Genomic DNA, 56415 nt, shown 5'->3' with positions numbered 1-56415 from the left:
CCAGATGAGCCCGGCGCAACAGGTCGGCGATGTTGTCGAGCTCGGCGGAGGCGGTCGGGTAGGTGTACGCCTCCACGCTGCCGACCTCGCGGACCGCGGCGAGCTCCCGGTGGGCGCGGACCTTCGCCGAGGGCAGCCGGGTGAGCGGCATCCGGCGGGTGAGCAGTCGGGTGGCGGCCAGCAGTTGTCCGCCGGAACGTCGCGAGGTGGTGAGGACGCCGACCGGGGCCGGGGTGCCGTCCGCCCGCCGGAACGTCTCCGGGAAGTCGAGGATGCCGTTCACATCGGCGCCCCGGAACGCGTAGATCGACTGGTCCGGGTCACCGAACGCGATCAGGTTCCGACCGCCCCCCGCGCCCGGCCCGCTCCCCCGGTTGCCGGCCAGCGCGTGCAGCAGCCGTACCTGCGCCGGGTCCGTGTCCTGGTACTCGTCCACGAACACCGCGTCGTACTGCCCGGCCAGCAACGCCGAGACCTCGGGGCGCTCCGCGAGCAGCACGGCCCGGTGCACCAGCTCCGCGTAGTCCAGTACCCCCTGCGCGTCCAGCACGTCCAGGTATTCGGCGAGGAACTCGGCGGCGGCCCCCCAGTCCGGTCGGCCGGTGCGGCGGGCGAAGTCGGCCAGCGCGTCCGGGCCCAGGCCCAGCTCGCGGCTGCGGGCGAGCACCGCCCGTACCTCGTCGGCGAAACCACGCGTGGTCAGGCAGGCCCGCAGCTCGTCGGGCCAGCGGATGTGCGCGAAGCCGTCCTGTTCGAGTTCGAGCTGACCGGCGAGCAGCTCGCGGACGGTGACGTCCTGCTCCGGACCGGAGAGCAGCCGCATCGGTTCGGCGAAGAGGTCGGCGTCCTGGTGGGCCCGCACCAGTGCGTAACAGAAGGAGTGGAACGTGGTGGCCTGCGGACCGCGGGCGGCACCGAGCCTGGCGGCCATCCGGTCGCGCAGCTCCACGGCGGCCTTGCGGCTGAAGGTGAGGACCAGGACGCGGGCCGGGTCGCCGCCCCGCGCCACACGTGCGGCGACCGCCTCGACGAGCGTGGTCGTCTTGCCGGTGCCGGGTCCGGCGAGCACCAGGAGCGGACCGCCGGGGTGATCAACCACCGCACGTTGCGCCGCGTCCAGAAGAGGGGGATCCACTGAGCCCGGCGGGGTGCGCACCAGTCGGTACGCGCCCGCGGTCCTCCCTCTACGCCCCTGCGGGCGTGGGGGGACCCCCTGCCGTGCCTGACGGTGCGGACTGTGCCGGGTGAAGGAGGAGGAGGAGGAGCTCACGTGGTTCGCCGGTCCTGGTGGGTGTACTGGTGATGCTGGTGGGTGTACTGGTGATGAGGGTGCGGTGCATGCCGCGAGCTGACGACGCTACGCCGGCGCGGGCGCGATGCGGGACGAGTCGGCTGCGTGCCTCGTCACGTTCCGCCTCACCGACGCCCTCGGCACGCGCCATGCCGCAGGAGCGGTCACCACATTCCGCAGCGCGGGCGCCGTCGGCACGCTCCGGCCCGTGGGAGCGGTCGCCACGCTGCGTATCGCGGGCGCTCTCGCCACGCTCCGGGCCGCAGGAATCGTCGCCACGCTCCGTGCCTCGGGCGCCCTCGCCACGCGCCGCACCACGGGTGCTGCCACGCAACGCGTCGTGTTCCGCATCACGCACCGGGCCCGCCGCCGCCCGTTGCGCCCCCGAATGGCCGAAGCTGTCAGGTGTGAGCACCTCCGCCCTTGTCCCTGCCCGCGCTCGCGCCCGCGTCCGCGCCGCCGGTGACGCCGTCCCACCGTGCCCGCTTCATGTCGAGGCGCGGCAGATGCCCCTCGGCGCTGCGCGAGGCCTCGCGCAGCGGGGTGCTCTCCTCCCGGTAGTGGCCCAGCGCACGCAGTTCGTGGCCGGGCAGCAGTGCCCCGTCGGCACGCGCCACGCGCCACCACGGCACTGCGGCCCCGTACAGCGCCATGACCCGGCCGACCTGGCGCGGGCCCCCGTCGCCCAGCCATTCGGCGACATCTCCATACGTCATGACACGGCCTGGCGGGATCAGCTCGGTGACATCGAGCACCCGCTCCGCGTACTCAGGCAGCCCGTCGACCGCCCGGTCGTCGATCACACCGCCGTCGATCGCACCTGCATCGATCGCCCGGTCGTGGATCGTCCGGTCGCCGCTCGTCCCGTCGCCGCTCGTCCGGTGTTGGCTCATCCGGCCCATCCTGCCGTACTCCACCGACAGTCCGGCGCGATCCGCGAGCGTCCTTTCACGGGGCGTGCGTGCGGGGACAAAGGAGCGTATCTTGCGCTTCGCGTGTCCGCGCAGTGCACCCTGATTCGCTCCTCTGTCGCCGGGCCGTGCCACCATCGTGCGGACGGTGACCGGTGATACGAGAACACGAAGACCAATCAGAGGCGACGAAGGAGCAGGGCGTGCAGCCACCGAAGGCGGCGGACGCCCCTGACGCCGAACCGCACCCGAACGCGTCCGACAGGCCCGCCGAAGAGCCCGGTGCGGAGCAGGAGACTTCCCGTGCGGAGCAGGGAATGCCTGGTGCGGAGCAGGAGACTTCCCGTGCGGAGCAGGGAATGCCTGGTGCGGAGCAGCAGGCGCTCCCCGGGCATCTGGCCGGCTCGACGCTCTCGACCACCGCGGCGGAACAGGCCGAGCGCGTCTCGGGGGACGAGCCGCTGCTCCCCGCCCGGGTGCACCGGCCCTCCGATCTCATGCGGCTGCTCATCGGGGTCCTGGCGATCGTCGTCCTGCTCTCGGTCATCGCGTTCGCCCACGGCACGACCACCGGTCTCGAACAGGACATCAACAAGGGAACCGGCCAGGCGCCCGACATCCTGATCAAGACCGGCGGTCTGGTCTCCAGCATCGCCGTGCTCCTCGTCCCCGTCGCCTTCGCCATCGAGCGGCTGATCAAACGCGACGGGCTACGGATCGCGGACGGCGTGCTCGCCGCCGTACTGGCGCACGGCGTCACGCTCGCCGCCGACCTGTGGGTGGCCAAGTCCGCCCCCGGCACCATCCAGGACGCCCTGACCCAGCCGCAGCCCGGTGACGGACTCACCGATCCCGTCCACGGCTATCTCGCTCCCGTGATCGCCTATATGACGGCGGTCGGGATGGCGAGACGGCCGCGCTGGCGGGTCGCGCTGTGGGTGGTGCTGCTGCTCGACGCGTTCGCCATGCTGGTCGGCGGCTACACGACCCCGTTCTCGATCGTCCTCACCGTGCTGATCGGCTGGACCGTGGCATACGGCACGCTGTACGCGGTCGGCTCGCCGAACGTCCGGCCGACCGGCCAGCACCTGATGGCCGGTCTGCGCCATGTCGGCTTCCACCCGGTCAACGCGATGCGCGCCGAGGACACCCCCGACTCCGGCGACCAGAACGACCGGGGGCGCCGCTATCTGGTCACCCTGGAGGACGGGCCGCCCCTGGATGTGACGGTCGTCGACCGTGAGCAACAGGCCCAGGGCTTCTTCTACCGGGTCTGGCGCAGGCTCACCCTGCGCGGCATCACCCAGCGCCGCTCCATCCAGTCGCTTCGTCAGGCGTTGGAGCAGGAGGCGCTGCTCGCGTACGCGGCGATCGCCGCCGGGGCCAACGCGCCCAAGCTGATCGCCACCTCCGAGCTCGGGCCCGACGCCGTGATGCTGGTGTACGAGCACATCGGCGGCCGTTCGCTGGACGCGCTGGAGGACTCCGAGATCACCGACGAGCTGGTGCGCGGGGCCTGGCGCCAGGTCAAGGCGCTCCAGTCGCGGCGGATCGCGCACCGCAGGCTCACCGGGGACGCCATCCTGGTCGACCGTGCCGGCAACGTGTTCGTCACCGATCTGCGCGGCGGCGAGATCGCGGCCGGTGATCTGGTGCTGCGGATGGACGTCGCCCAGTTGCTGACCACCACCGGCCTGCGGGTGGGCGCCGAGCGGGCCGTCGCCGGCGCGCTGGAGGTGCTCGGCCCCGATGCCGTCGCGGACTGTCTGCCGCTGCTCCAGCCGATCGCGCTGAGCCGCTCCACCCGGGCGACCCTGCGCAGGCTCGCCCGGGAACGCGCGCAGCGTGAGCGCGAGGCGGTGCTCGACGCGTCGGACGTGGCCAAGCGCGCCAGGGCGCTCGAACACGGGGCGGACCAGGACACGGCCGCCGCCGGAGCGGGGCCCGAACGCGCGGCCGACCACAAGGCCGCGCGCAAGGCCGCACGGAAGTCGCTTCGCAACCAGAAGCAGGCCGAGAAGCGGGCCATGGACGACGCCCTGGAGGAGGCGCGCGAAGAGGATCTGCTCTCCCAGATGCGACAGCAGGTGCTGCTGATCCGACCGCAGGCACCGGTCGAACCGGTCCGGCTGGAGCGCATCAAGGCACGCACCCTGTTCAGCTGCATCGCCGGCGCGATCGCCGCGTACTTCCTCATCTCGCAGTTCACCCAGGCCGACTTCGGCGCGGTCGTCGAGCAGGCGGAGTGGGGCTGGGTGGCGGCCGCGGTCGGCTTCTCGGCCCTCAGCTATGTCGCGGCGGCGATGAGCCTGCTGGGCTTCGTGCCGGAACGGGTGCCGTTCGGCAAGACGGTGCTGGCGCAGGTCGCCGGCTCCTTCGTGAAGCTCGTCGCCCCGGCCGCGGTCGGCGGCGTGGCGCTGAACACGCGCTTCCTGCAGCGTGCGGGAGTGCGTCCGGGGCTCGCCGTGGCGAGTGTCGGCGCCTCGCAGCTGTTCGGTCTCGGCTGCCACATTCTGCTGCTGGCCGCGTTCGGCTATCTGACCGGTACGGAGAAGACCCCGTCCTCGCTGACCCCGTCCAGGACGGTGATCGCCGGGCTGCTGACGGTCGCGGTGCTGGTGCTGGTGGTGACGGCGGTTCCGTTCCTGCGGAAGTTCGTGGTGACACGGGTGCGGTCGCTGTTCGCCGGAGTCGTTCCCCGCATGCTCGACGTGGTGCAGCGCCCGCAGAAGCTGCTGACGGGCATCGGCGGGATGCTGCTGCTGACCGGCGTGTTCGTGATGTGTCTGGACGCGTCGGTCCGGGCGTTCAGCGGTCCGGATGTGCCGCGGCTCAGTTACGCGAGCATCGCGGTGGTCTTCCTGGCCGGCAACGCGCTGGGGTCGGCGGCGCCCACACCGGGCGGAATGGGCGCGGTCGAGGGTGCGCTGACGCTGGGGCTGATCGCGGTCGGCCTGCCGAAGGAGGTCGCGGCACCGGCCGTTCTGCTCTATCGGCTGCTGACGCTGTGGCTGCCGGTGCTCCCCGGCTGGCTCTGCTTCAACCATCTGACCCGCAAGGGCGAGCTCTGACGGCCGTCGGCGGCCGGACGGGTCCCTCGGCGGCCCGACGGCTCGTCCGGGGCACCGGTCCCCCGCACGCGAAGCCGATCCACCGCCCCTGTCCCGGCCCCACGTACGCGAGCCCGATCCAGCCCTCCCCCACCCCGGCCGGACGTCCACTGGGCCGGTCCGACAGCGGCAAGACCAGTCGGCCGATCGGGCGAGAGAACCGCCACCCGCTTGGACCGTGCCCCGTGCACCGGTCCCGTTCCCGCCGCACGATGGGGCCATGAGGACCTCCCCCGCCCTGCGTGCCGCCGCTCTCGCCGCCGCCGTCACCGTGCTCCTTCCCATCACCGCCTGCTCGGAGAGCGGCAGCAAGGACGGCCCGGACGGGCCCCGGAGCTCCCCGCTCGCGGCGAACGCCGCCGAGGCGAGCAGCTCCGGCGACCTCAGTTCCCAGAAGCTCACGTGGAAGCCGTGCCCGGCCCCGTCCCCGGCACAGGGCAGCGGAAAGGCGCCGACGCCGCTGCCCGGCGGGACCCCGTGGGAGTGCTCCTTCATGAGGGCGCCGCTCGATTACGCGAAGCCGCACGGCGAGACGTTCGAGCTGGCACTCATCCGGGCCAGGGCCAGGAACCTGGACAAGCGGATCGGCTCCCTCATCTTCAACTTCGGCGGCCCCGGCGCCTCCGGTGTGGCCACCTTGCCCGCCTTCGGCACCGACTACGAGAAGCTTCGCTCCCGCTACGACCTGGTCAGCTTCGACCCGCGCGGAGTCGGCCGCAGCGCGGGCGTGGAGTGCGAGACCGACCAGCAACTCGATGTCCGCTACGAGAGCGACGGCACTCCGGACACCGCCGCCGAGGTGAATACCTTCGTCAAGGACACCAAGATGTTCGCCTTGGCCTGCAAGAAGAACTCCGGCAAGGAACTCCCCTACGTCGGCACCACCAACGCCGCCCGCGACATGGACCTGATGCGTCAGGTGCTCGGCGACAAGAAGCTGTACTACTTCGGCATCTCCTACGGCACCGAACTGGGCGGCGTCTACGCCAACTTGTTCCCGAAGAACGTCGGCAGGTCGGTGCTGGACGGGGTGGTGGACCCGACCCTGGACGTCGAGCAGTCCTCACTCGGCCAGGCCAAGGGGTTCCAGCTCGCGCTGGACAACTTCACCAAGGACTGCGCGGCCCGTGGCGACGCCTGCAAGCTTCCGGGCGCCACCGGGAAGGAGGTCGAGCAGGGGATCTCCGGCCTCCTCGCCAGGCTGGAGAAGAAGCCGATCCCGGGGCTCGGGTCCCGGCAGCTTACGCAGACCCTGGCCACCACCGGCATCGCGGCCGCCCTCTACTCCAAGGAGACCTGGCCGCTGCTGGAACAGGGTGTGGACGAGGCCGACGGCGGGAACGGCGCGCTGCTCCTCGCCCTCGCCGACTCGCTGAACGGCCGTTCCGAAGACGGTCGCTACAACAACTTGGTGGCTGCCAACACCGCCATCAACTGCGCCGACTCCAAGCAGCGCTTCACCTCGGATCAGACCAAGGCGAAACTTCCGGAGTTCCGGTCCGCGTCGCCGCTCTTCGGTGACTATCTGGGCTGGGGCCTGATGACCTGCACCGGCTGGCCGGTGGCGGGCGCCTGGAAGACCCCGGACGTCAGCGCCCCCGGCGCGCCCCCCATCGTGGTCATCGGCAACACCGGCGACCCGGCGACCCCGTACGAGGGAGCGAAGGCGATGGCCGACGCGCTGGGCAAGGGTGTGGGGGTGGAGCTGACGTACGAGGGCCAGGGGCACGGCGCGTACAACAGCGGCAACGCCTGTGTGCAGAAGACCGTGAGCGCCTATCTGCTGGACGGCACGGTTCCGGCGGCCGGCACCGTCTGCAAGTGAACGACCGGTCCGAGACACCCCAGGCGTTCCGTGCCGGGAGGTCGTCTCGCACGGCGGACGGCGGTTCGCGACACGGCCCAGGGTTTTCGTTCGGAACACGCGAGCCCGGCATGATCCGAACGAGAGGCCCTAGCATGGGCGCACCTTCTGCACGTCGTCGTGAACACGCACATCGGGGAGGACGCAACACGTGGTCGGACACGCACGCGCCGGGGCTCTGGCCGGCGCCGCACTTCTGCTGACAGGCCTGCTCGCGGGCTGTGACAGTGGTACGGACGACAAACCGGCCGACCGGACGGACCCCGGTGCGGCGTCCTCGCCCGGCGGTACGCCCGCCACGCCGGACGGGCGGCCGGGCTCACCCCCGCTGCCTGCGGCCCTCACCTCCCAGCAGGTGGACTGGAACACCTGCGAGGCCCCCGCGGGCGGCAGCGCACCCGGCGACGACTGGCAGTGCGCCAAGGTCAAGGTGCCACTGGACTACGCGAAGCCGGACGGCGACACCATCGGGATCGCGGTGATCCGCAAGAATGCCCAGGGCGAGGCCCGGCGCCTCGGCGCGATGCTGTTCAACTTCGGCGGCCCCGGCGGTTCCGGAGTCTCCATGCTGCCGCGGCTCGCCGACTCGTACCGCAAGCTCAACACCCGCTACGACCTGGTGAGTTTCGATCCGCGCGGGGTCGCGGCCAGCGCGGGAGTGAACTGCCGTACCGACAAGGAGACGGAGGACGCCAACCGGAAGGTCGACATGACCCCGGACACTCCGGCGGAGGAGGCGGCGTTCATGAAGGACGGCGCGGCCTTCGGCGCCGGCTGCGAGCGTCGCTCCGGCAAGGTTCTGCCGTACGTCGGCACGACCAACGCGGCCCGGGACATGGATCTGATCCGTCAGGTGCTGGACGAGAAGAAGCTCAACTACTTCGGCATCTCCTACGGCACGGAGCTCGGCGGCACGTACGCCCACCTCTTCCCCGAGCGCATCGGCCGGACCGTCCTGGACGCCGTCGTCGACCCGACCGCGGACGCGATCGGGCACGCCCGCAACCAGGCGACCGGTTTCCAGCGGGCGCTGGAGAACTACCTCAAGGACCGAGGCCAGGACCCGAAGGACGGAACGCGGCGCATCACCCGGCTGCTGGAACAGCTCGACAAGAAGCCGCTGCCGACGAGCTCGGGCCGTGAGCTCAACGAGTCGCTGGCCATCACCGGCATCGTCATGCCGCTCTATTCCAAGAGCAGCTGGCCGTATCTGACCCGGGCGCTGGACGAGGCCGAGAAGAGCGGCACCGGCACCATGCTGCTGCAGCTGGCCGACGCGTACAACGGTCGTGACGAGAAGGGGCACTACGACACCCAGAACCACTCGCAGCGCGCCATCTCCTGCGCGGACAGCAGGCTCCGGCCGACGGCGGCCGAGGCGCGCGCCCTGCTGCCCGAGTTCCGCAAACTGTCGCCGGTGTTCGGTCCCTTCCTGGCATGGGACACGGCCGGCTGGTGCGCGCAGTGGCCGGTGAAGGGCGAGCACGACCATCCGGAGGCGAGCGCCCCGGGCGCCGGTCCGATCCTGGTCGTCGGTACGACCGGCGACCCGGCGACGCCCTATGAGGGCGCGCGGAGGATGGCGGACGAGCTGGGCAAGGGCGTCGGCGTCATGCTCACCAACAAGGGCGAGGGGCACGGCTCGTACGGCGAGAGCGCGTGCGTAACGGCGACCGTGGACGCGTACTTCCTGGACGGGAAGGTTCCGGCGGACGGCAAGACCTGCTCGTGACGCGGAGTGTGGGTACGTCGAAGGGGCCGGTCCGCAGCGCGCGGACCGGCCCCTTCGGCAGGTGGGTGCCAGTGCGGCAATCGTTCAGTACACCGGCTTCTCGGGCTCGATCTGGTTGACCCAGCCGATCACGCCGCCGCCCACGTGCACCGCGTCGGCGAAACCCGCCGACTTGAGGACCGCGAGGACCTCGGCGCTGCGGACACCGGTCTTGCAGTGCAGGACGATGCGCTTGTCCTGCGGGAGGTCCTGGAGGGCGTTGCCCATCAGGAACTCGTTCTTCGGGATCAGCCTGGCACCGGGGATCGAGACGATCTCGAACTCGTTCGGCTCACGGACGTCGATGATCTCGATCTTCTCGTCCGCGTCGATCCACTCCTTGAGCTGCTTGGGAGTGATCGTGGAGCCGAGCGCCGCCTCCTGAGCCTCCTCGGACACGACGCCGCAGAAGGCCTCGTAGTCGATGAGCTCGGTGACGGTCGGGTTCTCGCCGCAGACCGCGCAGTCGGGGTCCTTGCGGACCTTGACCTGGCGGTACTGCATCTCCAGGGCGTCGTAGATCATCAGTCGGCCGACCAGCGGGTCGCCGATGCCGGCGAGCAGCTTGATGGCCTCGGTGACCTGGATGGAGCCGACCGAGGCGCAGAGCACCCCGAGCACGCCGCCCTCGGCGCAGGAGGGGACCATGCCCGGCGGGGGCGGCTCCGGGTAGAGGCAGCGGTAGCACGGGCCGTGCTCGGACCAGAAGACGGACGCCTGGCCGTCGAACCGGTAGATCGAGCCCCAGATGTACGGCTTGTTCAGCAGTACCGCCGCGTCGTTGACCAGATAGCGGGTGGCGAAGTTGTCCGTGCCGTCCACGATCAGGTCGTACTGCGCGAAGATGTCCATCACGTTGTCGGCTTCGAGCCGCTCCTCGTGCAGGACCACGTTCACGTACGGGTTGATGCCCAGCACCGAGTCCTTGGCGGATTCGGCCTTGGAGCGGCCGATGTCGGCCTGGCTGTGGATGATCTGGCGCTGCAGGTTCGACTCGTCGACCTCGTCGAACTCCACGATGCCGAGCGTTCCGACACCGGCGGCGGCCAGGTACATCAGGGCCGGCGAACCGAGACCGCCGGCGCCGACACAGAGCACCTTCGCGTTCTTCAGCCGCTTCTGCCCGTCCATCCCGACATCCGGGATGATCAGGTGGCGGGAGTACCTGCGGACCTCGTCGACGGTGAGCTCGGCAGCTGGCTCGACCAGGGGTGGCAGCGACACAGGAACCTCAACAATGCAGGTGGTCGGTTTCTACGTACTTCATCTACGTACGGTTGTGCTTCCGGTAACACTGCCACGCCCCTTCTCATTCCGAGATACCAGGTCCGATCCGCGAGACGATTTCGTCCCAGTAGCTGGGCAGCGCCGCGAATGGGTCCGTTTGTCCGTGTCGATCGTCCCGGTCCGTGAAGAAGATGGTGCCCGCGCCCTGCCAGCGGGCGATGCGCATGGCCTCTTCGAGGTGGGTGCGCGGAACCCCGTGGACGAAGTGTGCGAACCGCTCCGGCGGGTAGGCGGCGGTCCACTCCGCCACCTGCGACCAACGGTAGTCGGTCCAGGGGCCGGAGAACGTGACCAGTTGGTCGGCGGCCTCGGCGTAGCCCGGGTGGGGGTGGGTGCCCAGCCCCAGCACCAGCGGACCGGTCCCCTCGCCGCGGTCGCCGTGTTCGAGGAGCGTGGCGAGCGTGCTGGTGAGACGGCGGACCGCCGGGAGTCCGGCACGCCCGGCCGGGCACCGGCCGAGATAGAAGCCGTCGACGCGGTACCAGTCGAGGAAGGACTGCGCGTCGGCGATCAGCTCCCCGAACGAGCGGCTGCCGAAGGCCAGATCGAGATGGCCGAGCAGCCGCCCGCCCGCCGCGCGCACGGAGTCCTGCGGGGCGTCGCCGTGCACCGCCCGCTCTCGTGCGTTGCGGAGCCGGCCCGCGGCCTCCAGACAGTGCGGGTCGGGGCGGGCGCCGGGGCCGGAGTCGATGTTGAGGACCGCCCAGTGCAGCGGGGTGCCGGGGCGCACCAGCTCGGCCCACTCGGTCGGGGCGAGCAGCGGGTGCGCGTATCCGGGGACGCCGAAGCCGAGCTGTTCGGCGCCGCTGGTCCGACGGACGGTGCCGGTGGGGGTCAGATACGGCACGCCGCCTCCATCCAGATGTCGGCGAGGGACTCCTCCAGATTGATCCGGGGGCGCCAGCCGAGCCGGTCCCTGGCGGTGCGGACATCGGCCTGCTGCCAGGCTCCGCAGCCGTCGGGGTAGGGGGACGGGGTCGCCGAGAGGTGCTCGATGACCGACTCGGTCGAGGTGCGCGGGGCGCCGATGGGCAGCCGGGGCGGGGGCGAGTCGAGCTCGTGGAGCGCGCCCGCGTATCCGGCGACCCTGGCGAGGACGGCGGCCGCGTCCCGGAGCCGCACGGCACGGCCGGTGCCGATGTTGACGACGCCCTGCGCTGCGGAGAGCGAAGCGGCGTGCACGGCGCGCGCGACATCGCGTACGTCGACGAAGTCGCGCTGCACGCCGAGGCCACTGAGCTTCAGCTCGCCGTCGCCGGACTGCATGGCCCGGCGCATCGCCTCGGCGAGCCTGCCGAGCGGTGAACCGGCCGGGGTGCCGGGGCCGACCGGGGAGAAGACCCGCAGCACCACCGCGTCGAGGCCGGAGCCGAGGACGAGTTCGGTGGCGGCGAGCTTGCTGACGCCGTACGGGCCGCCGGGGCGCGGGATCGCGTCCTCCGCGGTCGACGAGCCGGGCTGCGAGGGCCCGTACTCAGAGGAACAGCCGACCTGCACGAGCCGGGCCGTACAGCCGCTGCGCCGCATCGCCTCGCAGACGGTGGCGACGGCGACGGTGTTGTGGCGGGTCAGATCACGGGCCCCGCCCCGGGTGGCACCCGCGCAGTTGACGACGACTCCGGGGTGGACCGCGTCCAGGAAGCGGGTCAGCGCGCCGGGGCTGCCGCTGGCGAGGTCGAACCGTACGTCGGCGTCGTCGCCGCGGCCGAGCGCCGTGAGGTGCACGGCGGGATCAGCGAGCAGGCGGTCGGCCACGAAACGGCCGAGGAATCCGTTGGCTCCGAGCAGCAGCACCCTCATCGTGCGCCCCCTTCGTGCCGACGGCTGGCTGCCGGTGCGGGGGATTGGGGGGTCATGTCCGGTGTCTCCTTGAGGAAGTGAGGTGCGGTACGGGAAAAGGACCCGCGGCGTCGGCTCCGCGGGGCGTGCGAGTGGTGCGGTTCTGGTCGCGCGGTTACTCGGTGGTGCGGGTTTCGTCGCCGAAGTGAGCTGTGGTGTGGGCGGACGCCCGGGAGAGGGCGACGGTGGCGGTGATCAGCAGCCCGAGCGCGGCCGTGCCACAGGCGACGGCGGATACGGCTCCGGTGCCCGCCGCCGCGACGAGTACGTCGACGGGGCGGGCGAGGAAGGGCAGACCGGGCAGCCGCCCGGCCAGGACCAGGGCAGGGGCCAGGGCCTCCGCGGCACAGGCGGCGGCGAGTCCGGCGGCTGCGGGCCCGGGGAAGCCGTGGACGCTCAGCAGTCGGGCCGGCAGGAGCAGCGCCCCGAGCGCGGCCGCCCCGACGAAGGAGCCGCCGCCCCCGTATCCCAGGTCGGCGAGGTACAACAACCCGGCGAGGGCGCCCAGGTAGAGCACGACGGCCCTGAACAACAGGGGGCGCACGCCTGCGGCGAACTCCTCCAGCGCACGGCTGCCGATGAGTTTGCGGTGTGCGTGGACGGAGAAGAGGTGCGCGCACCAGGCGGCCGGGGCGACGGAGAGGGCCAGCCCCAGCAGCGGTGCGGGGGTGATCGTCCAGGGGCCTTCGGGGCCGCCGCTCAGGACTTGGTCGAGCAGTGCGTCACCGTAGAGGACGTAGCCGAGGAGCCAGCAGCTGTAGACATGGGTGGCGCCCGAGGAGCCGCTCCCGGCGTGCAGGGGGCCGCTGCGCAGGCTGAGGGCGAGGCCGATGAGTGCGACAAGCGCTCCGACGAGGGTGATCACGAGCCGCCCCTGGCTGCCAAGAGCGCCCTCCGTGAGCCTCAACGCTCCAGCGGTCGCGAGGCAGGCGGCGCCCGGCACCAGCGCGCGGAGCGTCCAGGCGGCGCGTGTTTCGGTGTCACGCTCCGGCGCGCGGAGTCCTGTTGCGGGCTCCTCCATGACGGCGGGTACCCGGGCGAAGAGTTCCTCGGCGAGCGAGAAGACATCGCGGTGCCGGTAGCGGGCGGCGGCCCGGTCGGTGACACCGTGGGCTTCGAGCCCGGCGGCGATCTCCAATGGATCGACGGCCCGCTCGCACAGTGCACGATGGCGGTGCATCAGCGTTTTCACGGGGTCGGCGGGACCGCGGCGCGAAGCACCGAGCCTGCGCGCCGGAGCGGCGCGCGCGATCTCGGGGGCGCGGGGGCCGACTGCCTGCTCTCCGGAGCGCTGTCCGCCGGGGCGCTGCCCGCCAGAGGCCTCCTCTCCGGACGTCTCCTCTCCGGCGGCCCATTGTCCGGCACCCGGCCCCCCGGCGGGCTGTGCTGCGGCGGCGTCCTCCGCGACGGCTCGCTCCGTACCGGCGGCTCGCTCCGCATCGCCGTCACCCTCGACGGCTCGCCCCGTGCCGACGTCATCCCCGGCGGCTTCCTCCGCGACGACGGCCCCTTCGGAGGCGAGGGACCCGGAGGCCAGGGCCCGGGAGCGGGGGTCCCGGCTTCCGCCCGCCGCCGGTGCGGCGGGTGCGTCGGACACCCCGGTCGGGCGGCCCATGGTGATTCCTCCGTGATCGTCGCCGACTGCGTCGGACCGTCCGGGGTCGCCGCCGCGGCCCGGACCTCCCCTCCCCTGTTCCCGTTCACGCATCGCCGCCACCCGCTCCCCGCGCCCCCGCGCAGACGGCCCCGGGCTCGGCGGCCCAGCTGGGCGCGCGATCGGCCGCGGCTGCCGGGGCGGGGGCAAAGGCCGTCCACGGGCCCTGGACCTGTGCCTCCGGCGGGGTGGCGAACGGGCGCGGTTCTCCGTCGGCGTCCACCGCGTCGGCCTCCCTGTGCACCGGGGCGCGTGAGATCAGCTCCAGGTAGATGCCACGGAATGCCGCGAGGTTCTGCTCGACGGTGAAGAGCTCGATCGCACGGGCGCGCGCCGCCGCTCCGAGCCGCGCGCGGCGCTCGGGGTCGCGCAGCAGCGCGAGACAGGCGTCCGCGAGCGCCTTGGGATTGCGCGGGGGCACCACCAGCCCGGTACCACCGATGACTTCGACCACCGCGCCGACGTCCGTCGACACCGTGGCCCGCCCGCAGAACATCGCTTCGACCAGACCGGTGGGAAAGCCTTCGACCACACTGGACAGAACGACGACTCCACCCGCCGCGTAGGCCTCCGGCAGATCCCGCACCTCGGCTCCGCCGATGTCCTCGAAGGAGACCGGGTTGTCGCCGACGGCGTGCGCGTCCGTTGCCTCGTCGGGGAACAGCTGGGCGGCAAGCGCCCGGCAGTGCGCGAGATAACCGGTGCCCTCCGGGCCCTGCGCCGCCGACCCGATGATCCGCAGCCGGACGTCCGGTTCGGCCTTCCGCACGTCCGCGAAGGCGTGCAGCAGCGCGACCAGGTCCTTGGCGGGCTCGATCCGGCCGACCCACACCAGTGTGTCGTCGGGACCGCTGTCGCCGCTCTCCCCCAGCGCCGTGAACCGGCCGGACTCCATCCCGGCGTGAACGGTGCGCAGCTTCTCGCGTTCGGCGCCGCACCGTTCCTGCCAACGGCGGGCGTGGGTGCTGCCCGGGGTGACGATCGCGGCCTGCCGGTACACCTCGCCGGCGAGCCGCCCGTGCAGGCCGGCGAGCAGGGCGCGTACCGGCGCGCTCACGGAGGAGCCGGTGGCGGCGAGGTAGTGCTCCCGCAGCCGCACGCCGTGCTCGGTGACCAGCAGCGGAACCCCGAAGAAGCGTTTGGCCAGCAGTCCTGGCAGGGCCGCGGCCCCGCCCGACGTGGCGTGGCAGAGGTCGACCGCCCCGAGGCTCTCCTCGTCGTACCAGTCGAGGGAGAGCGGGCGCAGCACGCGGTCCAGCTCCCGGGCGAAGGCGAGGAGGTCGGGGACGGCGGCGGCCTGGACGGTGCGTCCGGTGCCCGGAGCGCGGCAGGCGGATTCGAGCACGCGCAGGGCGGTCTCGGAGCGGAGTGCTGCGGGCAGCCCCCCGCGTTCGCGGGCCAGTTCGGCGAGTCCGTACAGGCCTTCGGTGAATCGCGTGTCAGCGACGCCGGCGACCTCGCGCCCCTCGTCACCGCGTTCACCGGAACCCGCTGCCCCGCCCGCACCCCCAGCTTCGTAGCCACCCGGCGCACCAGGCGCACCCGCGCCGCAGACAGCGGTCGCGAGAGCCGTGAAGTGCGCCGTGAACCGCTGCCGTTCGCGCCGCCCGTACGAGCGACCGCCCCCGCCCGTCACCATCCGGGCGAGCAGCCCCTTGGGGGCGCGGGTGCCCAGGGTGTCCTCGTCGACCGTCCACAGCGGCGCCGTCCGCACCCGGCTGACCTGCGTCGGGAGCGGGACCCAGCCCTGTGCCTCCTGTTCGGCGGAGTGGCTGAGCGCGAAGAGATCGAACTCGTGCTGCGCGAGTCCGCGCACCAGACGGTCGCACCAGAGTCTGGACTCACCGATCGCATACGGATAACCACCGTCGGTGAGAAGTCCGATCCGCACGAGCACACCCCCGATCTCCCTTGTGGGCGGCCGCCGTCGGGACGGCGACTCACAGCGGGACGACCGTAAGCGGATACGCCGGTGGCGCGACGGACGGTTGTCCGTCGCGCCACCGAAAGGGGTGAACCGTCGTAACTTTCCCGCCCCGGCAGCGTTCAGTCGCGCTATGGGAGCAGTCGATCACTCGGAGTCAGGCAGTGGCCAGCTCCTTGCGGGCTGCGCGACGGACCGCGGCGAGCGCCGGGTCGAGCGCGGGAACGGCGGCCAGGAGCTGCTTGGTGTACGGGTCCCGGGGGTTCTCGTACACCCGGTCCACCTCGCCCTCCTCGACGATCCGGCCCCGCCGCACGACGGCGACCCGGTCGCTGACCTGCCGTACGACGGCGAGGTCGTGCGCGATGAAGACCAGCGCCAGACCCAGCTCCCGCTGCAACTGCGCCAGCAGGGCGGTCACCTGGGCCTGGGTCGTGACGTCGAGTGCGGAGACGGCCTCGTCACAGACGATCAGTTCCGGCTCGGCGGCCAGCGCCCGCGCGATCCCCACACGCTGGCGCTGGCCGCCGCTGAACTCGTGCGGATAGCGGTCGTACTGCGCGGGGTCGAGCCCGACCCGCTTCAGCAGATCCCGCACCCGCGCCCGGATCACGGCCTCGTCGCGCTCCCCGGCCGCCCGCAGCGGATCGGCGACGGATTCACCGATCGAGCGGCGCGGGTTGAGCGAGGAGACGGGATCCTGGAAGACCATCTGCACCCGGGCCCGGCGGTTGAGGAGCCCCGAGGTGGGTTCCAGCAGTCCGACGAGCATTCGCCCGAGGGTGGTCTTCCCGCTGCCGCTCTCGCCGACGATGCCGAGGGTCTCACCGCGGCGGACGGTGAGCGAGACACCGTCGACGGCGGCGAGGGCGGACGCGCCCCTGCCGAACACCTGCCGGACGTCGACGGCTTCGACGAGCGCCTCGCCGTCCACGGCTGCCGGGCCGTCCTCGGTGGCCTCCGGACGGTCCTGGCCCCTCGGCACCGCTGCTCTCGGCTCCGCCACTCTCGGCACCGCCGCCAGCAGCGCCCGCGTGTACGGTTCGCGCGGCGCCACGAGCACCTCGCCCACCGGCCCCCGTTCCACCGCCCGCCCCGACTGCATGACCAGCACCTCGTCGACCGATTCGGCCGCCACGCCCACGTCGTGCGTGACCAGCAGCAGCCCCATGCCCGTCTCGTGCCGCAACTGGTGCAGCAAGTCCAGGATCTGGGCCTGGACGGTGACGTCCAGGGCGGTTGTCGGCTCGTCGGCGATCAACAGCTGGGGCTCGCAGGACAGGGCCATGGCGATCAGCGCCCGCTGCCGCATCCCACCGGAGAACTCGTGCGGCCGGGAGCGGGAGCGCCGTACCGCGTCGGGAATCCCGACCCGGTCCAGCACCTCGACGGCCCGAGCCCGCGCCACCCGCCGGGAGACCCGGTTGTGCACCCGGTAGACCTGAGCGATCTGGTCGCCCACCGCGTAGTACGGGTCCAGCGAGGACAGCGGGTCCTGGAAGACCATCGCGGCCTTCGCGCCCCGCAGGGCCCGCAGTTCCGCGTCGTCCGCCGCGCTCACCTCCACCCCGGCGACCCGGATCGAGCCGCCGACCCTGGCGCCGGTCCCCCGGTGCAGTCCGAGCAGGGCGTACGCCGAGGCGCTCTTGCCGGAGCCGGACTCACCGACGACGCCGAGCGCGCCACCGGCCTCCAGCGAGAACGACAGTTCCTCCACCGCCCGCACATCGCCGAACGAGATCGAGAGATCGGAGACTTCGACCAGGCTCATGCCAGCACCACCCTTCGGTCGGCCATCGCCTGCAGAATGTCCGCGACGGCATTGGCGAGGACGACGAAGAATCCGGTGACCAGCACCAGACCGACGACCACCGGAAGGTCCACGTGCTTCACGGCGTCGACGAGTTCGCGGCCGACCCCCGGAATCCCGAAGAGCGATTCGGTGAGTACGGCGCCGCCGAACATCGAGCCGATGTCCAGTGCGCCGAGCGCGATCACCGGCGCCAGCGCACCGCGCAGCGCGTGCCGCCCCACGAGCGCCCGTTCGCCGACCCCGTACGCCCTGAAGGTGCGCACGTGGTCCTCGGCCAGGGTCTCCAGCATCGAGGCGCGGGTCATCCGGGCGTACGGGGCCGCGGAGACCAGTGCCAGCGAGATCCAGGGCAGCAGCAGGTTCCAGGCCCACTGCTCCGGGTTCTCGGTGAGCGGCACGTAGTCGGGGAACGGCAGGATCTGGAGCGCCGTGACCAGGATGATGATCAGCAGCAGCCCGATGACGAAGACCGGCGTCGCCATGCCGGCCAGGGTGATCCCCGTGAGGATGCGCTCGGTCGGCCGGCCACGCCGCCACACCGAGAGCAGCCCGGTCCCGACGCCGAGCAGCATCCACAGCACGAACGCCCCGAGGGCGAGCGACGCGGTGGCCGGGAACTTGGCCAGGATCAGCTCGGTGACCTGCTGGTCGCTCTGGTACGAGAGTCCGAGGCAGGGGGCCTGGCAGTGCAACACCCCGGTTCCGGTCGAGTAGTCGCGCCCGGCGAAGAGACCCTGGAGGAAGTGCGCGTACTGCACGTACAACGGGTCGCCCAGGTTCAGCTGTTCGCTGACCTGCGCCACCTGCGCGGGCGAGCAGCGCGGACCGCAGGCGATCTGCGCGACGTTGCCGGGGGCGACGTAGAAGGCCGCGTAGACGACGACGCTGAGCGCGAGCAGTACCAAGAGCGCCCCGCCGAGGCGCCTGAGCAGGAACCACCTCATGCGTCGGCCTCCTTCTTCCGTCCGGTGCCGATCCGCAGCCGGGACTCGGCGCGCGGGTCGAGTGCGGTGCGTACGCCCTCGCCGAGGACGGTCAGCGCCAGCACGGTGACGAACAGCAGCAGGGCGGGGATCAGCAGATAGGTGGGCGCGGCCTGGTACCAGGTGTCCGCGTCGCTGAGCAGCTGTCCCCAGGACGGTGTGGGCGGCTTGATGCCGACACCGAGGAAGGAAAGGGCCGCTTCGACGACGATGTTGCCGGGGACGAGCAGTACGGCGTATGTGATGACGGGCGCGGCCAGCGCGGGCAGCAGTTCGCGCCGGGCGATCTGCCAGGAGCTCCAGCCGCCGAGCCGGGCGGCGGAGACGTGGTCGAGCGATTTCAGCGCGAGCGTCCGGGCCCGCACGATCTTGGAGGTGCCGGACCAGCCGACCAGGCCGATGATCACGGCGATCAGGACCGGGCGGGGGAAGCCGGTGGGTACGACGGCGAGCGCGCCCAGCGCGATGACCATGACGGGCAGTGCGACCACGACGTCGGTGACCCGGCTGAGCGCCTGGTCGACGAAGCGGTTGCCGAGCCCGGCCGCGAGGCCGATGCCGACCCCGATGACCACCTGGAGCAGGGTCGCGGCCAGCGCGACGCCGAGCGAGACCCGTGCCCCGTAGACGACACGGGCGAACAGGTCGCGTCCGGTGAGCGGTTCGACGCCGAGCCAGTGCCCGGCGCTGATCCCGCCGAAGGAGCCGAGCGGTACCCCGCCGGTGGCGGAGTCGACGAGATCCGGGTGGTACGTGGTGGGGTCCTGGCCCTCGATGGCCGCGAGCAGCGGTGCGGCGAGTGCGATCAGGACCAGCAGGGCGACGACGACGGCCGCCACGAGGGCCGCGCGCCGGGCGCGCAGCCGTCGCCAGAACGGATGGGCCCCGGAGGCGGGGACCTCGGCGGCCCCCGCCTCCTCGGCCAGTAGTGCTTCGGCCATGGTCACTTGACCGCGACCTGCGAGATGTCGAGCACACCGGTCCAGTCGCTGATGACGACGTTCTTGACGGACTCGCCGTACAGGCGCTTGTAGACCGGGTGGAACAGCGGCACGGTGAGCGCCTGCTCACCGACCTTCTCGTCGAGCGCGCCCCAGTGCTTCGCGGCGGCGCCCAGGTCGACCAGCTTGTTGATCTCGTCGATCTCCTTGTTGACCGCGGGGTCGTTCAGCTGGGCGGAGTTGAAGTTGTAGCCGGACTTGACGATCTGACGTCCGTCGAAGACCGGTGCGAAGAACGGACCGCCGGACGGCCAGTCGGCGCCCCAGCCGCCGAGGAAGAAGCCGGGCTCGCTCTTCATGTTGTAGACCGTGTCGGAGTAGTCGTTGCTCTCCAGGCCCCGGAGCTCGACCGTGATGCCCGCCCTCTTCAGCGCCTCCTGGAGCGCGGTGGCGATCTCCGGACCGGTGGCGAAGTCCTTCTCGTTGGAGTGCGTGAGGGTGACGGTCAGCCCGCCCGGGTAGCCGGCCTCCTTGAGCAGTTCCTTCGCCTTGGCCGCGTTGCCGGACCTCCCTGCCGGGAAGTGGTCGTAGGGGGTGTGGCCGAATGCCTTCTGGTCGGGCAGGAAGGTGGTGGCGGGCTCGGCGAGCGAGGAGCCGCCGGCCGCGTTGACCACGGAGGAGCGGTCGACGGCGTACGAGATCGCCTGACGCACCTTCGGATTGTCGAAGGGCTTCCTCTTCGGGTTGAAGGCGATGTAGTCGGTGTAGCCGAAGTGGCCGGTGCCGACACGGGCGGCGAGCTTCTTGTCGCCGGTGACCTTGGCGAGCTCGGACGGGCCGAGGTTGGTGTCGGTGGTGACGGCGGCGGCGTCTGCTCCCCGCGACGCGGACAGACGCTGGTTGATGACGGCGGAGTCCAGCCCGGAGCGTACGTCGATCCGGTCGGGGTAGGCCTTGCGCTCCTCGTCGGTCGCCGCCGACCAGTGCGGGTTGCGCTCCAGGACGAGGCGCTCTCCGTCACCCTCGTTCCTGACGACCTTGTACGGCCCCGAGGAGATCGGGTGCTCCTCGTACTTGGTCCCCGTGTCCTTGGCCTTCGGCACCGGCGTCGTCTGGGTCTGTGTGGCCAGGAAGGGGAATTCGCCCTCCGGCTTGTTGAGGTGGAAGACGATCGTCTTCGCATCGGGCGTCTCGATCGAGTCGAGGCCCTTCTTGTCCTTGTACGGGCCCTGGTAGTCGGCCCCGCCGATCAGCCAGTCCCTCAGGTAGGGCGCGCCGCCGGAGAGTTCGGCGGCGAAGGAGCGCTCGATGCCGTACTTGATGTCGGCGCTCGTGATCGCGGTGCCGTCCTCGTACTTCAGACCGTCCTTGAGGGTGTACGTCCACACGGTGGCGTTCTTGCTGGACGTGCCCAGGTCGGTGGCCAGGTCGGGGACGACCTTCGCGCCGGCCGCACCGTCCTCCCGGTTGCGGGTGGTGAGCGTACGGAAGACGAGGGACGGGACGTTGCCGCCACCGGAGGTGTAGAGCCGAGCGGGGTCGAAGTCGGACTGCGGTTTGCTGTTGAGGACGGTGAGTGTGCCGCCCTTGTGGGGCGTGTCCGCCGCGCCGGTGTTGCCGTCGCTGTCCTTGCTGTCCTGGGGCCCGCAGGCCGCGGCACCCGCGGCCACGACGAGTACTGCGGCGGCCGCTGCCACGCGGCGCGATATGACGGACGGTTGACGCATCGGAAGGTGACCTCTCGGAGTACTGCCTGAAGAAATGAACGAGGGAATTTCCGTGCAGGCAGCAACGAGAGCGAATGCACACAGCCGGTCGGCCCATGGGACGAGATGACCGGAACTCACTGACACTGTCGCGCCTGCGGACGGAGTACACCCGGCGCGCGGCAGTCAGAAATGGCCGTCCGGGACCGGTTCAGGTCTCGGACGGGGGGCGACGCGCACTCGGGCAGGCGTCAGCAACAGTGAATGTCGGCGACGCTGTGCCCGGTCACGCCGATGAGCGCCAGCTCTATGGCGGCGCGCTCAAGGGTGACGGGGCTGCGTGACATGTCGAGAAATATGGATCAGCGCCCAGGGGATGTCAACGCAGAATGAGACATCCATCTCAATATATGGACGAGCTCCAGGCGTGGTGGCTCAGGTCCCGCGGAAGGCGGTGGGGGCCGGCCCGATCGAGGGGCGGCCCGGAACACCCCGAGCCCCGCCCCTTGCGATTCAACTGCTGGGGTACACCCAGGGGTTGGGCCGGCATTTGATCCCGCCGATGTTCAGGGACTTGGTCTGCTGCTGCATCACCGGAGCGAGCGCTCCCGGCGTGCGACAACTCACATGGTCGTGACCCAGCCGGTGACCGACCTCATGGTTGATCAGCATCTGGCGGTAGGCGAAGAGTTTGTCCGGACCGAACGTCGACGACCCCTGCGCCCAGCGGTAGGCGTTGATCATCACGCGTTCGGTCGCGGCGGAGTCGCACGAGACGTTGTCCTGCGTCGTGTCCAGCCCCGACTTGCCGCACCAGTCCCCGGTGGTCCCGGGACTGGCCAGGGTGATCACGAAATCGGGGTCGCCGGAGGAGATCCGCTCGAACGTCATGGCGCCGTCGTGCGCCCAGCTGCGGTCGTCGTTGAGCGTCTCCTGGACGGCTCGGGCGAAGAGCGCCGCGTCGAGCCCGAGACCCTTCTCGACATCGATGCGGTAGCGGTACTTGTGCCCCCGGCCCGGGGCCTTCGCCGAGCCCAGAACCGCCTCGAACTTCCCCGACCCGTGAAGCTTCGGCGCGAGCGGATAGGCCTTGGCCATCTTCTCCGCGTACGAAAGAGGCTTGACCTGCGCCGCCTTCGGGGTCGGCCGGTCGTCCGAGCGGGAGGCACCCTCGGTGCCGTCCCGGTCGACGCCCGCGGACCGCGCGGTGCTGCTGCCTCCGTCGTCGTGGGCGACCTGTGCGGCCACGACGACCGCGAGCACGGTGGTCACCGCGGCGGCCGCTATGCCGGTGAACGTGCGCCCCCTGGCGCCCTTGGCGGGCGTCGGCGCGCCGGCGTCACCACCCGACGGCTGTTCGTCGCGCTCGCCGACCGGGCTTTTCGGATCGGCCGACGGGGCGGAAGGTCTCCGGGGTGCGGGCGGCGCGGGTGGTGCGTCGAAGGCCTCGACGAACTCGCGCCGCGGCCCCGGTACCAGCGGCCGGGCCCCGGCCTGCTGTGCGCGCCGGGGCACCGTCTGCCGCGGACCGGTCCCCCAGCCGCCGCCGGGTTCACGCTGTTCGGGGTGGCCGCCGCGGACATGGCCGGCCTGCTGGAACGGGGCGTGCCCGTCCGTACCGGCGGGCGCATCGGCCGACTTCCGGCGCCGCCCGCTCCCGGGCCCCGGGCGGGTACCTTCTCGGCCGGCGTCCGCGTTCGCGAGGGCCTCGGTATCGGACCCCGTGGTTGCGGGGCCTTTTCGGCTATGTCGTCCCACGCCCCGGATCAGCTCCCGCCGCATTCGTCGAGCAGATCCCGGAACGCCTGGGCGACCGCCTCCGGGTACTCCATCATCGCCACGTGCCCCGCGTCGGGCAGTGTCAGCAGTCGCGAATCGCGGAAGGCCGCGGACGCCCTGCGTGCCATCCGGTACGAGACGAGCTGGTCCCGTCCGCCGTACACGAGTTGGGTCGGTGCGAGCACCCGCTCGGCCTGGCGCCACAGTCCGTGCTGCCCGCCCAGCGTGTACGCGTCGACGATGCCACGCGCCGAGCGCGCCATCGCGTCCCAGAAGTACGGCAGTTCCAGCCGATGCTCCATTTCGGCCACCGCCGCACGGAAGCCCGACTCAGAGACGCGCGCCGGATCGCCGTAACAGAGTGCCATGACACCCCGCGTGCGCTCTTCGGCGGTCCAGTCCCTGGTCATGCGGGCGAACAGCTTGGCGACGCCCGGAACGGCCAGCAGTCCGGTCGGCGCGGCGGTGCGCTGCACCCGGATCTCGGGCAGCGCGGGCGAGATGAGGGTGAGGGTGCGCACCAGGTCGGGACGGACCGCGGCGACCCGGGTGGCCACGGCACCGCCGAGCGAATTGCCGAACAGATGGACCGGTCCGCGCTCCGCCGCGTCGAGGAAGCGGATCACGGCGCGGGCATGTCCGGTGACCGAGTAGTTGCCGTCGTCCGGCGGCGGCGAGTCCCCGAAACCGGGCAGGTCGACCGCCTCCCCGTCCACCAGCTCCTGGAGCAGCGGCATCAGCGCCGACCAGTTCTGGGAGGAGCCGCCGAGCCCGTGCACATAGAGCGCGGGCGGCAGCCCGGTCCGCTCCGGCGGCCGGGTCCGGACGGTCAGCGTCAGTCCGGGCAGCGCGACGGAGCGCAACTCCTCGCCCTCCGCGACCCTGACGGTGCTCACCGTGGGGGCCACCGCGGCGGCGGCGCGGACGCCCGGCAGCTCGGTCGAAGACATGCGGCAATGTTACGAGACGATCACACCACGATTCATGTGTTCGCGGTCACAGATCGCATAGCGGCTCGCGGGGGTAGCTCCTAGGCTCTTAGCAAGGAAGGGAGTCACCATGACGGTCGACCCCAGCGACCCGGAAACCTTCGAGGACATCCAGCCGGACGAGCCGGACCAGGAGACGCCCCGGGCGGACGCCGCCGAGCAGCGGGCCGATCTCCAGCAGCGGCGCGACGAACCGCTCACGGACATCGACCGGGACAGCGCCAATGAGGCGGATGCGGCGGAACAAGCTCGTGTGGTCGCACAGGACGAAGACGATTATCGCTGATTCGCCCCGCTTTGCCCCAGCGGTCGACGAATCTGTGGCTACCGCAGCCGTCCGGTCCATGAAATTCTGCGTCCGCGCCGCGCGCACCCGGGTTACCCAAAAGTACGATGGCGGTACGGCGCAGCGTGCACGGAAAGGCTGTGTCCGATCACATATTTGGGAGGCGGCGTGACAGCCATCGAGCAGACCGAGGCGGCGCGCCCGCGAGGCACTCGACTGCCTCGCCGCGCCCGACGCAACCAGCTGCTGGGCGCCGCGCAGGAAGTATTCGTGGCGCAGGGTTACCACTCCGCGGCCATGGACGACATCGCGGAACGGGCCGGGGTCAGCAAGCCGGTGCTCTATCAGCACTTCCCGGGCAAGCTGGAGCTCTATCTGGCGCTGCTCGACCAGCACTGCGAGTCACTGCTCCAGGCGGTCCGTACGGCGCTGGCGTCGACGACCGACAACAAGCTGCGCGTCGCCGCGACGATGGACGCGTACTTCGCGTACGTGGAGGACGAGGGCGGCGCGTTCCGGCTGGTATTCGAGTCGGACCTGACCAACGAGCCCGCGGTCCGCGAGCGCGTCGACCGGGTCTCGTTGCAGTGCGCGGAGGCGATCTCCGACGTCATCGCCGGGGACACGGGACTGTCCAAGGACGAGTCCATGCTGCTCGCGGTCGGTCTGGGCGGCGTCTCCCAGGTGGTCGCCCGCTACTGGCTCTCCAGCCAGTCCGCCATCCCGCGCGACACCGCGGTTCAGCTGCTCACCTCGCTGGCCTGGCGCGGCATCGCGGGCTTCCCGCTGCACGGCATCGAGCAGCACTGACGGCGGCGGCCGGGTCGGCCGGGCGCCCGTGTTCGCTGCGGGCGTGGCCCACCGGCCCCTGACGGCTCCCCTCAGCGGGCTAATGTGTGCTGCGTACGGCGCGGTTCACACCGCGCAGGGACTGACCGTCGGAGGGACATAGCCGTGGAGGTCAAGATCGGGGTGCAGCACACGCCCCGGGAGATCGTTCTGGAGAGCGGGCTTTCCGCCGAAGAGGTCGAGAGCACGGTCGCCGAGGCTCTCACCGGTAAGGCGCAGCTGCTCAGCCTCACGGACGAGAAGGGCCGCAAGGTCCTGGTGCCGGCCGACCGGATCGCGTACGTGGAGATCGGCGAGCCCAGCACGCGCCGCGTGGGGTTCGGCGCGCTGTAGGGCGGCACGCTCGACGCGGTGGTCGTGACAGCGGCCCGGCGGGGGATCCCCCGCCGGGCCGCTTTGCGTTCGGCCCGCGGCTCCGTCCGTGCCTCACCGATCGCGTTTCCGCCCGTCGGGGCGATTCCGGTGCGAACCCCGTGCGAGGAGGGTTGCGTTCCGCCCCCCTCGGGTAGTACCGCTAACGACCGATTTAGAGGAGCTCACACAAGGGGAGCGTGCGTGCCGGGCGTCGCGAGCCGGGCGCCCATTGTGTGAGCTCCTCTTACCCGCCCCGCAACACGCGAGGTGATCATCTGTGATTCTGGAACCTCTCGGCTCCGTCGTGCTCGGACTCGCCCTGGCCTGGGCAGGGCTCCATTCGCTGCCCGACCGGCTCCCGTCCCGCCGTGCCGTCTTCACCACCGGCGCTCTGGGAGCCCTGTTCGGCGCGTTTCTCATGCACTCGGTGCTCGGACCGGGCCACTCGGTGGCCACGCTGGTCGGCGCGGCGCTGGTCGGGGCCGTGACGCTCTCGCTGCTGGTCCGCCCCCGAAGTCACCGCCTGAGCCGATCAGCGGCGGCCTGAGAGCGTCCGGCACCCGTGCGACGGACGCCGGACGACCCGGGTGGAGGTGCTAGGCGGCCAGTCCCAGCGCCGCCATCCGCTTGGTGTGCGCCTCGGTGATCCGCGAGAACATCCGCCCGACCTCCGCCAGGTCGAACCCGTCCGCCACGCCGCCCACGAGCATCGTCGACAGCGCGTCGCGGTCGGCCACCACGCGCTGCGCCTGCGAGAGCGCCTCGCCCATCAGCCGGCGCGCCCAGAGCGCGAGCCGGCCGCCGACACGCGGGTCGGCCTCGATCGCGGCGCGCACCTTCTCCACGGCGAAGTTGCCGTGTCCCGTGTCGTCGAGCACGGCGAGGACGAGGGAGCGGGTGTCCGAGTCGAGCCGGGCGGCGACCTCACGGTAGAAGTCACTGGCGATCGAGTCGCCGACGTACGCCTTGACCAGGCCCTCCAGCCAGTCGGACGGAGCGGTCTGGCGGTGGAAGTCGTCGAGCGCCTTGGCGAAGGGCTCCATCGCGCCGGTCGGCTCCACCTCGATCGCGGTCAGCCGGTCCGTCAGCCGCTCGAAGTGATGGAATTCGGCGGAGGCCATCTTTGCCAGCTCCGCCTTGTCGGCCAGCGTCGGCGCGAGTTTGGCGTCCTCGGCGAGCCGCTCGAAGGCCGCCAGCTCCCCGTACGCGAGTGCTCCCAGCAGGTCCACGACCGCTGCGCGGTACTGCGGCTCCACGGACGCGGTGGCCCAGTCCTGGGCGGCGATACCTGTGTGCTCGCTCTCTGCCACGGCGCAACCTTTCCTATATGTCAGCGGAGCATCACATGCGGCTGATACTTTCCTGCCACGCATGATGCGTCGGGCAGGGCTTGTCCGTCATGAGACTGCTTCGCAGTCGAGTGAGAAGCCCCTCGGGGAGGAGTCACGAAGCGCAGAATAGCCCGCGCCGCGCTTGGCATCAGGAAAGCCCCGTCCAGCACTGCTGCGCGGGGTCCTTTGCGATGCACCCAACACGGATGCGCGAATCCGGGGTACAGTGGTATTGCGTCTACTGAGTACTTTGGATGTACCGGTGATGCGAAATTGAATGAGGATGCCCGGTCGGTGGCCCGATCGGCTCCGACCCGACAGCCCTCCGCGCGGGGCGTACGCCACGTACGACCGCACATGAGGGGCCCCCTCAGCGGCACGAGCGCTCGAGCGACGGCAGTGGTCCCGCGCCACCCGGCCCATCCACGGCCGGATGACCAACCCCGGCACGGTACGACCCCCAGCGTTCGCCTCGGACCGCGTCTCACAGAAGAGGCAGCACCCTGACTACGTTCCGAGAACTCGGGATTCTTCCCGAGACGGCCGAGGCCCTTGAGGCCGTCGGCATCGTGTCCCCGTTCCCCATCCAGGAGATGACGCTCCCCGTCGCGCTCTCCGGTTCCGATGTCATCGGACAGGCCAAGACCGGCACCGGCAAGACCCTCGGTTTCGGTCTTCCGTTGCTGGAGCGCGTCACCGTCCTCGCGGACGTCGAGGCGGGCCGGGCCCGGCCCGAGCAGCTGACCGAGGCGCCGCAGGCGCTGGTCGTCGTCCCCACCCGCGAGCTCTGCCAGCAGGTCACCAACGACCTGCTGACCGCCGGCAAGGTGCGTAACGTCCGCGTTCTCGCCATCTACGGCGGCCGCGCGTACGAGCCGCAGGTGGAAGCCCTGAAGAAGGGCGTCGACGTGATCGTCGGCACCCCGGGCCGACTGCTGGACCTGGCCGGACAGCGCAAGCTCGACCTCTCGCACGTCCGCGCGCTCGTGCTCGACGAGGCCGACGAGATGCTCGACCTCGGCTTCCTGCCCGACGTCGAGAAGATCATCACCATGCTTCCGGCGAAGCGCCAGACGATGCTCTTCTCGGCGACCATGCCCGGCGCCGTCATCGGTCTCGCACGCCGCTACATGTCGCAGCCGACGCACATCCGCGCCACCTCGCCCGATGGCGAGGGCGCGACCGTCGCGAACATCTCGCAGCATGTCTTCCGGGCCCACTCGATGGACAAGCCGGAGATGGTCTCCCGCATCCTGCAGGCCAACGGCCGCGGACTCGCGATGATCTTCTGCCGTACGAAGCGCACGGCTGCCGATATCGCCGAGCAGCTGGAGAAGCGCGGATTCGCGTCCGGCGCCGTCCACGGCGACCTCGGACAGGGCGCGCGCGAGCAGGCGCTGCGCGCGTTCCGCAACGGCAAGGTGGACGTGCTCGTCTGCACCGACGTGGCGGCCCGCGGTATCGATGTCGAGGGTGTGACCCACGTCATCAACTACCAGTCGCCGGAAGACGAGAAGACGTACCTCCACCGCATCGGCCGGACCGGTCGTGCCGGCGCCAAGGGCATCGCGATCACGCTGGTCGACTGGGACGACATCCCGCGCTGGCAGCTGATCAACAAGGCGCTGGACCTGAACTTCAACGATCCGGTCGAGACGTACTCCACCTCGCCGCACCTCTTCGAGGAGCTCGACATCCCGGCCGGCACCAAGGGTGTCCTGCCGCGTGCCGAGCGGACCCGTGCGGGTCTGCGTGCCGAGGAGATCGAGGACCTCGGCGAGACGGGCGGCCGCGGCCGCAAGTCCGCCGCGGCCCCCGCCGCCCCCGCCGCCCCCGCCGCCCCCGCCGCCCGCGAGGAGCGTGCGCCGCGCACGCCGCGCCAGCGTCGGCGTACGCGGGGTGGTTCGGCCGTCCCCGCCGCCGGGGAGACCGCCGGCACCGCGGCCGTGGTACCGGCCCCGTCCGCCGAGGTGACCGACGCCCCGTCCGAGCCGCGTACGCCGCGCCGCCGGCGCCGTACCCGCGTCGGAGCCCCGGACGTCGCGGCCGAGGTCGCGGTGAGCACGGTCGAGGCTCCGGCCGCCGAGGCCGGTGACGAGGCCAAGCCGCGCCGTCGCCGCACCCGGGCCGCCATCGTGAAGCCGGTGGCGGAGGAGGTCGACTTCCAGATCGCGCCCATCGCCGAGCCGATGCCCGCGAAGACGGTGACCAAGCCGCGCCGCCGCACCCGTGTGGTCAAGCCGGCCGAGGACGAGGTCGACTTCCAGATCGCGCCCATCGCCGAGCCGATGCCCGCGAAGACGGAGAGCAAGCCGCGCCGCCGCACCCGTGCGGCAGCCAAGCCGAAGACGGAGGTCGTGGCGGAGGCCCCGGCCGCCGAGGGTGAGGCGAAGCCGCGCAGGCGCCGGGCGCCGCGTGCGGCCGCCGCCACGACCGAGGGCTGAGCGCGCCGCATCGCCTCATCCGGGGCTCGCCCCCGGACCCCGCTCCTCCGCCGACCGGAGGGGCCTGATTTCGCCGGACGGGCTTGAGGATTTCCTCAAGCCCGTCCGGCGTTCCAGCACATGGCCTCTGCCGTCCGGCACGCAGGACACGGCCTCCGTCCGTCCGCCGTTCGAGGACCCGGGGTGCGGCCGTCCGGCGTTCGAGGACCGGCTCTTCTGCCCGTCCGGCGCTGCAGGACATAACCTCGTCCCATGAGTCGGCCGCACACCTTCACCCCGCCCCCCTGCGCCCACGCCCACCAGCTCCGCACCGCGCGCGGGGACTTCGCCGTGCTGGACGCCCCGGCGCGCACCGCGCCGCGCGGCACGGCCCTCCTGCTGCCCGGATACACGGGCAGCAAGGAGGACTTCATCGCACTGCTCGAACCGCTCTCCGCCGCCGGGTACCGGATCGTCTCCGTGGACGGCCGCGGGCAGTACGAATCCGAGGGGACGGACCGTCAGGACCAGTACGCACAGGCCGAGTTGGCCCGTGACGTGCTCGCGCAGGCCGCCGCGCTCGACGCCGCCGGCGAGGGCACCGTACATCTGGTCGGGCATTCGCTCGGCGGGCAGATCGCGCGCGCCGCCGTGCTGCTCGACGCCTCGCCGTTCCGCTCGCTGACGCTCATGTCGTCCGGCCCTGCCCAGGTCGCCGAGGCCCAGCAGCTCAAGGTGAAGATGCTGAGCGACGCACTCGCGACGCTGAGCATGGCCGAGGTGTGGGAGGCGATGCGCGCCCTCGACCCGCCCGAGGACGCGACGACCGACGGCGAGGCGCTGCGCCGGCGCTGGCTGCGCCACCGGCCCGCCCAGCTGATCGCCACCGGCCGTCAGCTGGCGAGCGAACCGGACCGGGTGGCCGAACTCGCCGCCCTGGCGCTGCCGGTCCATGTGCTCTCCGGCGAGCGCGACGACACCTGGCCGGTACCGCTCCTCGACGAGATGGCCCGGCGGCTGGGTGCGCACCGCACCCGGATCGCGGGCGCCGAGCACTCCCCCAACACGGACCGCCCCGAACAGACGGCGGCCGCACTCGTCTCCTTCTGGGAAAGCCTGTAGGCGCCACCGCCAAAACCCGGCGAGGCCCGTGGGCGGCGACGTCACCAGGAACTCAGTACTGGGCCTGCAGGTGCTGCCAGAAACCGTCACGCAGCGCCCGGCGCAGATGCGCATGGCCGCGCAGCGAATGCTGAAGCAGCCGTTCGGCCTCGACCAGCAGGTCCTGGTCGACCGAGCCCGGCAGATACGGGTGGCCGGGCAGCAGATCGGCGAGGGATTCGCGGCCCCGGGCGGCCAGCCAGGCCGCGGCGATCTGCGCCCCGACGAACCGGACGTCTTCGCGCGAGGGCGCGGGGGTGTCGTCCTCGTAGGTGGTGACGGGGCGTCTGGTGACGTACGGGCGGCAGAAGTCCAGGTCGAAGGTGCGCTGGCTGTCGACCTCCCAGAGCAGCGGTTCGGCCTGGTTGCGCCCCTCCCCCGCCTCGATGCCCCACAGGTGCACACGGGCCCCGTATCCCTGCGCCGCCTCGACCGCGGACACCAGGTCCTCGTCGCCGCCGACGAGTGCCGCGTCGCTGATGGCGCGGTGCCGGGCGAGCGATTCGAGGTCGGTGCGGATGAGTGAGTCGACGCCCTTCTGCTGGTTGTTGGCGTTGAGGTTGCCGAGTCTGACCTTGACGTCGGGGAGTTCGGCGATGGACTGCTGCTCGATGGTGTGAATGCGCCGCCTGGCTCCGTCGTACCAGTACACGCGCAGCAGCCTGCTGTCTGCGAAGATCGTGCGGGCCTTGTCGATGAAGGCCTCGATCAGCCCTTCCGCGTCGAGGTCGAAGGAGCGGCGGTCCTCGGTGCCGGTGACGAGCAGTCCGGCCGCGGCGTACACATAGCCCGCGTCCACGAAGATGGCGTGGGTCGAGGGGGTCTTCGACACTTCGGCGAGCACGCGCTGGAGCAGCTCGTTGGTGCGGTCCAGGCGCTCGCCGATCTCTGCCTCGTTCATACGGGCCTCGTCGTGGACCTTGTCGCCGGCGCGTGCTGGGTGGCCTGCTGATACTTAGACATCCAAAAAATTTCCTTAGCGTAGGGAATGTTTGCCGGAGGCAAGTCGTTGTACCCCTCGTGGAGCGCAGGACATCGCTGTCGGGCGCTCTCATCCTTGCGGACGGGTCATCCGTCCTCCCAGTAGTTCTCCAGCAGGAGGATCAGACGAAGGGAAGCCGTATGCGCTTCGAGATCATGCGACTCGACGATGTCGACGGTACCGCCGTGGACAGCACCGTCGTGGACGCCGCCTCCGTCAACCGGATCGTGCAGCAGGCCGCAGCCATGGGCCAGCGCATCTACATCCGCCCGGCCGAATCCTCGGCTTCGTAACGCATCACGACGTACAAAGACGAAGCGCCCCCGTACGGACGGTCCGTACGGGGGCGCTGTGGTGTCCGCGGGCGCCGTCAGGCGTTCTGGACGACCTGGGTGACCCCGTTGATGATCTGCTGCACGGCGATGGCGGAGAGCATCATTCCGGCGAGCCTGGTCACCAGCACGACGCCGCCGTCCTTGATGACCCGGATGATCAGCAGCGAGTAACGCATGGTCAGCCAGAGCACGATGTGCATGGCGATGATCGCCGACCAGACCGAGATCTGGCTCCCCACGCTGTCGGCGTGCTGTACCGCCAGGATCACCGAGACGATCGCACCGGGTCCGGCGAGCAGCGGCATGCCCAGCGGCACGAGCGCCACGTTGACATCCTTCGTCTGCGTCGGTTCGTCGGTCTTGCCGGTGAGCAGATCGAGCGCGATCAGCAGCAGGAGAAGCCCGCCCGCGATCATCAGGGCGGGCACGGAGACATGCAGATAGTCGAGGATCTGCTGGCCGAGCACCCCGAAGACGGCGATCACGCCGAAGGCGACGGCCACGGCCTGCAGCGCCATCCTGCGCTGCATCTTGGCGGGGCGGCCCGCGGTGAGGGCGAGGAAGATCGGGGTGATTCCAGGAGGATCCATAATCACAAAAAGCGTGAGAAAAAGGGATCCGAAGACAGCAACGTCGAACACAGTGAGCCTTGCAGGAGGAGAGCGAAAAACGGCCTGGAGGAGCGCACCCCGAAACCGGGACGGCGGCCCGGGGCCATGGGTGCGCGGTGGAACGCGGAAGGGGGGCGAGCGGCGGTACGCGTCGGGCCGCCGGGGCCGGGCGCGGGGCTTCGGCCCCGGCCGGGACGCGTGCGGCGTTACACGGGGCGGGGTCCGCCGGCGCCCGGCACCGGGAAGGCTCCCGTGGCACGCCGGGTGATCTCGCCGTAGATCTCGGGGTCGGTGGTGCACTCGCCGAGCCCGACGGTCTTGCGGGTGCCGTGGTAGTCGCTGGAGCCGGTCGTCAGCAGCCCCAGCTCGCGGGCGAGCCCGCGCAGCCTGGCCCTGGTCGGCTCGTCGTGGTCCATGTGGTCGACCTCGACGCCGTCGAGGCCCGCGGCGGCGAGCTTCGCGATCGACGACTCGGGCACCACCTCACCGCGCTTGACGGCGAGCGGATGGGCGAAGACGGTGACGCCGCCGGCGGCCCTGACCAGCCGGATCGCGTCGAAGGGGTCGAGTTCGTGCTTCTCGGCGTACGCGCGTCCGCCGTTCGCGAGCCATTCGGGCGTGAAGGCGTCGGAGACGGTCTCGACGACGCCGAGCTCGACGAGCGCGGTGGCGAGGTGCGGCCTGCCGACCGATCCGTCCCCGGCGATCCGCGCGACCCGCTCCCACTCGATCGGCACGCCGAGCGCCTGGAGCTTGCCCACCATCGTCCGCGCACGCGGCACCCGGTCGTCCCGCACCAGCTCGCGTTCGCGGGCCAGCTCGGGCTCGTCGGGGTCGAAGAGGTACGCCAGCAGGTGCAGGCTCACGCCGTCGATCCGGCAGGAGAGCTCGGCGCCGGTGACGAGGGTGAGCCCCTCCGGCAGGGCGGCAATCGCCTCGGCGTGACCGCGCACGGTGTCGTGGTCGGTGAGGGCGACGACGTCGAGGCCCGCGGCAGCGGCGTTGCGCACCAGCTCGGCAGGGGTGTCCGTACCGTCCGACGCGGTGGAGTGGGTGTGCAGGTCGATGCGCACGACGCGTACTCCAGTGCTCGGGGCCGGACAGGGGGACGTTCAAGGATAACCGGCATCCGGACACCACCCGGACGGGCTCCTTCCGCCCCGACCGGTGCCGCGACCGGAAGGGGGACCGGGCCAGGGACGACGGGGCAACCCTTAGAGCAGGCGCGGGGTGAGCGCTCCGCACGGCACGAGATCCATCTCTCCCCCGGCCTCGCGCAGATCGGCGAGCACCAGCTCGTCGTACATCAAAAGCCCCGACTGCTCGGGCCAGACGATCGCCCAGAGCCAGAGCCCGCGCGCCTCACCCGCGAAGACCGCGCGGCCCTCGGGGGCGCCCTTGACGTGCCAGAGCGGAGTGGGACGTCCGGCGGCGAGCATCTTGACGTCCGGCGGGCCGTCGACATCCAGAAGCGGCCCGGGGTCGGGGCCGTCGATCCCGGCGTAGCGCGCCCCGAGTCCGACACCGAGCTCCTCGGTGACGAGCAGCAGCTCGCCGATGCCTCCGACGGGGCCGGGGCCGGAGCAGGCGACGACGGTGGCACGGCCGCCGCTGCGCTCGTCACCCGCGCTCGCCACGCCCGTGAACAGCCAGCCCACCGGCAGCGGCCAGGGCATCCACACCGGCACCCGGGCACGGCCCACGACCACGCCCAGCGCCTCGACGCTGGGCGGGACGACCGGTTGCAGCGGTTGCACACTGCCGTGCAGAGAGCACTGCCAGGTGTCGGCGAAGAGACCGGGCGCCCTGACCCGGCCTCCACACTTCGGGCAACTGGGTTCGCCCCTCATAGCGACCAACGGTCCTCCAGGTGGGCCGCCGCGTCAAGGATGATCACCCGTCCGCAGCGTGGCCGCGACCTGCAGAATTAGATGTAACTTGCATTTATTAGCTCCTCTAACTTATTCTGTGCATAACACAACGATCTACTGGAGAGCGAGAAGACCTATGCGGGGAGAGGATCCGTTCGATCAGGGAGCGGGCAGCATCCTGCGCCAGCCGAAGGCCGTCTGGGCCACGGCGGGCGCCTCTGTCGTCGCGTTCATGGGAATCGGCCTGGTGGACCCGATTCTGCCGTCCATCGCCAAGGGACTGGAGGCGACACCGAGCCAGGTGTCCCTGCTCTTCACCTCGTACTTCCTGATCACCGCCGTGGCCATGCTCGTCACCGGCTTCGTCTCCAGCCGGATCGGCGGCCGCAAGACGCTGCTGGTCGGCCTCGCGCTCGTCGTCGTCTTCGCCGCGCTCTCCGGCACCTCGTCGTCCGTCGCCGAACTCGTCGGCTTCCGGGCCGGCTGGGGCCTGGGCAACGCGCTCTTCGTCTCGACCGCGCTCGCCGTGATCGTCGGTGCGGCGGCCGGTGGCAGCGCCGCGGCGATCCTGCTCTACGAGTCTGCGCTCGGCCTCGGCATGGCCTGCGGCCCCCTGCTCGGCGCCCTGCTCGGTGATGCCAGCTGGCGCTACCCGTTCTTCGGCACGGCCGCGCTGATGGCGATCGGCTTCATCTGCATCACGCTGTTCCTGAAGGAGCAGCCCAGGCCCGCCGGCAAGACGTCACTGCTCGACCCGATCAAGGCGCTCGGCCACGGCGGCCTGGCCTCCGTCGCCACCTCGGCGTTCTTCTACAACTACGCGTTCTTCACGATCCTGGCGTTCACGCCGTTCGTGCTCAACATGACGCCGTACAAGTCGGGCGCGGTCTTCTTCGCCTGGGGTCTGCTGCTCGCGGTCTTCTCGGTGCTCGTCGCCCCGCGGCTGCAGAAGCGCTTCGGGTCGCTGAAGGTGCTCGGTGCCTCGCTGGTGCTGCTCGCCGTCGACCTCCTGGTCCTGGGGTACGGCAACCACACCGCCGCCATCGTCTGCACGATCGTCTCCGGCGCCTTCATCGGCATGAACAACACCGTCTACACGGAGCTGGCGCTCGGTGTGTCGGACGCGCCGCGCCCGGTGGCGAGCGCGGGCTACAACTTCGTCCGCTGGTTCGCCGCGGCCGCCGCCCCGTACCTCGCTCCGAAGATCGAGGAGTGGAGCAACATCCACATCCCGTTCGTGGTCGCCGCGATCGCGGCTGTGGTCGGTGCGATCGTCGTCCGGGTCCGGCGTACGGCGCTGACCCACGACGCGGAGGAACTGGAGCCGAAGCACGCCACCGAGGACGGCGTCACGGTCTTCGCCGACTGACCACGACGCCGGCCCCCGTTCCGCCCCGCCCGCGGCTCCCCCTCCTGGCCGCGCGGCGGGGCTTCCCCCTGCCCGGCATGACGTACGTCTCAGTCCAGGTCGACGGAGGCACGGAGCGGATCACGCAGATCCGTACCGTGCGAGAGCCACCGCTCCTGGAGTTCCTGCGCACCCCGGACCCGCTTCCACGCGGCCTCGTTGTGCGTCATCGGCAGCAACGGCAGGAACCGCACCGGATCCATGGGGCCGCCCGCCTCCGGACCACCGCCGCTCGCGGAGCCGCCGGGCGCGGGCTCGTTCGGATCCAGGTCCTCGACCAGCCCGCCCGGCTCGGCGACCAGTACGGAGCTGAAGGGGGCCCCGGGCCACAGCGGTTCACCGACGTCCAGCGAGGCCCCGGGCGCCACGATCACCCCCTCGACCTGCGGGGAGGCCGCCAGCACGGCCAGCGGGCGCAGCACCTTGTCGGTGTCGGCGAGCCCCGCGCGCACGGAGAGGATCAGCTCGGCGCGCGGTCCCCTGACCGGATCCGCGAGGGTCGCGGTCGGGTCGGTCATCGGCTGCGCGGACATGCCGAGCGTGGCGTAGCGCACCACGTCGCCGTCGACGAAACGGAGCACCTCGATGCGGTCGGTGCCGAGAAACGTCACTGCGGCGCGCGCGTCCGGTTCGCCGAGGGCCGTCAGCAGCCGGGCCTCGACCAGAGCAAGAATTTCTCCCATCCCGCGAGCATAGGACGCGTATGGAACGGGCAAAGTAAGGGATTGGCCCTCGGACGGCTGATAGTCTTGGCCGCTGGTCGGGGCAGCACGCAGAAGCGTCGCTCTCAGCCCCGACGACACGTCATCCCCCAAGGGGGACCGGCTGGAGGAGGTGGGGCTGCCATGGATCGAAGTCGACCGTGCAGTACCAACCGCTCTTCCGCATCTCACCTCTCTTCGGTGATCTGAAGCCTTCTCGGTCAAGGCCCATGGCATTGCGCACGACGGAAGAGCACTTCCCTTTTGCCTGTCTGTAGCGAACGCCGTCATCGCGCCGCCGCGGTGCCGCCCGCTTTGCGGACGTGAGCACACGTCCCCATTCCGGGCTGTTCCACGCGCCCGACGACGGCCCTCCGTGAAGGAGCCAGCCATGTCGATGATCCGCGACCTGCGCGCCGCCGTGCGCCCGTCCCTGCGCAAGAGCAACGCCCTGCACAACAGTTACGACACCACCCGGGACCCGTCCGTCTCCAGCGCGGTGGTCGACTGCGCGGTCTACCGCGACGGACGGCGCCTGGAGAGCGGCACCTGCCGCACGCCGCACGAGGCGATGCTCCAGGTGCGCGAGGAGGGCGGCTTCGCCTGGATCGGACTGCACGAGCCGACCGAGGAGGAATTCGCCGGGATCGCCCGGGAGTTCGGGCTCCACCCGCTCGCCGTCGAGGACGCCGTCCACGCCCACCAGCGGCCGAAGCTGGAGCGGTACGACGACACGCTCTTCACCGTCTTCAAGACCATCCACTACGTCGAGCACACCGAGCTCACCGCGAGCAGCGAGGTCGTCGAGACCGGCGAGGTGATGTGCTTCACCGGCCGGGACTTCGTCATCACCGTGCGGCACGGCGGCCACGGCTCGCTGCGCGCGCTGCGGCACCGGCTGCAGGACGACCCCGAACTGCTCGCCAAAGGGCCCTCCGCGATCCTGCACTCCATCGCCGACCATGTCGTCGACGGCTACATCGCGGTGGCGGGTGCGGTCCAGGACGACATCGACGAGGTGGAGATCGAGGTCTTCTCCACCCCCGCGAAGGGCAGCCCGCGCGGCTCCGACGCCGGCCGGATCTACCAGCTCAAGCGCGAGGTCCTGGAGTTCAAGCGCGCCGTGTCGCCGCTGCTGCGGCCGATGCAGCTGCTGAGCGAGCGGCCGATGCGGCTGATCGACCCCGACATCCAGAAGTACTTCCGTGACGTCGCCGACCACCTGGCGCGGGTGCACGAGGAAGTCATCGGCTTCGACGAACTGCTGAACTCGATCCTCCAGGCCAACCTGGCGCAGGCGACCGTCGCGCAGAACGAGGACATGCGCAAGATCACGTCCTGGGCGGCCATCGTCGCCGTACCGACGATGATCTGCGGCGTCTACGGCATGAACTTCAAGCACATGCCCGAGCTGGGCTGGAAGTACGGCTATCCGATGGTGCTGGGCGTCATCGGGGTGGTCTGCTTCTCCATCCACCGCACGCTCAAGCGCAACGGCTGGCTCTAATAGAGTTCGGGTATGACTGCTGCTGCCGCTGACGTGCCGCTGGGCCGGGCTCTCGTCGAGGAGGCCACCAAGAAGTCCGGCCTCATCTGGGTGCGGGGCACCGGGCCCGCGCGGGCGCTGTGGCACGTGTGGCACGAGGGTGCGGCGCATCTGGTCGGCGACGGCCCCGGTGAGCAGCCGCTCCCGGCCGGTCTCGTCGACGGTTCCGCCGCCGAGGTGACCGTACGCAGCAAGGACAAGGGCGGCCGGCTGGTGGCCTGGACGGCCGCCGTGACGGAGCTCGCGCCGCACTCCGAGGAGTGGGAGGCCGCGGTCGTCGAGCTCAAGGGCAAGCGGCTGAACGCACCGGACGCCGAGCGGATGACGGAGCGGTGGGCGCGCGAGTGCCGGGTGCTGCGGCTGACGCCCGGCGCGTTCCGTACGGAGCTGCCGGACTCCTCACTGGCCGCGGCGCCCCTGCCGACGTCCGCGACCACACGACGACCGGTACCGGCCGGGCTGCCGCGGCTGCTGAAGCGGGGACGCAAGGGCTGACCGGGCTCCGGCGGCCCGGCACGGCCATCCGGACGCGGTGCGGCCGGACGTGGCGACCGGCGCCGGGCACGGCAGGGTGCGGTCGGGCCGGAGCCGAGCCCCCTGATCCGTACGACCGGTCCGGGTGTCGCGCGGCCGGTCTCAGGACGACGTCTTGGGCAGCTGCTGCCCGTAGTCGACCGTGTCCCCCTTCGCCGGGGCCTCCAACGGGAACTCCTTGCCCCAGTCCGACAGCGTCACGATCCCCCCACCGGCGGCGCGCGCGAAGCGCAGCGGATACGGCGTGCCCTCCAGCGAGACGTCGAGCGTGCCGCCCTCGCCCTTGCCGCCCGTGATCTGAACGGTCCGGGTCGGTCCGACCGTGCCGCGGTCGCCCTTGTTGAGGGTGCCGTGCAGCGTGAGCAACCCGTCGAGCAGGGTCTTCTTGTCCGTGAACCCGCGCAGCTGCTTGTACGTGGGGTCGCCCTCGGGCACCTTCACGTATTTGTCCTGGAGCTTGTCCGCGGCGGCCCCGCCCGCGTGGGCGTCGGCGCCGGGCTTCTCGTCGTGGCTCCAGAACCCCGAGTCCGCCCTCAGATAGAGATCGTCACCGATCCGCAGCAGCTCGAAGGTGCTGTCCTTCGAGACGACGGAGCCGGTGCCGCCCTTCTCCCTGAGCCGCATGTTGAGCTGGTACGTGCCACCCTTGCTGACCAACTTCCCGGCGAGGCGCACCGCGTCGGCCGAGTCCGCGGCGGTCTGCGCCTTCTTCTCGATCTCCGCGGCGGTGAGTTTGCCGACCCCGTTGGTCCCCTTGTCCGGATCCTCGCCCCCGCACGCCGTGAGGGCGGTGGTCAGCCCCGCGCAGAGCACAACGGCGAGGGCGGTCCGACGTCGGGCCCGGACGGGCCGAACGGAAGAGGTCACGGGCGCACTGCCTCTCATCTGCATGGCGGGGGTGGCAGACGGCAGCGTACCCGTGCCGTTCATGCCTTCCGGCAGAGAGCCGTACGGACGGGTCCACCGGGGCGGCCCGGAGCGGTACGGGCTAGCCTGATCCCGTCATAACAGAACGGACCGGACAGGGAAGTCGTACACGGAAGAAGGAGGCGCACCATGGCGGCAGGCGCCCCCCGGGTCTTCGTCTCGCATCTCGCCGGCGTCCCGGTCTTCGACCCCAACGGCGAGCAGGTGGGCCGCGTCCGCGATCTGGTCGCCATGCTGCGGGTCGGCGGCCGGCCGCCCCGGCTGCTCGGTCTGGTCGTCGAGGTGCTCACCCGCCGTCGCATCTTCGTCCCGATGACCCGGGTCACCGGGATCGAGTCCGGTCAGGTCATCACCACCGGCGTGGTCAACGTGCGGCGCTTCGAACAGCGGCCCACCGAACGTCTGGTGCTCGGCGAGTTCCTCGACCGGCGCGTACGCCTCGTGGAGACCGGTGAGGAGGTCACCGTCCTCGATGTCGCCATCCAGCAGCTCCCGGCCCGCCGCGACTGGGAGATCGACAAGTACTTCGTGCGCAAGGGCAAGGGCGGGGCGCTGCGGCGCAAGGGCGAGACCCTGACGGTCGAATGGTCGGCGGTCAGCGGATTCTCGCTGGAGGAGCACGGACAGGGCACCGAGTCCCTGGTCGCCACGTTCGAGCAGCTCCGGCCGACCGACGTGGCCAACGCGCTGCACCATCTGTCGCCGAAGCGACGGGCCGAGGTCGCCGCCGCGCTCGACGACGACCGGCTCGCCGACGTCCTGGAGGAGCTTCCGGAGGACGACCAGGTGGAGATCATCGGCAAGCTCAAGGAGGAACGCGCCGCCGATGTCCTGGAGGCCATGGACCCGGACGACGCCGCCGATCTGCTGTCCGGGCTCCCCGAGGAGGACAAGGAGCGGCTGCTGACCCTGATGCGGCCGGACGACGCGGCGGACGTGCGGCGCCTCATGTCGTACGAGGAACGGACCGCGGGCGGCCTGATGACCACCGAGCCGATCATTCTGCGCCCGGACGCGACGGTCGCCGACGCGCTCGCGCGGGTCCGGCAGGCCGATCTGTCCCCGGCGCTCGCCGCCCAGGTGTACGTGTGCCGCTCCCCCGACGAGACACCGACCGGCAAGTACCTGGGCACCGTGCACTTCCAGCGACTGCTGCGCGATCCGCCGTACGCCCTGGTCAGCTCGATCGTCGACAGCGATCTCGTCCCCCTCGCGCCGGACACTCCGCTGCCGGACGTGACGAGCTATCTGGCCGCGTACAACCTGGTCTCCGTGCCGGTGGTGGACGAGAGCGGTTCACTGCTCGGCGCGGTGACCGTCGACGACGTGCTCGACCACCTACTGCCCGAGGACTGGCGGGAGACGGACTTCCACGGTGAGGAGGAGGCCGCCCGTGGCCGGTGAGGACCGCGTGAAAGGGGCGTCCACGGGTGCCTCGGGCATCGCGCGCCCGCCTCGTTCCCGGCTGGACCAGCCGAAGGCACCACGTCGGCGGCTGCTGCCCGAATACGACCCCGAGTCGTTCGGCCGACTCTCCGAACGGATCGCCCGATTCCTGGGCACCTGGAGCTTCATCGCCTGGATGACACTGTTCATCATCACCTGGCTGGTGTGGAACGTCTCCGCGCCCGCGGCGTGGCGGTTCGACGGGTACCCGTTCATCTTCCTGACGCTGATGCTGTCGCTCCAGGCCTCGTACGCGGCCCCGCTGATCCTGCTCGCGCAGAACCGGCAGGCCGACCGCGACCGGGTCACCTACGAGCAGGACCGCAAGCAGAACGAGCGCTCCATCGCGGACACCGAGTACCTCACCCGCGAGATCGCGGCACTGCGGATGGGCCTCGGCGAGGTCGCCACCCGCGACTGGATCCGCTCGGAGCTGGAGGACCTCATGAGGGATCTGGGAGGCCGGCAAGCGTCGCTCCCGGCCGAGAGCGACGAGGACCACTGACGGGGTTACTCGCGCGTAGCAGCGGGCGCCGTACGCCCTCCCGATGCCCGCACCGCCCTTTCAACGAGCGCCGCGCCGCGCACCCGTACTATCAATGTATGGCTACGGAAGACGCGGTGCTTGAGGCACTGGCGACAGTGAACGACCCGGAGATCCACCGCCCGATCACCGAACTCGGCATGGTGAAGTCGGTCGAGATCGGTGCTGACGGTGTGGTCGCTGTCACGGTCTATCTCACGGTCTCAGGCTGTCCGATGCGCGAGACGATCACCAAGAACGTGACCGACGCGGTGGCGAAGGTCGAAGGCGTCAGCCGCGTCGACGTCACGCTCGACGTGATGAGTGACGAACAGCGCAAGGAGCTCACGTCCTCGCTGCGCGGTGGCACGGCGGAGCGCGAGGTGCCGTTCGCCAAGCCCGGCTCGCTGACCCGGGTCTACGCGGTCGCGTCCGGCAAGGGCGGCGTCGGCAAATCGTCGGTCACGGTGAACCTGGCGGCGGCGATGGCGGCCGACGGCCTCAAGGTCGGTGTCGTGGACGCGGACATCTACGGGCACAGCGTGCCCCGGATGCTCGGTGCGGACGGCAAGCCGACCCAGGTCGAGAACATGATCATGCCGCCGTCGGCGCACGGCGTGAAGGTCATCTCCATCGGCATGTTCACCCCGGGCAACGCCCCGGTGGTGTGGCGCGGACCGATGCTGCACCGCGCACTCCAGCAGTTCCTCGCCGATGTGTACTGGGGCGACCTGGACGTCCTGCTGCTCGACCTGCCGCCGGGCACCGGTGACATCGCGATCTCGGTGGCGCAGCTCGTGCCGAACGCCGAGATCCTGGTCGTCACGACCCCGCAGCAGGCGGCGGCCGAGGTGGCCGAGCGAGCCGGTTCGATCGCCGTGCAGACGCACCAGAAGATCGTCGGCGTCGTCGAGAACATGTCGGGACTGCCGTGCCCGCACTGCGACGAGATGGTCGACGTCTTCGGCACCGGCGGTGGCCGGAGGGTCGCCGAGGGACTGACGAGGACGGTCGGCGCGGAGGTGCCGGTGCTCGGCTCCATCCCGATCGACGTCCGGCTGCGCGAGGGCGGCGACGAGGGCAAGCCAGTCGTCCTGTCCGACCCCGACTCTCCCGCCGGCAAGGCGCTCCGCACCATCGCGGACAAGCTGGGAGGCCGTCAGCGCGGCCTGTCCGGCATGTCGCTGGGCATCACCCCGCGCAACAAGTTCTGAGCCGGGTCGAGGGACGGGGGCGACTGTCCTCTCGCCACGGCCGGTGATCCTCGGCCGGTGGTCCGTCCTCGCTCGCCGGACGGGTTCGGTCATCGGGCCCGTCCGGGAACGGCAACGGGGTCGCGGGCGGGAGGCGACCGGACGGGACCGGTCACCGCCCCACCGCCCGGCCCTACGCGTACGTCGTGATGTCGCCGACCACCGAGAAGCCCAGCCCGTACGCGCTCATTCCGCGCCCGTACGCGCCGATGTGCACCCCGCCGCGCGCCGACCCCGCCAGCACCCAGCCGAACTCGGACTCGCGGTAGTGGAACGGCACGGGGACGCCGTCCACCGGCAGCGACAGCACCGACCACGCGGGGCCGTCCAGATCGTCGGCTAGCTCGAACGCCGTCTCCGTCTGCTGGTCCAGCCAGTCGTCACGCAGTGAGTGATCCATCTGCGCCGGCCATGTGCAGGCCAGCAGACCGGACCCGGCCAGCCAGGCCGCGGAGGAGACCGTGGTCGCGTCCAGCACCCCCGTACCGTCTCCGCTGTGCCGCACCGGGCTGCTGGCCACCGTCACGACGACGGCGAATCGTTGTTTCTCGGCACCCGCGTCGGCCCGTACCGACGGCTCGTCACCGTGCCCGATGGAGCCGTGCTGCACCGTGCCGTCCGCGGCGGTGCCCACCTGCATCAGCCGACGCGGGCCGGTGAAGGCCTCGTCCAGCGCGTACCAGGGAAACGGAGCAGCCAGATATCCGTCGACAGTACGCCGGGCCGCCGGCATCCCCTCTGCGGTGGCTGTGTCCGGCGCGTCTTCCGCGCCCACCCGACTGGTCGTCTCCATCTGCCCGGCCGCCTCCTCGATCCCTGAGGTCCGGAGCGGCCCGCCCCCCACGGGCGTCCTCACAACCGGACAGATGGAGAATAGCCATACCGTCCGGACGAGTCGGGATTGACTGCGGTCAGGTGGCGTCGGCGTCGAACGGCGGGCGGTCGTCCTTCGCGGGCTGTTCACGCTTCTTGAGCAGGTCCGGAGTCCCGGCGGAGCCGTTGGCGGCGGTGATCGCCGAGCCGCCCGACACGCCGCTGCGGGAGTCCGCGGACTCCTCGGCGACGCTCTCCCTGCCGTTCACCGCGTCGGTGACCTCCGCCAAGTCCTTGCGCAGGTCGAAGCTCTCGCGGATCTCCTTCAGCCCCAGGTCGTCGCCGCCGTCCATGAGCTGCTTGCGGACGAAGGTCTTGGGGTTGAGGTCCTCGAACTCGAAGTCCTTGAACTCCGGGCCGAGCTCCGTACGGATGTCCTCCTTGGCGCTCTCCGAGAACTCGCGGATCTTACGGATGAAGCGCGAGGCGTCCTGGATGACCTTGGGCAGCTTGTCCGGGCCGAAGATCAGCACGCCCAGGATCGCGAGCGTCACCAGCTCCAGTGGGCCTATGTCATTGAACACCCTGTTGCTCCTCGTGTTCTCCGAGACCGGGTCGGTTGTGGTCCGGACCCGGCCCACGGTACCGGTCGAAACTACCCGCGCGGTAGCGTCCCGTGGCTGTCACGTGCCGGTTGCGGAGCCAAGCGTCAAAGAGATGGACAGGTCTTTACCACCACGGGTCAGGGTGAGGTCCAGACGGTCGCCGGGCCGGTGGGCGCGGATCTTCACGATCAGCTCCTCGCCGCTGTGCACCCGCTGACCGTCGACCGCGGTGATGACGTCGCCCGGCTTGATCCCGGCCTTGGCCCCGGGCCCGTCGGGCGCCACCGCGGACTTGCCCGCGGCGCCCTTCGTGCCGACCTTGGCGCCGTCGCCGGTGTACTTCATGTCCAAGGTGACGCCGATCACCGGGTGAGTGGCCTTCCCGGTGTTGATCAGCTCCTCAGCGACCCGCTTGCCCTGGTTGATCGGAATGGCGAAGCCGAGACCGATGGACCCGGCCTGCCCGCCCTCGGTGCTCGAACCGTTGTCCGCGGCGCGGATGGCGCTGTTGATGCCTATGACATGGGCGGCGGTGTCGACGAGCGGGCCGCCGGAGTTGCCCGGGTTGATCGGGGCATCGGTCTGCAGCGCGTCGACGTAGCTGATGTCGCTGCCGTCCCCCTTCTCGCCGCCTGCGGTGATCGGCCGGTCCTTGGCGCTGATGATGCCGGAGGTCACCGTGTTGGACAGGTCGAAGGGGGCGCCGATGGCCACCACCGGGTCACCGACCTGCACATTGTCGGAGTTGCCCAGCGGCAACGGCTTGAGGCCCAAGACGCCGGTGACCTTGACCACGGCGAGGTCGTAGCCGCTGTCCTTGCCGACGACCTCGGCGTGTGCGGTCTCGCCGCCGCTGAACGTCACGGTGATCTCGCCGGAGGACCCGGCCGGGGCGACGACATGGTTGTTGGTGAGGATGTGGCCGCGGTTGTCGAGAACGAATCCGGTGCCGGTGCCGGACTCGGCCGCCCCGCTGACGTGGAGGGTGACCACGCTGGGCAGGGCACTGGCGGCGATGCCCGCGACGCTGTCGGGGGCGCGGCCGCCGGCGTTCCGGCCGGCCTGCGGCAGCTCGACCTGGGTGAGACCGCCGTTGCGCTCGATGTAGGAGCCGATGCCGCCGCCGATGCCACCGGCCACCAGCGCGAGCAGCACCGCACCGATGAGGAGGGAGCCACGACGGCTCTTCTTCCGGCCGTTCTCGGCCCCGAGCGGCGGCCCCGGATCGGTCAGCGGCTGCCGGGGCGCACCCCAGGGGTCGTACTGGAGCCACTGCGTCGACTGGGGCAGCTGAGGCTGGAGCACGGGCTGCGCACCCTGGGGGTGCTGGGACTGGGGGTGCTGAGGCGGTGAGTGCTGGGGCGGGGGCGTGAAACCGGGGGCGGCAGTGGTGGCGTTGGGCAGGCCGGCCCCGTTCATCGCCGCGTACTGCGGGGGTACGGGGGTGCCGTGCGCCGGGGTGGGGACCGGTCGCTGTACGGGCGGTGCGGGCGCCCAGGGGCCGGGTCCGCCGTACGGCGGGGTGCTGTACTGATCGGGCTCGTGCAGGGGCGCGGGCGCTTGTGCCACGCTCGTCGGATCCGTCACATCGGCCGTCACATCGGCTGCGGACACCGCGTCCTCGACGGAGGACGGCTCGTCCGGCGCTGTGCGGGCGGTGCGTCCCGGCGCGGGCCGGCTCCACCACTTCGCCTTCGGCCCGGTGGACTTCCCGTCTTCCATGCTCTCCCCGCAACTGCCGCGACCGGCCTCTGCACGCCCGGGTAGGGGCGCCCCTCCCGGAATTCCTCCCGGAATTCAACCAGGTTTGCGAAGGTCTGCGCAGACCTTGGTCAGCGCCGGGAGGAAAGCGGAAGACCGCGATCGGCAGGGGTGGGGAGGGCGGAGGCCGACGGAGGCGTCCAGGACGGCTGCGCGGAGGGCGACGGGGGCTGCGGCGGGGCGAGTCTGCCGAGCACTCGGGCGAAGAGCGGGGAGGTGCCGGTCGGACGTATCAGCGGTGGCGCGGACACATTGGTCAGGACCGGGACGGCGAAGGTGCTGTCCGTGAGGCTTCCGGAGGTGAGCAGCACGGGGGCGGCGGAGGCCACGGCCGGTGTGGCCTCCGGCCCGGGCGGCGGGCCGGCGGCGGCGGTCGAGCGGTCGGCCGCCTCCGTCGCGGCGAGCGAGCCCTGCCCGCCGCCGCGGCGGCTCCCGGCGCCGGTGTTCTCACCGCGGGATGTCGTGTCGAGCGGGGTCACCGTGTTTCCGGTGCCCGCGGCCCGCGCCGGGGTGCCGGAACCCGCGCCGGTCGGCAGGGCGCCGCCCAGCGCGATGGCCGCCAGCGATACGGCGCTGGCGGCTGCGAAGGCGAATCTCCGGCCGCGCCACGGCGAACGGTCCCCCTCGCGGCTCACCTCATGGATCCGGAAGCCCGAGCGGGAGGAACCACCCGGCAGTACGGCGGTCGATCCGTGCGGGTCCCGGAGGAAGCCGAAACCGCCCAGGGGCAAATCGCCCGGCGACTCCGTGCGGCTGCCGGACGGCTGGATCATGGGGAAGAGCCCGTCGGCGAAGCGCCCGGAGCCGCCGAATGGTCTTCCCTGGCCGTCGTCGTCACCCCCCGGCCCCCCGGGAAGGCCCTGCAGCCGGGCGAGGAACCCCTCGGACGGCGAAGGCGGGGCGGACTGAGCGAAGACGCTCTTCAGGCGCCGCTGGGCGGCAGCCTCGGCCTTGCACTTGGCACAGGTCGCGAGGTGCGCGAGCACCCGCTCTCGGGTGTCGTGTTTAAGTTCGCCGTCGACAAGCGCGGCGAGTCGGTCCCCCAGGTGTTGCTCCGCAGGGGTCGGACTTGTGCCACTCACGCCGTTCCGCCCTCCCCTGCCAGGATCGCGCCCGCCAGCGAGCGCTGCTCGGCACGGGCCTCGGGCGAACGGTGCTGCAGCGCCTTGCGCAGGTGCGAGCGACCGCGGTGGATACGGCTGCGCACGGTGCCGAGCTTCACGCCCAGCGTCGCGGCGATCTCCTCGTACGAGAGGCCCTCGATGTCACAGAGCACGACGGCGGCACGGAATTCGGGCGCGAGGGTGTCCAGCGCCTGCTGCACGTCCGCGTCGAAGTGGGTGTCGTTGAAGACCTGCTGCGGGGACGGCTCACGGCTCGGCAGTCGCTCGGCGGCGTCGTCGCCGAGGGAGTCGAAGCGAATCCGCTGCTTGCGGCGGACCATGTCCAGGAACAGATTGGTCGTGATGCGGTGCAGCCAGCCTTCGAAGGTGCCCGGCGTATAGGTCGACAGCGACCGGAACACGCGCACGAAGACCTCCTGGGTGAGGTCCTCCGCGTCGTGCTGGTTGCCCGTCAGCCTGTAGGCAAGGCGGTAGACACGGCCGCTGTGCGTGCTGACGATCTCTTCCCATGAGGGCGGTGTCCACGCCTGGGAGTCCGCATCTGAGGCGAAGGTCGCGGTCGTTGCGGAGTCGTTGGAAGAACGGTCAGCAATCTTGGTCACGGATTTCGGCTCACCCGCCGACCTGAGAAAGCGCCGAAGCGCTCCTCTCCGATCCACAGGCGCAGCCGCACCTCCCCTATCGGCTCTGGTGGTGTCCAGTGGAGCCCCTACCATAGCCACCTCGCCCGTTAGCTCCGGATAAGCCTTTTTTCCTGCTGGGGCCGGGGGTCACCCCGGGTACCGCCGGCTCATGGTTCCCGGACCCGATCCGCGAGCCGATTCCATGCGCTTTCCCCTGCCCTTGGACAACGCCTGGTCCCATCAGCGGGTTCCCGGGTGCAGCGGATACAGTCACCGTTGCGCCAACTACGGGGACAGGAGAGGGTCATTACCGCCAACCGGCAGACGAGCTGGGCGTTCGCCGACGCCTTTGTCGCCGAGGACGAAGCATTGCGCTGGGCCCGGGACCGGGCCCGGGAGGCAGGGCTTCGCTCGGTGTCGCCAGGTACCGGCGCCGCGCTGCGCTTGCTCGCTGCCACGACGGACGCCAAAGCCGTGGCCGAAATCGGCACCGGGACGGGCGTGTCCGGACTCTATCTGCTGCACGGCATGCGGCCCGACGGGGTGCTGACCACGGTCGACCCGGAGCCCGAGCGCCAGCAGTTCGCCCGTGAGGCGTTCCGGGCCGCGGGGTTCGCCACCAACCGGGCCCGCTTCATTCCCGGCCGCGCCCTGGACGTACTGCCACGGCTCGCGGACGGCGGGTACGACCTGGTGTTCTGTGACGGCGACCGGCTGGAGAGCCTCGACTGTCTCGCTGAATCGTTGCGCCTGCTGCGGCCGGGCGGCCTGGTCTGCTTCGAGGGCGTGTTCGCCGACGGCCGTACGGTCGATTCCGCGGCACAGCCCGCGGAGGTGCTGCGGCTGCGGGAGCTGCTGCGCGCGGTGCGGGAGAGCCAGGAGCTGATGGCGACCCTGCTGCCGGTGGGCGACGGACTGCTGTGTGCGGTGCGGCGGGGCTGAGAGCCTGTCGGGGCGGGGGTCCTCGTCCCGCGCCCGGGGCGTCCGGGCACGCACGCCCTCCGTCGCCGGACCGGCCCGCTTCCGCCGCGATGTTCCGACCGCCGGACGGGCCCTGCTCCGCCGCGCGTGAACGCATCACTGCCCCGGCACGGACACCGTGCCGGGGCAGTGATGAAGTGTGGGCGCTTCTGCTCAGCCGACGACCTTCTTGAGGGCGTCGCCGAGTGCATCGGCCTCGTCCGGGGTCAGCTCCACGACAAGCCGACCGCCGCCTTCGAGCGGAACGCGCATGACAATGCCCCGCCCCTCCTTTGTCACCTCGAGCGGGCCGTCGCCCGTCCGCGGCTTCATGGCCGCCATGCTCGTTCCCCTTCCTGAAACCAGCTCATCGCAACCGGCGGCCCCATGACAGGCGCTGTGTCACCGGCATCGAACACATTGCTTCCAGGCCATTATCCCGCATCACAGACCCTGATGACCAACATCGGTCTGCATCGCTTGCGCAACGCGCTTTCTCAAAACCACCCAATTCGGCGATCCAGCTGCGATACTCCGTCCCCTTCGCCCCTTCATAAGCGCGCAATTGTTAGACGCAGGTCACATGTTCGCTCGCGCCCGAGTCGGCCATGCTTGCCTGGACAGGCATTGCCCGAGGCGCAGAGGGGACAGCGAAATGGCCGACCGGATGGCGGACAGCGTGCTCTACGAGGTGAGCGAGGGGCTCGCGACGATCACGATCAACCGTCCCGACGCGATGAACGCCATGAACACCGCGACCAAGGTGGCACTCCGTGACGCACTGCGGTCCGCGGCGGCCGACGCCGACGTACGGGCCGTTCTGCTCACCGCGACGGGGCGCGCCTTCTGCGTCGGCCAGGACCTGAAGGAGCACATCGGCAAGCTCGACGAGGCCCGCGAGTCCGGTGGCGGCAATGCGCTGAGCACCGTGCAGGAGCACTACAACCCGATCGTGCGGGCCATCACCGAGATGCCCAAGCCGGTGGTCGCCGGGGTGAACGGTGTCGCGGCCGGGGCCGGTTTCGGCTTCGCGCTCGCCTGCGACTACCGGGTGGTCGCCGACACCGCCTCGTTCAACACGTCCTTCGCCGGGGTGGCCCTCACCGCCGACTCGGGCGTCTCCTGGACGCTGCCCCGGCTGATCGGGCAGAGCCGCGCCGCGGACCTGCTGTTCTTCCCGCGCTCGATCTCCGCGCAGGACGCCCACGAGCTGGGCATCGTGAACAAGCTGGTGCCCGCCGCCGACCTGGCCGCCGAGGCCGCGGCCGTGGCCCGCGCCCTGGCGTCCGGTCCCACGGTGGCGTACGCCTCGCTCAAGGAGTCCCTGGCCCACGGCGCCACTCACACGCTGAGCGAGGCGCTGGAGAAGGAGGACGAACTCCAGACGAGGGCGGGCGCTTCCGAGGACCACGCCATCGCGGTGCGGGCGTTCCTGAACAAGGAGAAGCCGAAGTACCTCGGCCGGTAGTCACCGGGGCCGGTCCGGCCCCGGTCCGCCCGACGGGTCCTACGCCCCGCCGCCGCGCGCCACGCAGTCGGCCAGGTGGTCGTCGACCAGGCCGCAGGCCTGCATCAGGGCGTAGGCCGTCGTGGGTCCGACGAAGCGCAGGCCGCGCTTCTTCAGGTCCTTGGCCAGCGCCGTGGACTCCGGGGTGACCGCGGGAACGTCTGTGACGGTGAGCGGGGCCGGGCGGGCGGCCGGGTCGGGGGCGTGGGACCAGATCAGCTCGTCCAGCTCACCGGCGCGCCAGTCGGCCAGCACCTTGGCATTGGCGAGGGTCGCGTCGATCTTCGCCCGGTTGCGGATGATCCCGGCGTCGGCGAGGAGCCGCTCCTTGTCGGCGTCGGTGAACTCCGCCACCGCGGCGATCTTGAACCCGGCGAAGGCGGAGCGGAAGCCCTCTCGGCGACGCAGGATCGTCAGCCAGGAGAGACCGGACTGGAACGCCTCCAGACAGAGCCGTTCGAACAGGGCGTCGTCGCCGTGGACAGGGCGGCCCCACTCGGTGTCGTGGTACGTGAGGTAGTCCTCGGTGGAGAGCCCCCACGGGCAGCGCAGGCCGCCGTCCGGGGCCGCTTCCGGGCCGCCGCTCATCGCTGGGGCTCCTCTCCCTGCTCGCCGGGCCGTCGGACGTCCTGTCCCGGGTCCTGCCGAGGGTCCTGGCGGGGCGCTTCCCACGGTGCGCGCGGACGGTCCTCCGGTGGCTCCCACGTCAGCTCCGGCCGGTCCTCCGGCCGCTTGAGCAGATCGGGGCCGCCGACCGCGGTCGCCTGCGCCCCGGCCAGCGCCGACTCCAGTTCCGCGATGCGCGCGTCCCGCTCGGCGAGCTCCGCCCCGAGCCGGTCGAGCGCCTCGTCGACATCCGTCATGCGGTAGCCGCGCACGGCCACCGGCAACCGCAGCGCCTCGACGTCCGCGCGGCCCACCGGACGCGTCGCGGGCAGCGGATCGGTCAGCCGCTCGGGCGCCACGTCCTGCAGGACGGCGCTCTTCCCCCCTCCGACCACCGCGAGGGTGACCGCGGCCACGACCACCACCATCGCCAGCAGCAAGAACCAGAACACGCGCATCTCCCCGGGAGCGGAAACCTGTCCGGGTCCGATCGTGCCATGCGGCACTGACAGTCACGGCCTCGCCCACGGCAGGGAGCGGGCCCACGACGCCCCGCGACCGCGCAGCCCGCTCCCTGTCGTGGGCGAGGCCGCTAGGGTCGCAGGCGACCCATGGGGCGATCTACCAGAGGAGAAACACGGGATGCGAAGCGGTGCGCTCAGGCTGGGCCGACGTGAATTCGGTGCGCACGAGCCGGTGATCATGGCGATCGTGAACCGTACCCCGGACTCCTTCTACGACCAGGGCGCGACGTTCCGGGACGAGCCGGCGCTCGCCCGGGTCGAGCAGGCCGTGGCGGACGGCGCGGCGATCGTCGACATCGGGGGCGTGAAGGCGGGCCCCGGCGAAGAGGTGACCGCCCAGGAGGAGGCCCGTCGCACGGTGGGGTTCGTCGCCGAGGTGCGGCGCCGCCACCCGGACGTGGTGATCAGTGTCGACACCTGGCGCCACGATGTCGGCGAGGCGGTCTGCGAGGCCGGGGCGGATGTGCTGAACGACGCGTGGGGAGGCGTCGACCCGAAGCTCGCGGAGGTCGCCGCGCGGTACGGCGCCGGTCTGGTGTGCACGCACGCGGGCGGCGCCGAGCCGCGGACCCGGCCGCACCGGGTCGCGTACGACGACGTGATGACGGACATCCTGCGGGTGACGGTGGGACTGGCCGAGCGGGCGGTCGAGCTGGGGGTGCGGCCGGACGGCATCATGATCGACCCCGGTCATGACTTCGGGAAGAACACCCGGCACTCGCTGGAGGCGACGCGTCGGCTCGGCGAGATGACCGAGACCGGGTGGCCGGTCCTCGTCTCGCTGTCAAACAAGGACTTCGTCGGCGAGACGCTCGACCGGCCGGTGAAGGAACGGGTGATCGGGACACTGGCGACGACGGCCGTCTCCGCATGGCTGGGGGCACAGGTGTACCGGGTGCACGAGGTGGCGGAGACGCGGCAGGTGCTGGACATGGTGGCCTCCATCGCGGGGCACCGGGAACCGGCGGTCGCGCGGAGAGGACTGGCGTAGCCGGGGCGCGGGGCGGCGGAACGAGGCCGACGGTCGCTCGGAGAGGGCCGGCGTAGCCGGAGCGCGGGTCAGGGCGTCCTCGGGGGCCTGCGTCACCGGGACGCGGGGCGGCGAGGACTGAGGACGCGGAAGGGGCGCAGGGGCGCCCGGGGCGGGCCTGTCCGCCGACCGCCCCTTTGCCCCTGACGGCCGGCGTGTCCGCCGACCGCCCCCTTCCCATGGCCGGGAGCCCGCCCGGACCCCGCTCCTCGGCCGCCGCGCAGGCCCGTACTACCGGGGGCCGACCTCCTTCGTCACGAGGTTGACCGCCTCGTCCACGTCGTCCGTGACGTGGAACAGCAGCAGGTCGTGCTCGGACGCCTTGCCCTGCGCCACCACCGTGTCCCGCAGCCAGTCCACCAGCCCGCTCCAGTACGCCGTGCCGAACAGCACGATCGGGAAGCGGGTGACCTTGCCCGTCTGGACGAGGGTGAGGGCCTCGAAGAGTTCGTCCAGCGTGCCGAGGCCGCCGGGCAGGACGACAAACCCCTGGGCATACTTCACAAACATCGTTTTCCGGACAAAGAAGTAACGGAAGTTCACGCCGATGTCGACGTGCGGGTTGAGCCCGGACTCGAAGGGCAACTCGATGCCGAGGCCGACCGAGACTCCCTTCGCCTCCCGCGCACCCTTGTTCGCAGCCTCCATCGCTCCGGGGCCGCCCCCGGTGATCACCGCGAAACCTGCCTCGACCAGGGCCTTGCCGATCTGTACGCCCGCCTCGTAGTCCGGCCCGCCGGCCGGAGAGCGGGCCGAGCCGAAGACGCTGATGGCGCTCGGCAGCTCGGCGAGGGCGCCGAATCCCTCGACGAACTCCGACTGGATGCGCATCACCCGCCATGGGTCGGTGTGCACCCACTCGGAGTCGCCCTCGGTGTCCAGCAGCCGCTGATCGGTGGTGCCGGGCTGTACCTGTTCCCTGCGACGCAGTACCGGTCCGAGCCGCTGCTCCTCGGGGACGTGCGCTCCCTCGGGGTTGCCCATGATCCGCTCCCTCCGACGACGATCGATGACCACCGGCGATGACCATCCGTGCTCAGGCCAGGGTAGATCCATGGAGGTTACGGACAGGGGAATACCGTGGGTCAGCTGGTGAGCCAGGAGCGGAGCCGCTCCTCGCAGTGGGTGATCCGCTCGACCACCACGTGCTCGTCGCGCTTGTGCGCGAAGAGCGGGTCGCCGGGGCCGTAGTTCACCGCGGGGACGCCGAGAGAGCCGAAACGGGAGACGTCGGTCCAGCCGAACTTCGGCCGGGCGGTGCCGCCGACCGCCGCCATGAACGCCTTGGCCGCCGGGTGGGAGAGGCCGGGCATGGCCGCTCCCGAGTGGTCGTCGACGGTGAATTCGACGACGCCGCAGTCCGCGAAGACCTCATGGACGTGGGCCAGCGCCTCCTCGGCGGTGCGGTCGGGGGCGTACCGGAAGTTCACGACGACGGTGCAGGCATCGGGGATGACGTTGTTGGCGACGCCGCCCTCGATCCGGACCGCGTTCAGGCCCTCGTGATACTCCAGCCCGTCGATGACCGGGCGGCGCGGTTCGTACGCGGCGAGCCGGGCCAGGACCGGAGCGGCGGCGTGGATGGCGTTGGAGCCCATCCAGCCGCGCGCGGAGTGGGCCCGCTCCCCCTCCATGCGCAGGAAGACCCGCAGGGTGCCCTGGCAGCCGCCCTCGACCTCGGCGTCGGAGCCCTCCAGAAGGACCGCGAAGTCGCCCGCCAGCCAGTCGGGGTGGGCGTCGGCGATGTGGCCGAGCCCGTTGAGGTGCGCGGCGACCTCTTCGTTGTCGTAGAAGACGAAGGTGAGGTCGCGGTTGGGCTCGGGCACGGTCGCGGCGATCCTCAGCTGGACGGCGACGCCCGACTTCATGTCGGAGGTGCCGCAGCCCCACAGCACGCCGTCGTCGTCGAGCCGCGAGGGGACGTTGTCGGCGATCGGCACGGTGTCGATGTGCCCGGCGAGCACGACCCGCTCGGCCCGGCCCAGGTTCGTCCGGGCCACGACGTTGTTTCCGTGCCGGTCGACGGTCAGATGCGGCAGGGTGCTCAGCGCTGATTCGATCGCGTCGGCGAGCTCCTTCTCCTGACCGCTGACCGAGGGGAAGTCGACGAGCCGGGCGGTCAGCACCGGGCCGTCCAGGGTGAGGTCAAGCGCGCTTTCGGGCATGAACCCGACCCTAATGGAAGGGGAACGGACCGGCGGGAACGGGCAGGAGGGGCTGGGCCCTCGGCCCCGGCGGAGCACTCCAGTACGGTGACTCCGTGCCCCGGACCGTCTCCCCCACCCGCCGCAGCCGCCTCTCTCGTATCGCGGCCGCTTTTGTCGTGCTCGCCGCCCTCGGCGGCTATCTGACCGTGCAGTACATATCCGGCAGCAAGGTCATCGAAGGGTGCACCGTGGAGTCCGCCGACGGTTCGGCCGGCAAGGGCCGCACCTACCGGATGAGCCCGGAGCAGGCCTCGAACGCCGCGACGATCTCCGCGGTCGGCACCTCGCGCGGGATGCCGGAACGCGCGGTGACGATCGCGCTGGCGACCGCGTTGCAGGAGTCCGGGCTGCGCAACATCGAGCACGGCGACCGGGATTCGCTGGGACTGTTCCAGCAGCGCCCCTCGCAGGGCTGGGGCACCGGGAAACAGATCCTCGACCCGGTCTACTCCTCGGGGGAGTTCTACCGGCATCTGGCCGAGGTCCCCGGCTATTCGCGGCTGCCGCTGACGGTCGCCGCGCAGCGGGTCCAGCGCAGCGGCTACCCGCAGGCGTACGCGAAGCACGAGCCGGACGCGGCCTTGCTGGCGGCGGCGCTGACCGGCCGTACCCCCGCCGCGCTGAGCTGCGCGCCGCCGCGGGCCACGGCCGCGACGGCCGATGCGGCGAAGGTGCGGGCGGAGCTGGTACGCGCGTTCGGCAAGGACGTGCTGCCCGCGAAGGCGCCGTCGACGAAGGACGGGAAGGGCGCGGCCGGTACGGCGGCGGCGAGCACGGTCTCGGTGCCGGTGCGAGCGTCCCGTGCCTCCCGGACCGAGGACCCGGAGCGACGCGGCTGGGAGCTCGCGCACTGGGCGGTCGCACAGTCCGAGCCGCTCCGCCTGGACGAGGTCGCGTACGCGGGCCGGGTGTGGCAGGCCGGGTCGGGCTGGCGGACGGACCGTGCGGAATCGGGCGCCACCGAGGTCCGCATACGACTCGCACACCCGTAGGGGCGATCCCCCTCAGGCGTCATCCGGCCACTGCGGGACGGCCCGTCGCCCGGCACCCTCACCGATACTCCTCCATTCCCGAATTCGCTTGGGAAAAAAGGGAAGTGACGGTTCATCGGACCGTTCGGGAATGCGGCGTGTGCCCGGATTCATCCGTTGCGGATTATGTGACGCATTGCCGACTCTTTACCTCGTCCCACCGCAACCTCCCCCGCCCTTTCGACGGTTGTCATGGCGTCCGGTCAACGGACTGACCGATTCCTCATCCCGTCGAAGGAGCATCATGTCCCTCCCCCTGACCCGCCGGATCGCCCGTGCCGCGCTGCTGATCGCCGCGGGTGCGGCCCCCGTGGTCGGTGCGGCCGGATCCGCAGGTGCCGCGGCGCTCCCGCAGACCCCGGAGCTCAGTGGTCTGACCACCGTCGACGGCGCCGGCCTCGGCAAGACGGTCGACGGCGCGTCCCAGCAGGGCACCAAGGCGGCGGGCGAGACCGGCGGCAAGATCGTCGGTACGACCCTCCCGGCCGCGGGCAAGACCGTCGGCAAGGCCGGTACCCAGGCCGCCCCCGCCGTCCAGAAAGCTGCCGGAGGTGCGGCGGGCAGCGCGGGCGAGGTCCTCGGCGGCGCCACCGGCGCCGCGCCCCAGGGCGGTCTGCCCATGAAGGGCCTGCCGGTCGGCTGACCCCGGTCCGTCGGCACCACACGCGCGGGGCCCCGGGAGTGCGCACTCCCGGGGCCCCGCGCGTGCGATCGCCGGGCGGTCAGGCCAGCCGCTTGACCGCGGCGGCCACCCGCTCGTCCGTCGCGGTGAACGCCACGCGTACGAAGCGGTCACCGGCCGGCCCGTAGAAGTCGCCGGGCGCCACCAGAATGCCGAGTTCCGCGAGGTACGCCACGGTCTCCCAGCACGGCTCGTCGCGGGTCGCCCACAGGTAGAGGCTCGCCTCGCTGTGCTCGATGCGGAAGCCGTGGGCCTCCAGCGCCGTGCGCAGGGCCGCGCGCCGCTCCGCGTACCGGGTCCGCTGCTCGGCGACGTGCTCGTCGTCGGCGAGCGCCACGACCGTCGCCGCCTGGACCGGGGCCGGCGTCATCATTCCGCCGTGCTTGCGGATCAGCAGCAGCTCGCCGAGCACGGCCGCGTCGCCCGCGACGAAGGCCGCGCGGTACCCGGCCAGGTTGGAGCGCTTGGAGAGCGAGTGGACGGCGACGACGCCCTCGTACGTGCCGCCGCAGACGTCGGGGTGCAGCACGGAGACGGGT

At 71.2% G+C, this 56415-nt stretch carries 53 protein-coding genes (2 of these 53 running past the window's edge); 21 read left to right on the top strand and 32 right to left on the bottom strand.

What is annotated here, in order from left to right:
• Window positions 1–1270, bottom strand: the 5' portion of a protein-coding gene (locus ABZ826_RS19475) for an ATP-dependent DNA helicase (RefSeq protein ID WP_361449348.1). 2327 nt of this gene lie to the left of the window's left edge; the window shows 1270 of its 3597 coding nt (coding positions 1–1270); it begins with the start codon at window positions 1268–1270; its stop codon lies off the left edge, out of view.
• Window positions 1271–1692: 422 nt separating this feature from the next.
• Window positions 1693–2184, bottom strand: a complete 492-nt coding sequence (locus ABZ826_RS19470) for an MGMT family protein (protein WP_361449345.1) — start codon at window positions 2182–2184, stop codon at window positions 1693–1695.
• A 221-nt stretch (window positions 2185–2405) separates the two neighbouring features.
• Between ABZ826_RS19470 and ABZ826_RS19465 the strand changes: the two genes are divergently transcribed.
• The 3 genes from ABZ826_RS19465 (at window position 2406) to ABZ826_RS19455 (ending at window position 8908) form a co-directional block, all read left to right on the top strand.
• On the top strand, window positions 2406–5273 hold the full coding sequence (locus ABZ826_RS19465; RefSeq protein ID WP_361449342.1) for a lysylphosphatidylglycerol synthase domain-containing protein: 2868 nt from the start codon (window positions 2406–2408) through the stop codon (window positions 5271–5273).
• Window positions 5274–5532: 259 nt separating this feature from the next.
• Entirely contained in the window at window positions 5533–7137 is a 1605-nt protein-coding gene (locus tag ABZ826_RS19460) for an alpha/beta hydrolase (protein ID WP_361449339.1), read from the top strand.
• 190 nt (window positions 7138–7327) lie between these two features.
• Window positions 7328–8908: an alpha/beta hydrolase gene (locus tag ABZ826_RS19455; protein WP_361449336.1), complete on the top strand. Its 1581-nt coding sequence runs from the start codon at window positions 7328–7330 to the stop codon at window positions 8906–8908.
• Window positions 8909–8992: 84 nt separating this feature from the next.
• Here ABZ826_RS19455 and moeZ read toward each other — a convergent pair whose 3' ends face one another.
• The 12 genes from moeZ to ABZ826_RS19395 all read right to left on the bottom strand — a co-directional run bounded on the left by moeZ (window position 8993) and on the right by ABZ826_RS19395 (window position 23823).
• Complete coding sequence (gene moeZ / locus ABZ826_RS19450) at window positions 8993–10171, bottom strand: adenylyltransferase/sulfurtransferase MoeZ (RefSeq protein ID WP_114246509.1); 1179 nt, start codon at window positions 10169–10171, stop codon at window positions 8993–8995.
• An 85-nt stretch (window positions 10172–10256) separates the two neighbouring features.
• Window positions 10257–11081, bottom strand: coding sequence for a spherulation-specific family 4 protein (locus ABZ826_RS19445; RefSeq protein WP_361449332.1), 825 nt, complete (start codon window positions 11079–11081; stop codon window positions 10257–10259).
• Window positions 11069–12034, bottom strand: a complete 966-nt coding sequence (locus tag ABZ826_RS19440) for an NAD-dependent epimerase/dehydratase family protein (RefSeq protein ID WP_361449329.1) — start codon at window positions 12032–12034, stop codon at window positions 11069–11071. The genes ABZ826_RS19445 and ABZ826_RS19440 overlap by 13 nt, the downstream gene beginning before the upstream one ends.
• Window positions 12035–12188: 154 nt before the next feature.
• Window positions 12189–13688: a hypothetical protein gene (locus ABZ826_RS19435; RefSeq protein ID WP_361449326.1), complete on the bottom strand. Its 1500-nt coding sequence runs from the start codon at window positions 13686–13688 to the stop codon at window positions 12189–12191.
• Between the two features lie 85 nt (window positions 13689–13773).
• Window positions 13774–15618: a DUF3492 domain-containing protein gene (locus tag ABZ826_RS19430; protein ID WP_361449375.1), complete on the bottom strand. Its 1845-nt coding sequence runs from the start codon at window positions 15616–15618 to the stop codon at window positions 13774–13776.
• A gap of 190 nt (window positions 15619–15808) precedes the next feature.
• Window positions 15809–17422, bottom strand: coding sequence for an ABC transporter ATP-binding protein (locus tag ABZ826_RS19425; protein ID WP_361449323.1), 1614 nt, complete (start codon window positions 17420–17422; stop codon window positions 15809–15811).
• Window positions 17419–18408 carry an ABC transporter permease gene (locus ABZ826_RS19420; RefSeq protein WP_361449320.1) on the bottom strand — a complete coding sequence of 330 codons (990 nt, stop codon included), beginning with the start codon at window positions 18406–18408 and terminating at the stop codon, window positions 17419–17421. Before ABZ826_RS19420 ends, ABZ826_RS19425 begins: the two co-directional genes overlap by 4 nt.
• Window positions 18405–19388, bottom strand: a complete 984-nt coding sequence (locus tag ABZ826_RS19415; protein ID WP_361449317.1) for an ABC transporter permease — start codon at window positions 19386–19388, stop codon at window positions 18405–18407. The genes ABZ826_RS19420 and ABZ826_RS19415 overlap by 4 nt, the downstream gene beginning before the upstream one ends.
• A gap of 2 nt (window positions 19389–19390) precedes the next feature.
• Window positions 19391–21115, bottom strand: a complete 1725-nt coding sequence (locus tag ABZ826_RS19410) for an ABC transporter substrate-binding protein (RefSeq protein WP_361449314.1) — start codon at window positions 21113–21115, stop codon at window positions 19391–19393.
• A gap of 230 nt (window positions 21116–21345) precedes the next feature.
• Complete coding sequence (locus ABZ826_RS19405) at window positions 21346–21441, bottom strand: Ms4533A family Cys-rich leader peptide (protein WP_361449311.1); 96 nt, start codon at window positions 21439–21441, stop codon at window positions 21346–21348.
• 166 nt (window positions 21442–21607) lie between these two features.
• Complete coding sequence (locus ABZ826_RS19400; protein WP_361449308.1) at window positions 21608–22876, bottom strand: DUF3152 domain-containing protein; 1269 nt, start codon at window positions 22874–22876, stop codon at window positions 21608–21610.
• On the bottom strand, window positions 22861–23823 hold the full coding sequence (locus tag ABZ826_RS19395) for an alpha/beta hydrolase (protein ID WP_361449305.1): 963 nt from the start codon (window positions 23821–23823) through the stop codon (window positions 22861–22863). Before ABZ826_RS19395 ends, ABZ826_RS19400 begins: the two co-directional genes overlap by 16 nt.
• A gap of 109 nt (window positions 23824–23932) precedes the next feature.
• Here ABZ826_RS19395 and ABZ826_RS19390 point away from each other — a divergent pair, with 109 nt between their 5' ends.
• The 4 genes from ABZ826_RS19390 to ABZ826_RS19375 all read left to right on the top strand — a co-directional run bounded on the left by ABZ826_RS19390 (window position 23933) and on the right by ABZ826_RS19375 (window position 25898).
• The gene (locus tag ABZ826_RS19390) at window positions 23933–24148 is read left to right on the top strand and encodes a hypothetical protein (protein WP_361449302.1); all 216 of its coding nucleotides are present in this window, start codon (window positions 23933–23935) and stop codon (window positions 24146–24148) included.
• A gap of 168 nt (window positions 24149–24316) precedes the next feature.
• Window positions 24317–24958: a TetR/AcrR family transcriptional regulator gene (locus ABZ826_RS19385; protein ID WP_351075513.1), complete on the top strand. Its 642-nt coding sequence runs from the start codon at window positions 24317–24319 to the stop codon at window positions 24956–24958.
• 144 nt (window positions 24959–25102) lie between these two features.
• Entirely contained in the window at window positions 25103–25330 is a 228-nt protein-coding gene (locus tag ABZ826_RS19380) for a DUF3107 domain-containing protein (protein WP_218105578.1), read from the top strand.
• A 298-nt stretch (window positions 25331–25628) separates the two neighbouring features.
• Complete coding sequence (locus tag ABZ826_RS19375; protein WP_361449298.1) at window positions 25629–25898, top strand: hypothetical protein; 270 nt, start codon at window positions 25629–25631, stop codon at window positions 25896–25898.
• Between the two features lie 49 nt (window positions 25899–25947).
• On the opposite strand, the gene ABZ826_RS19370 is transcribed toward ABZ826_RS19375, so the two are convergent.
• Entirely contained in the window at window positions 25948–26661 is a 714-nt protein-coding gene (locus tag ABZ826_RS19370) for a ferritin-like fold-containing protein (protein ID WP_361449295.1), read from the bottom strand.
• Window positions 26662–27275: 614 nt separating this feature from the next.
• Here ABZ826_RS19370 and ABZ826_RS19365 point away from each other — a divergent pair.
• Both ABZ826_RS19365 and ABZ826_RS19360 read left to right on the top strand, forming a co-directional pair.
• Window positions 27276–29126 (top strand): DEAD/DEAH box helicase, encoded by a 1851-nt coding sequence (locus ABZ826_RS19365; RefSeq protein ID WP_361449372.1) that lies wholly within the window; start codon window positions 27276–27278, stop codon window positions 29124–29126.
• Between the two features lie 252 nt (window positions 29127–29378).
• Entirely contained in the window at window positions 29379–30227 is an 849-nt protein-coding gene (locus ABZ826_RS19360) for an alpha/beta hydrolase (protein ID WP_361449292.1), read from the top strand.
• A gap of 52 nt (window positions 30228–30279) precedes the next feature.
• Here ABZ826_RS19360 and ABZ826_RS19355 read toward each other — a convergent pair whose 3' ends face one another.
• Window positions 30280–31167 carry an NYN domain-containing protein gene (locus ABZ826_RS19355; RefSeq protein WP_361449289.1) on the bottom strand — a complete coding sequence of 296 codons (888 nt, stop codon included), beginning with the start codon at window positions 31165–31167 and terminating at the stop codon, window positions 30280–30282.
• 221 nt (window positions 31168–31388) lie between these two features.
• Between ABZ826_RS19355 and ABZ826_RS19350 the strand changes: the two genes are divergently transcribed.
• The gene (locus tag ABZ826_RS19350) at window positions 31389–31541 is read left to right on the top strand and encodes a hypothetical protein (RefSeq protein WP_015611185.1); all 153 of its coding nucleotides are present in this window, start codon (window positions 31389–31391) and stop codon (window positions 31539–31541) included.
• 77 nt (window positions 31542–31618) lie between these two features.
• Here the strand turns inward: ABZ826_RS19350 and ABZ826_RS19345 are convergent, their stop codons facing one another.
• From ABZ826_RS19345 to ABZ826_RS19335, 3 genes are all read right to left on the bottom strand, one after another.
• A complete protein-coding gene (locus tag ABZ826_RS19345) occupies window positions 31619–32224 on the bottom strand; it encodes a MarC family protein (protein ID WP_361449285.1) in 606 nt (201 codons plus the stop codon).
• Window positions 32225–32400: 176 nt separating this feature from the next.
• Window positions 32401–33267, bottom strand: coding sequence for a PHP domain-containing protein (locus ABZ826_RS19340; protein ID WP_361449282.1), 867 nt, complete (start codon window positions 33265–33267; stop codon window positions 32401–32403).
• Between the two features lie 141 nt (window positions 33268–33408).
• A complete protein-coding gene (locus tag ABZ826_RS19335) occupies window positions 33409–34044 on the bottom strand; it encodes a DUF6758 family protein (protein WP_361449279.1) in 636 nt (211 codons plus the stop codon).
• 157 nt (window positions 34045–34201) lie between these two features.
• On the opposite strand from ABZ826_RS19335, the gene ABZ826_RS19330 reads away from it, so the two are divergent.
• A complete protein-coding gene (locus ABZ826_RS19330; protein ID WP_361449276.1) occupies window positions 34202–35434 on the top strand; it encodes an MFS transporter in 1233 nt (410 codons plus the stop codon).
• Between the two features lie 89 nt (window positions 35435–35523).
• Here ABZ826_RS19330 and ABZ826_RS19325 read toward each other — a convergent pair whose 3' ends face one another.
• Window positions 35524–36156, bottom strand: coding sequence for a suppressor of fused domain protein (locus ABZ826_RS19325; RefSeq protein WP_361449273.1), 633 nt, complete (start codon window positions 36154–36156; stop codon window positions 35524–35526).
• A gap of 409 nt (window positions 36157–36565) precedes the next feature.
• Here ABZ826_RS19325 and ABZ826_RS19320 point away from each other — a divergent pair, with 409 nt between their 5' ends.
• Together ABZ826_RS19320 and ABZ826_RS19315 are read left to right on the top strand one after the other, a co-directional pair.
• The gene (locus ABZ826_RS19320) at window positions 36566–37681 is read left to right on the top strand and encodes a magnesium and cobalt transport protein CorA (protein ID WP_361449270.1); all 1116 of its coding nucleotides are present in this window, start codon (window positions 36566–36568) and stop codon (window positions 37679–37681) included.
• Between the two features lie 12 nt (window positions 37682–37693).
• Entirely contained in the window at window positions 37694–38215 is a 522-nt protein-coding gene (locus tag ABZ826_RS19315) for a hypothetical protein (protein WP_361449267.1), read from the top strand.
• A gap of 141 nt (window positions 38216–38356) precedes the next feature.
• Here the strand turns inward: ABZ826_RS19315 and ABZ826_RS19310 are convergent, their stop codons facing one another.
• Window positions 38357–39121: a hypothetical protein gene (locus ABZ826_RS19310; protein WP_361449264.1), complete on the bottom strand. Its 765-nt coding sequence runs from the start codon at window positions 39119–39121 to the stop codon at window positions 38357–38359.
• A 189-nt stretch (window positions 39122–39310) separates the two neighbouring features.
• Here ABZ826_RS19310 and ABZ826_RS19305 point away from each other — a divergent pair, with 189 nt between their 5' ends.
• From ABZ826_RS19305 to ABZ826_RS19295, 3 genes are all read left to right on the top strand, one after another.
• The gene (locus ABZ826_RS19305; RefSeq protein WP_361449261.1) at window positions 39311–40585 is read left to right on the top strand and encodes a CBS domain-containing protein; all 1275 of its coding nucleotides are present in this window, start codon (window positions 39311–39313) and stop codon (window positions 40583–40585) included.
• Window positions 40575–41132: a DUF1003 domain-containing protein gene (locus ABZ826_RS19300; RefSeq protein ID WP_361449258.1), complete on the top strand. Its 558-nt coding sequence runs from the start codon at window positions 40575–40577 to the stop codon at window positions 41130–41132. The genes ABZ826_RS19305 and ABZ826_RS19300 overlap by 11 nt, the downstream gene beginning before the upstream one ends.
• A 98-nt stretch (window positions 41133–41230) precedes the next feature.
• A complete protein-coding gene (locus ABZ826_RS19295) occupies window positions 41231–42364 on the top strand; it encodes an Mrp/NBP35 family ATP-binding protein (protein WP_361449255.1) in 1134 nt (377 codons plus the stop codon).
• A gap of 172 nt (window positions 42365–42536) precedes the next feature.
• On the opposite strand, the gene ABZ826_RS19290 is transcribed toward ABZ826_RS19295, so the two are convergent.
• The 5 genes from ABZ826_RS19290 to sigE all read right to left on the bottom strand — a co-directional run bounded on the left by ABZ826_RS19290 (window position 42537) and on the right by sigE (window position 47422).
• Window positions 42537–43196 carry a hypothetical protein gene (locus ABZ826_RS19290; protein WP_361449252.1) on the bottom strand — a complete coding sequence of 220 codons (660 nt, stop codon included), beginning with the start codon at window positions 43194–43196 and terminating at the stop codon, window positions 42537–42539.
• Window positions 43197–43314: 118 nt separating this feature from the next.
• Complete coding sequence (locus ABZ826_RS19285; protein ID WP_361449249.1) at window positions 43315–43800, bottom strand: sec-independent translocase; 486 nt, start codon at window positions 43798–43800, stop codon at window positions 43315–43317.
• Between the two features lie 99 nt (window positions 43801–43899).
• The gene (locus ABZ826_RS19280; protein ID WP_361449246.1) at window positions 43900–45543 is read right to left on the bottom strand and encodes a trypsin-like peptidase domain-containing protein; all 1644 of its coding nucleotides are present in this window, start codon (window positions 45541–45543) and stop codon (window positions 43900–43902) included.
• Window positions 45544–45653: 110 nt separating this feature from the next.
• Entirely contained in the window at window positions 45654–46664 is a 1011-nt protein-coding gene (locus ABZ826_RS19275) for a zf-HC2 domain-containing protein (RefSeq protein WP_361449243.1), read from the bottom strand.
• A complete protein-coding gene (sigE, locus tag ABZ826_RS19270; protein ID WP_361449241.1) occupies window positions 46661–47422 on the bottom strand; it encodes an RNA polymerase sigma factor SigE in 762 nt (253 codons plus the stop codon). The genes ABZ826_RS19275 and sigE overlap by 4 nt, the downstream gene beginning before the upstream one ends.
• A gap of 183 nt (window positions 47423–47605) precedes the next feature.
• On the opposite strand from sigE, the gene ABZ826_RS19265 reads away from it, so the two are divergent.
• Window positions 47606–48271, top strand: a complete 666-nt coding sequence (locus ABZ826_RS19265; protein ID WP_361449369.1) for an O-methyltransferase — start codon at window positions 47606–47608, stop codon at window positions 48269–48271.
• A gap of 192 nt (window positions 48272–48463) precedes the next feature.
• Here the strand turns inward: ABZ826_RS19265 and ABZ826_RS19260 are convergent, their stop codons facing one another.
• The gene (locus tag ABZ826_RS19260) at window positions 48464–48631 is read right to left on the bottom strand and encodes a DUF3117 domain-containing protein (protein WP_003966491.1); all 168 of its coding nucleotides are present in this window, start codon (window positions 48629–48631) and stop codon (window positions 48464–48466) included.
• A 313-nt stretch (window positions 48632–48944) separates the two neighbouring features.
• Between ABZ826_RS19260 and ABZ826_RS19255 the strand changes: the two genes are divergently transcribed.
• Window positions 48945–49757, top strand: coding sequence for an enoyl-CoA hydratase-related protein (locus ABZ826_RS19255; protein ID WP_361449238.1), 813 nt, complete (start codon window positions 48945–48947; stop codon window positions 49755–49757).
• 39 nt (window positions 49758–49796) lie between these two features.
• Here the strand turns inward: ABZ826_RS19255 and ABZ826_RS19250 are convergent, their stop codons facing one another.
• On the bottom strand, window positions 49797–50384 hold the full coding sequence (locus ABZ826_RS19250) for a DNA-3-methyladenine glycosylase I (protein WP_361449235.1): 588 nt from the start codon (window positions 50382–50384) through the stop codon (window positions 49797–49799).
• A complete protein-coding gene (locus ABZ826_RS19245; RefSeq protein ID WP_361449232.1) occupies window positions 50381–50860 on the bottom strand; it encodes a DivIVA domain-containing protein in 480 nt (159 codons plus the stop codon). Before ABZ826_RS19245 ends, ABZ826_RS19250 begins: the two co-directional genes overlap by 4 nt.
• 184 nt (window positions 50861–51044) lie before the next feature.
• Between ABZ826_RS19245 and folP the strand changes: the two genes are divergently transcribed.
• On the top strand, window positions 51045–51917 hold the full coding sequence (gene folP, locus ABZ826_RS19240) for a dihydropteroate synthase (RefSeq protein ID WP_361449229.1): 873 nt from the start codon (window positions 51045–51047) through the stop codon (window positions 51915–51917).
• 270 nt (window positions 51918–52187) lie between these two features.
• On the opposite strand, the gene ABZ826_RS19235 is transcribed toward folP, so the two are convergent.
• The gene (locus ABZ826_RS19235; protein WP_361449226.1) at window positions 52188–52940 is read right to left on the bottom strand and encodes a TIGR00730 family Rossman fold protein; all 753 of its coding nucleotides are present in this window, start codon (window positions 52938–52940) and stop codon (window positions 52188–52190) included.
• Window positions 52941–53041: 101 nt separating this feature from the next.
• A complete protein-coding gene (gene dapE, locus ABZ826_RS19230) occupies window positions 53042–54121 on the bottom strand; it encodes a succinyl-diaminopimelate desuccinylase (protein WP_361449223.1) in 1080 nt (359 codons plus the stop codon).
• A 95-nt stretch (window positions 54122–54216) separates the two neighbouring features.
• On the opposite strand from dapE, the gene ABZ826_RS19225 reads away from it, so the two are divergent.
• Together ABZ826_RS19225 and ABZ826_RS19220 are read left to right on the top strand one after the other, a co-directional pair.
• Window positions 54217–55155, top strand: a complete 939-nt coding sequence (locus ABZ826_RS19225) for a hypothetical protein (RefSeq protein ID WP_361449220.1) — start codon at window positions 54217–54219, stop codon at window positions 55153–55155.
• 283 nt (window positions 55156–55438) lie between these two features.
• Window positions 55439–55837, top strand: a complete 399-nt coding sequence (locus tag ABZ826_RS19220) for an ATP-binding protein (protein ID WP_361449217.1) — start codon at window positions 55439–55441, stop codon at window positions 55835–55837.
• A gap of 79 nt (window positions 55838–55916) precedes the next feature.
• Here ABZ826_RS19220 and dapC read toward each other — a convergent pair whose 3' ends face one another.
• A protein-coding gene (gene dapC, locus ABZ826_RS19215; RefSeq protein ID WP_361449213.1) for a succinyldiaminopimelate transaminase crosses the window boundary here: on the bottom strand, window positions 55917–56415 show its 3' portion. 596 nt of this gene lie beyond the right edge of the window; 499 of the gene's 1095 nt are visible here — the last part of the coding sequence; its start codon lies off the right edge, out of view; the stop codon is at window positions 55917–55919.

The organism is Streptomyces sp. NPDC047515, assembly GCF_040643055.1.
In the GTDB taxonomy this organism is placed as follows: domain Bacteria; phylum Actinomycetota; class Actinomycetes; order Streptomycetales; family Streptomycetaceae; genus Streptomyces.
This window is presented reverse-complemented; position numbering and strand designations above follow the sequence as displayed.

Excerpts from the sequence above, each read along its gene's own strand:
- ABZ826_RS19470 (WP_361449345.1), bottom strand. The coding sequence starts at position 2,184 with ATGAGCCAACACCGGACGAGCGGCGACGGGACGAGCGGCGACCGGACG.
- ABZ826_RS19460 (WP_361449339.1), top strand. The coding sequence starts at position 5,533 with ATGAGGACCTCCCCCGCCCTGCGTGCCGCCGCTCTCGCCGCCGCCGTC.
- ABZ826_RS19440 (WP_361449329.1), bottom strand. The coding sequence starts at position 12,034 with ATGAGGGTGCTGCTGCTCGGAGCCAACGGATTCCTCGGCCGTTTCGTG.
- ABZ826_RS19435 (WP_361449326.1), bottom strand. The coding sequence starts at position 13,688 with ATGGGCCGCCCGACCGGGGTGTCCGACGCACCCGCCGCACCGGCGGCG.
- ABZ826_RS19425 (WP_361449323.1), bottom strand. The coding sequence starts at position 17,422 with ATGAGCCTGGTCGAAGTCTCCGATCTCTCGATCTCGTTCGGCGATGTG.
- ABZ826_RS19420 (WP_361449320.1), bottom strand. The coding sequence starts at position 18,408 with ATGAGGTGGTTCCTGCTCAGGCGCCTCGGCGGGGCGCTCTTGGTACTG.
- ABZ826_RS19415 (WP_361449317.1), bottom strand. The coding sequence starts at position 19,388 with ATGGCCGAAGCACTACTGGCCGAGGAGGCGGGGGCCGCCGAGGTCCCC.
- ABZ826_RS19410 (WP_361449314.1), bottom strand. The coding sequence starts at position 21,115 with ATGCGTCAACCGTCCGTCATATCGCGCCGCGTGGCAGCGGCCGCCGCA.
- ABZ826_RS19405 (WP_361449311.1), bottom strand. The coding sequence starts at position 21,441 with ATGTCACGCAGCCCCGTCACCCTTGAGCGCGCCGCCATAGAGCTGGCG.
- ABZ826_RS19400 (WP_361449308.1), bottom strand. The coding sequence starts at position 22,876 with ATGCGGCGGGAGCTGATCCGGGGCGTGGGACGACATAGCCGAAAAGGC.
- ABZ826_RS19395 (WP_361449305.1), bottom strand. The coding sequence starts at position 23,823 with ATGTCTTCGACCGAGCTGCCGGGCGTCCGCGCCGCCGCCGCGGTGGCC.
- ABZ826_RS19390 (WP_361449302.1), top strand. The coding sequence starts at position 23,933 with ATGACGGTCGACCCCAGCGACCCGGAAACCTTCGAGGACATCCAGCCG.
- ABZ826_RS19365 (WP_361449372.1), top strand. The coding sequence starts at position 27,276 with ATGACGCTCCCCGTCGCGCTCTCCGGTTCCGATGTCATCGGACAGGCC.
- ABZ826_RS19360 (WP_361449292.1), top strand. The coding sequence starts at position 29,379 with ATGAGTCGGCCGCACACCTTCACCCCGCCCCCCTGCGCCCACGCCCAC.
- ABZ826_RS19355 (WP_361449289.1), bottom strand. The coding sequence starts at position 31,167 with ATGAACGAGGCAGAGATCGGCGAGCGCCTGGACCGCACCAACGAGCTG.
- ABZ826_RS19350 (WP_015611185.1), top strand. The coding sequence starts at position 31,389 with ATGCGCTTCGAGATCATGCGACTCGACGATGTCGACGGTACCGCCGTG.
- ABZ826_RS19335 (WP_361449279.1), bottom strand. The coding sequence starts at position 34,044 with ATGAGGGGCGAACCCAGTTGCCCGAAGTGTGGAGGCCGGGTCAGGGCG.
- ABZ826_RS19330 (WP_361449276.1), top strand. The coding sequence starts at position 34,202 with ATGCGGGGAGAGGATCCGTTCGATCAGGGAGCGGGCAGCATCCTGCGC.
- ABZ826_RS19325 (WP_361449273.1), bottom strand. The coding sequence starts at position 36,156 with ATGGGAGAAATTCTTGCTCTGGTCGAGGCCCGGCTGCTGACGGCCCTC.
- ABZ826_RS19320 (WP_361449270.1), top strand. The coding sequence starts at position 36,566 with ATGTCGATGATCCGCGACCTGCGCGCCGCCGTGCGCCCGTCCCTGCGC.
- ABZ826_RS19315 (WP_361449267.1), top strand. The coding sequence starts at position 37,694 with ATGACTGCTGCTGCCGCTGACGTGCCGCTGGGCCGGGCTCTCGTCGAG.
- ABZ826_RS19305 (WP_361449261.1), top strand. The coding sequence starts at position 39,311 with ATGGCGGCAGGCGCCCCCCGGGTCTTCGTCTCGCATCTCGCCGGCGTC.
- ABZ826_RS19295 (WP_361449255.1), top strand. The coding sequence starts at position 41,231 with ATGGCTACGGAAGACGCGGTGCTTGAGGCACTGGCGACAGTGAACGAC.
- ABZ826_RS19290 (WP_361449252.1), bottom strand. The coding sequence starts at position 43,196 with ATGGAGACGACCAGTCGGGTGGGCGCGGAAGACGCGCCGGACACAGCC.
- ABZ826_RS19280 (WP_361449246.1), bottom strand. The coding sequence starts at position 45,543 with ATGGAAGACGGGAAGTCCACCGGGCCGAAGGCGAAGTGGTGGAGCCGG.
- sigE (WP_361449241.1), bottom strand. The coding sequence starts at position 47,422 with ATGGTAGGGGCTCCACTGGACACCACCAGAGCCGATAGGGGAGGTGCG.
- ABZ826_RS19260 (WP_003966491.1), bottom strand. The coding sequence starts at position 48,631 with ATGGCGGCCATGAAGCCGCGGACGGGCGACGGCCCGCTCGAGGTGACA.
- ABZ826_RS19255 (WP_361449238.1), top strand. The coding sequence starts at position 48,945 with ATGGCCGACCGGATGGCGGACAGCGTGCTCTACGAGGTGAGCGAGGGG.
- ABZ826_RS19250 (WP_361449235.1), bottom strand. The coding sequence starts at position 50,384 with ATGAGCGGCGGCCCGGAAGCGGCCCCGGACGGCGGCCTGCGCTGCCCG.
- ABZ826_RS19245 (WP_361449232.1), bottom strand. The coding sequence starts at position 50,860 with ATGCGCGTGTTCTGGTTCTTGCTGCTGGCGATGGTGGTGGTCGTGGCC.
- folP (WP_361449229.1), top strand. The coding sequence starts at position 51,045 with ATGCGAAGCGGTGCGCTCAGGCTGGGCCGACGTGAATTCGGTGCGCAC.
- ABZ826_RS19235 (WP_361449226.1), bottom strand. The coding sequence starts at position 52,940 with ATGGGCAACCCCGAGGGAGCGCACGTCCCCGAGGAGCAGCGGCTCGGA.
- dapE (WP_361449223.1), bottom strand. The coding sequence starts at position 54,121 with ATGCCCGAAAGCGCGCTTGACCTCACCCTGGACGGCCCGGTGCTGACC.
- ABZ826_RS19220 (WP_361449217.1), top strand. The coding sequence starts at position 55,439 with ATGTCCCTCCCCCTGACCCGCCGGATCGCCCGTGCCGCGCTGCTGATC.